The sequence below is a fragment of the Streptomyces sp. CA-179760 genome, from assembly GCF_050937045.1.
Lineage (GTDB): Bacteria > Actinomycetota > Actinomycetes > Streptomycetales > Streptomycetaceae > Streptomyces.
The window spans coordinates 3,413,531-3,471,201 of record NZ_JBNJLZ010000001.1 but is presented as its reverse complement, the minus strand read 5'-3'; the positions used below and the strand labels follow the sequence as shown (position 1 = coordinate 3,471,201).

Annotated in this window: 47 protein-coding genes, 1 tRNA gene and 4 pseudogenes (2 of these 52 running past the window's edge); 32 read left to right on the top strand and 20 right to left on the bottom strand. The window is 71.2% G+C overall.

Annotation, left to right across the window (positions count from 1 at the left end; translation table 11 throughout):
* Positions 1-317: the start of a PucR family transcriptional regulator gene (locus ACQEV8_RS15515; RefSeq protein ID WP_432960534.1), read on the bottom strand. Its footprint begins 718 nt before the window's first position; only the first 317 of its 1,035 coding nucleotides appear in the window; the start codon lies at positions 315-317; its stop codon lies beyond the left edge, outside the window.
* A 95-nt stretch (positions 318-412) separates the two neighbouring features.
* Between ACQEV8_RS15515 and ACQEV8_RS15510 the strand changes: the two genes are divergently transcribed.
* The 11 genes and pseudogenes from ACQEV8_RS15510 (at position 413) to ACQEV8_RS15460 (ending at position 15,008) form a co-directional block, all read left to right on the top strand.
* Complete coding sequence (locus ACQEV8_RS15510) at positions 413-1,309, top strand: alpha/beta hydrolase (RefSeq protein WP_432960532.1); 897 nt, start codon at positions 413-415, stop codon at positions 1,307-1,309.
* A gap of 398 nt (positions 1,310-1,707) precedes the next feature.
* Positions 1,708-2,658 carry a 5-dehydro-2-deoxygluconokinase gene (iolC, locus tag ACQEV8_RS15505; protein ID WP_432960530.1) on the top strand — a complete coding sequence of 317 codons (951 nt, stop codon included), beginning with the start codon at positions 1,708-1,710 and terminating at the stop codon, positions 2,656-2,658.
* Positions 2,655-3,536 (top strand): Cgl0159 family (beta/alpha)8-fold protein, encoded by an 882-nt coding sequence (locus ACQEV8_RS15500; RefSeq protein ID WP_432960528.1) that lies wholly within the window; start codon positions 2,655-2,657, stop codon positions 3,534-3,536. Before iolC ends, ACQEV8_RS15500 begins: the two co-directional genes overlap by 4 nt.
* A 93-nt stretch (positions 3,537-3,629) precedes the next feature.
* Positions 3,630-3,737 (top strand): annotated as a pseudogene (locus ACQEV8_RS15495) (5-deoxy-glucuronate isomerase); the annotation flags it as partial.
* 95 nt (positions 3,738-3,832) lie between these two features.
* On the top strand, positions 3,833-5,710 hold the full coding sequence (iolD, locus tag ACQEV8_RS15490) for a 3D-(3,5/4)-trihydroxycyclohexane-1,2-dione acylhydrolase (decyclizing) (RefSeq protein WP_432960526.1): 1,878 nt from the start codon (positions 3,833-3,835) through the stop codon (positions 5,708-5,710).
* Between the two features lie 14 nt (positions 5,711-5,724).
* Positions 5,725-7,227 (top strand): CoA-acylating methylmalonate-semialdehyde dehydrogenase, encoded by a 1,503-nt coding sequence (gene mmsA, locus ACQEV8_RS15485; RefSeq protein WP_432960524.1) that lies wholly within the window; start codon positions 5,725-5,727, stop codon positions 7,225-7,227.
* 194 nt (positions 7,228-7,421) lie between these two features.
* A pseudogene (locus tag ACQEV8_RS15480) lies at positions 7,422-8,812 on the top strand (APC family permease).
* 166 nt (positions 8,813-8,978) lie between these two features.
* The gene (locus ACQEV8_RS15475; protein ID WP_432960522.1) at positions 8,979-11,636 is read left to right on the top strand and encodes a CocE/NonD family hydrolase; all 2,658 of its coding nucleotides are present in this window, start codon (positions 8,979-8,981) and stop codon (positions 11,634-11,636) included.
* On the top strand, positions 11,633-12,499 hold the full coding sequence (locus ACQEV8_RS15470) for an ABC transporter permease (RefSeq protein ID WP_432960520.1): 867 nt from the start codon (positions 11,633-11,635) through the stop codon (positions 12,497-12,499). The genes ACQEV8_RS15475 and ACQEV8_RS15470 overlap by 4 nt, the downstream gene beginning before the upstream one ends.
* 148 nt (positions 12,500-12,647) lie before the next feature.
* Positions 12,648-14,144, top strand: coding sequence for a YfbK domain-containing protein (locus ACQEV8_RS15465; protein WP_432960519.1), 1,497 nt, complete (start codon positions 12,648-12,650; stop codon positions 14,142-14,144).
* 147 nt (positions 14,145-14,291) lie between these two features.
* Positions 14,292-15,008: a chaplin gene (locus ACQEV8_RS15460; RefSeq protein ID WP_432960517.1), complete on the top strand. Its 717-nt coding sequence runs from the start codon at positions 14,292-14,294 to the stop codon at positions 15,006-15,008.
* Between the two features lie 191 nt (positions 15,009-15,199).
* Here ACQEV8_RS15460 and ACQEV8_RS15455 read toward each other — a convergent pair whose 3' ends face one another.
* On the bottom strand, positions 15,200-16,468 hold the full coding sequence (locus tag ACQEV8_RS15455; RefSeq protein ID WP_432960515.1) for an FAD-dependent oxidoreductase: 1,269 nt from the start codon (positions 16,466-16,468) through the stop codon (positions 15,200-15,202).
* Positions 16,468-17,730: an ATP-grasp domain-containing protein gene (locus tag ACQEV8_RS15450; RefSeq protein ID WP_432960513.1), complete on the bottom strand. Its 1,263-nt coding sequence runs from the start codon at positions 17,728-17,730 to the stop codon at positions 16,468-16,470. Before ACQEV8_RS15450 ends, ACQEV8_RS15455 begins: the two co-directional genes overlap by 1 nt.
* A 169-nt stretch (positions 17,731-17,899) precedes the next feature.
* On the opposite strand from ACQEV8_RS15450, the gene ACQEV8_RS15445 reads away from it, so the two are divergent.
* The gene (locus ACQEV8_RS15445; protein ID WP_432960511.1) at positions 17,900-19,162 is read left to right on the top strand and encodes a glycoside hydrolase family 26 protein; all 1,263 of its coding nucleotides are present in this window, start codon (positions 17,900-17,902) and stop codon (positions 19,160-19,162) included.
* 29 nt (positions 19,163-19,191) lie between these two features.
* On the opposite strand, the gene ACQEV8_RS15440 is transcribed toward ACQEV8_RS15445, so the two are convergent.
* The 8 genes from ACQEV8_RS15440 to ACQEV8_RS15405 are packed head-to-tail and all read right to left on the bottom strand — an operon-like array spanning position 19,192 to position 28,612.
* The gene (locus ACQEV8_RS15440) at positions 19,192-19,848 is read right to left on the bottom strand and encodes a lipopolysaccharide biosynthesis protein (RefSeq protein WP_432960509.1); all 657 of its coding nucleotides are present in this window, start codon (positions 19,846-19,848) and stop codon (positions 19,192-19,194) included.
* On the bottom strand, positions 19,845-20,993 hold the full coding sequence (locus ACQEV8_RS15435) for a glycosyltransferase (RefSeq protein WP_432960507.1): 1,149 nt from the start codon (positions 20,991-20,993) through the stop codon (positions 19,845-19,847). The genes ACQEV8_RS15440 and ACQEV8_RS15435 overlap by 4 nt, the downstream gene beginning before the upstream one ends.
* Position 20,994: 1 nt before the next feature.
* Positions 20,995-21,759 carry a polysaccharide deacetylase family protein gene (locus tag ACQEV8_RS15430; protein WP_432960505.1) on the bottom strand — a complete coding sequence of 255 codons (765 nt, stop codon included), beginning with the start codon at positions 21,757-21,759 and terminating at the stop codon, positions 20,995-20,997.
* Positions 21,743-23,452, bottom strand: a complete 1,710-nt coding sequence (gene murJ / locus ACQEV8_RS15425) for a murein biosynthesis integral membrane protein MurJ (RefSeq protein ID WP_432960503.1) — start codon at positions 23,450-23,452, stop codon at positions 21,743-21,745. Before murJ ends, ACQEV8_RS15430 begins: the two co-directional genes overlap by 17 nt.
* Positions 23,449-24,798 carry an O-antigen ligase family protein gene (locus tag ACQEV8_RS15420; protein ID WP_432960501.1) on the bottom strand — a complete coding sequence of 450 codons (1,350 nt, stop codon included), beginning with the start codon at positions 24,796-24,798 and terminating at the stop codon, positions 23,449-23,451. Before ACQEV8_RS15420 ends, murJ begins: the two co-directional genes overlap by 4 nt.
* Positions 24,799-24,801: 3 nt before the next feature.
* Positions 24,802-26,229, bottom strand: a complete 1,428-nt coding sequence (locus tag ACQEV8_RS15415; RefSeq protein ID WP_432960498.1) for an exopolysaccharide biosynthesis polyprenyl glycosylphosphotransferase — start codon at positions 26,227-26,229, stop codon at positions 24,802-24,804.
* Positions 26,226-27,476 carry a glycosyltransferase gene (locus tag ACQEV8_RS15410; RefSeq protein WP_432960496.1) on the bottom strand — a complete coding sequence of 417 codons (1,251 nt, stop codon included), beginning with the start codon at positions 27,474-27,476 and terminating at the stop codon, positions 26,226-26,228. The genes ACQEV8_RS15415 and ACQEV8_RS15410 overlap by 4 nt, the downstream gene beginning before the upstream one ends.
* A 50-nt stretch (positions 27,477-27,526) precedes the next feature.
* Entirely contained in the window at positions 27,527-28,612 is a 1,086-nt protein-coding gene (locus ACQEV8_RS15405; protein ID WP_432960494.1) for a DUF3344 domain-containing protein, read from the bottom strand.
* Positions 28,613-29,012: 400 nt separating this feature from the next.
* On the opposite strand from ACQEV8_RS15405, the gene ACQEV8_RS15400 reads away from it, so the two are divergent.
* From ACQEV8_RS15400 to ACQEV8_RS15380, 5 genes are all read left to right on the top strand, one after another.
* On the top strand, positions 29,013-29,714 hold the full coding sequence (locus tag ACQEV8_RS15400) for a hypothetical protein (RefSeq protein WP_432960492.1): 702 nt from the start codon (positions 29,013-29,015) through the stop codon (positions 29,712-29,714).
* 212 nt (positions 29,715-29,926) lie between these two features.
* Entirely contained in the window at positions 29,927-30,424 is a 498-nt protein-coding gene (locus ACQEV8_RS15395; RefSeq protein ID WP_432973433.1) for a hypothetical protein, read from the top strand.
* Positions 30,421-30,543 carry a hypothetical protein gene (locus ACQEV8_RS15390; protein ID WP_261678816.1) on the top strand — a complete coding sequence of 41 codons (123 nt, stop codon included), beginning with the start codon at positions 30,421-30,423 and terminating at the stop codon, positions 30,541-30,543. Before ACQEV8_RS15395 ends, ACQEV8_RS15390 begins: the two co-directional genes overlap by 4 nt.
* A gap of 170 nt (positions 30,544-30,713) precedes the next feature.
* Complete coding sequence (locus tag ACQEV8_RS15385) at positions 30,714-31,202, top strand: tyrosinase family oxidase copper chaperone (RefSeq protein ID WP_432960490.1); 489 nt, start codon at positions 30,714-30,716, stop codon at positions 31,200-31,202.
* Positions 31,186-32,052 carry a tyrosinase family protein gene (locus ACQEV8_RS15380; RefSeq protein WP_432960487.1) on the top strand — a complete coding sequence of 289 codons (867 nt, stop codon included), beginning with the start codon at positions 31,186-31,188 and terminating at the stop codon, positions 32,050-32,052. The genes ACQEV8_RS15385 and ACQEV8_RS15380 overlap by 17 nt, the downstream gene beginning before the upstream one ends.
* Positions 32,053-32,179: 127 nt before the next feature.
* Here the strand turns inward: ACQEV8_RS15380 and ACQEV8_RS15375 are convergent, their stop codons facing one another.
* Positions 32,180-32,473, bottom strand: a complete 294-nt coding sequence (locus ACQEV8_RS15375) for a chaplin family protein (protein ID WP_399026994.1) — start codon at positions 32,471-32,473, stop codon at positions 32,180-32,182.
* 455 nt (positions 32,474-32,928) lie between these two features.
* Here ACQEV8_RS15375 and ACQEV8_RS15370 point away from each other — a divergent pair, with 455 nt between their 5' ends.
* The 4 genes from ACQEV8_RS15370 to ACQEV8_RS15355 all read left to right on the top strand — a co-directional run bounded on the left by ACQEV8_RS15370 (position 32,929) and on the right by ACQEV8_RS15355 (position 34,430).
* The gene (locus ACQEV8_RS15370; protein ID WP_432960483.1) at positions 32,929-33,207 is read left to right on the top strand and encodes a hypothetical protein; all 279 of its coding nucleotides are present in this window, start codon (positions 32,929-32,931) and stop codon (positions 33,205-33,207) included.
* 76 nt (positions 33,208-33,283) lie between these two features.
* Positions 33,284-33,559, top strand: coding sequence for a hypothetical protein (locus ACQEV8_RS15365; RefSeq protein WP_432960480.1), 276 nt, complete (start codon positions 33,284-33,286; stop codon positions 33,557-33,559).
* Between the two features lie 158 nt (positions 33,560-33,717).
* Entirely contained in the window at positions 33,718-33,987 is a 270-nt protein-coding gene (locus ACQEV8_RS15360; RefSeq protein ID WP_215121299.1) for a hypothetical protein, read from the top strand.
* Between the two features lie 164 nt (positions 33,988-34,151).
* Complete coding sequence (locus tag ACQEV8_RS15355) at positions 34,152-34,430, top strand: hypothetical protein (RefSeq protein ID WP_432960477.1); 279 nt, start codon at positions 34,152-34,154, stop codon at positions 34,428-34,430.
* A 139-nt stretch (positions 34,431-34,569) separates the two neighbouring features.
* Here ACQEV8_RS15355 and ACQEV8_RS15350 read toward each other — a convergent pair whose 3' ends face one another.
* The 5 genes and pseudogenes from ACQEV8_RS15350 to ACQEV8_RS15330 form a co-directional block, all read right to left on the bottom strand.
* Complete coding sequence (locus ACQEV8_RS15350; RefSeq protein ID WP_432960475.1) at positions 34,570-35,529, bottom strand: D-2-hydroxyacid dehydrogenase family protein; 960 nt, start codon at positions 35,527-35,529, stop codon at positions 34,570-34,572.
* Positions 35,530-35,727: 198 nt separating this feature from the next.
* Positions 35,728-38,232, bottom strand: a complete 2,505-nt coding sequence (locus tag ACQEV8_RS15345; RefSeq protein WP_432960472.1) for an ABC transporter permease — start codon at positions 38,230-38,232, stop codon at positions 35,728-35,730.
* 1,004 nt (positions 38,233-39,236) lie between these two features.
* Positions 39,237-39,708, bottom strand: a pseudogene (locus ACQEV8_RS15340) (transposase); the annotation flags it as partial.
* A 354-nt stretch (positions 39,709-40,062) separates the two neighbouring features.
* The gene (locus tag ACQEV8_RS15335) at positions 40,063-41,220 is read right to left on the bottom strand and encodes a hypothetical protein (RefSeq protein WP_432973430.1); all 1,158 of its coding nucleotides are present in this window, start codon (positions 41,218-41,220) and stop codon (positions 40,063-40,065) included.
* Positions 41,221-41,394: 174 nt separating this feature from the next.
* Positions 41,395-41,621: pseudogene (locus tag ACQEV8_RS15330) on the bottom strand (VapC toxin family PIN domain ribonuclease); the annotation flags it as partial.
* 260 nt (positions 41,622-41,881) lie between these two features.
* Here ACQEV8_RS15330 and ACQEV8_RS15325 point away from each other — a divergent pair.
* Positions 41,882-42,673 (top strand): hypothetical protein, encoded by a 792-nt coding sequence (locus ACQEV8_RS15325; protein WP_432960469.1) that lies wholly within the window; start codon positions 41,882-41,884, stop codon positions 42,671-42,673.
* A 224-nt stretch (positions 42,674-42,897) separates the two neighbouring features.
* Here the strand turns inward: ACQEV8_RS15325 and ACQEV8_RS15320 are convergent, their stop codons facing one another.
* Together ACQEV8_RS15320 and ACQEV8_RS15315 are read right to left on the bottom strand one after the other, a co-directional pair.
* A complete protein-coding gene (locus ACQEV8_RS15320) occupies positions 42,898-43,431 on the bottom strand; it encodes a hypothetical protein (protein WP_432960467.1) in 534 nt (177 codons plus the stop codon).
* Positions 43,432-43,778: 347 nt separating this feature from the next.
* Positions 43,779-43,851: transfer RNA gene (locus ACQEV8_RS15315), tRNA-Arg, on the bottom strand.
* A gap of 321 nt (positions 43,852-44,172) precedes the next feature.
* On the opposite strand from ACQEV8_RS15315, the gene ACQEV8_RS15310 reads away from it, so the two are divergent.
* From ACQEV8_RS15310 to ACQEV8_RS15295, 4 genes are all read left to right on the top strand, one after another.
* Positions 44,173-45,780 carry a dynamin family protein gene (locus ACQEV8_RS15310; protein WP_432960464.1) on the top strand — a complete coding sequence of 536 codons (1,608 nt, stop codon included), beginning with the start codon at positions 44,173-44,175 and terminating at the stop codon, positions 45,778-45,780.
* A 3-nt stretch (positions 45,781-45,783) separates the two neighbouring features.
* Positions 45,784-47,667 (top strand): GTP-binding protein, encoded by a 1,884-nt coding sequence (locus ACQEV8_RS15305; protein WP_432960462.1) that lies wholly within the window; start codon positions 45,784-45,786, stop codon positions 47,665-47,667.
* 349 nt (positions 47,668-48,016) lie between these two features.
* Positions 48,017-48,493, top strand: a complete 477-nt coding sequence (locus ACQEV8_RS15300) for a single-stranded DNA-binding protein (protein ID WP_432960460.1) — start codon at positions 48,017-48,019, stop codon at positions 48,491-48,493.
* A 278-nt stretch (positions 48,494-48,771) separates the two neighbouring features.
* Complete coding sequence (locus tag ACQEV8_RS15295; protein WP_432960457.1) at positions 48,772-50,181, top strand: Cys-Gln thioester bond-forming surface protein; 1,410 nt, start codon at positions 48,772-48,774, stop codon at positions 50,179-50,181.
* Between the two features lie 47 nt (positions 50,182-50,228).
* Here the strand turns inward: ACQEV8_RS15295 and ACQEV8_RS15290 are convergent, their stop codons facing one another.
* On the bottom strand, positions 50,229-50,549 hold the full coding sequence (locus tag ACQEV8_RS15290; protein ID WP_432960454.1) for a hypothetical protein: 321 nt from the start codon (positions 50,547-50,549) through the stop codon (positions 50,229-50,231).
* A gap of 38 nt (positions 50,550-50,587) precedes the next feature.
* On the opposite strand from ACQEV8_RS15290, the gene ACQEV8_RS15285 reads away from it, so the two are divergent.
* The 6 genes from ACQEV8_RS15285 to ACQEV8_RS15260 form a co-directional block, all read left to right on the top strand.
* Positions 50,588-51,028, top strand: coding sequence for an N-acetyltransferase family protein (locus tag ACQEV8_RS15285; protein ID WP_432960451.1), 441 nt, complete (start codon positions 50,588-50,590; stop codon positions 51,026-51,028).
* A 162-nt stretch (positions 51,029-51,190) separates the two neighbouring features.
* Positions 51,191-52,642: a hypothetical protein gene (locus ACQEV8_RS15280; RefSeq protein WP_432960448.1), complete on the top strand. Its 1,452-nt coding sequence runs from the start codon at positions 51,191-51,193 to the stop codon at positions 52,640-52,642.
* Between the two features lie 53 nt (positions 52,643-52,695).
* Positions 52,696-53,733, top strand: a complete 1,038-nt coding sequence (locus ACQEV8_RS15275) for a glutamate ABC transporter substrate-binding protein (protein ID WP_432960446.1) — start codon at positions 52,696-52,698, stop codon at positions 53,731-53,733.
* A 126-nt stretch (positions 53,734-53,859) separates the two neighbouring features.
* Complete coding sequence (locus tag ACQEV8_RS15270) at positions 53,860-55,194, top strand: hypothetical protein (RefSeq protein WP_432960444.1); 1,335 nt, start codon at positions 53,860-53,862, stop codon at positions 55,192-55,194.
* A gap of 17 nt (positions 55,195-55,211) precedes the next feature.
* On the top strand, positions 55,212-56,996 hold the full coding sequence (locus ACQEV8_RS15265; RefSeq protein ID WP_432972715.1) for a serine/threonine protein kinase: 1,785 nt from the start codon (positions 55,212-55,214) through the stop codon (positions 56,994-56,996).
* On the top strand, positions 56,996-57,671 hold the 5' portion of the coding sequence (locus ACQEV8_RS15260) for a tetratricopeptide repeat protein (RefSeq protein WP_432960442.1). The gene runs 176 nt beyond the window's last position; only the first 676 of its 852 coding nucleotides appear in the window; it begins with the start codon at positions 56,996-56,998; its stop codon lies beyond the right edge, outside the window. Before ACQEV8_RS15265 ends, ACQEV8_RS15260 begins: the two co-directional genes overlap by 1 nt.

The following is a 57,671-nucleotide window of genomic DNA, read 5'->3' as shown; positions in this document are numbered from 1 at the left end:
TCGTCGAGCGGCAGGGGTGTACCGGGCCGTTCCAGCCACACCGTGCCGATCTCCTCCTCGTCGAGGGTGATCGGCGTCGTGGTGGAAGCGGGTACGGGCGGGGCGGAGACGTCCCGGCCCTCGGGCGAGACGCGGATGGCCCGCCCCGTGCCGTGCAACCGGATCCCGGCCGCGCATTCGGCCAGTCCCGCCGAGGCCCGCGCCAGCGCCGGGAGGTCCACGCGCCGGCGCATCAGGGTGTCGTAGAACATGACGACGCGTATGGCGCCCTCGACTTGCGTGTCCAGCTGTGACAGTCGTACGGCCAGTGCCTCCATGGCCCGAGGATAGGCGCCGATCGGCGCGCAACGGGGGCTGTATGAGCGACAGTTGGCGGATGCCCCGGGGTCGGTGGACAGTCAGGATGACCGGTATGGACCCTGAACTCGAGGCATTCGTTCCGTTGTTCCCCCGCGCCGACCTGACCGACCCGGTCGTCGAGCGCAAGAGCTTCGCCGAACTGGCCACCGCGGTGCCGGCTCCCGACACCTCAGGTATGGAGGTCGAGGACCGCACGATTCCGGCCGACCCGGCCGTGCCCGTCCGTGTCTACCGTCCGCAGCAGGCGCGGGGCGCCCTCGTCTGGATGCACGGCGGCGGATTCGTGATGGGCGATGTGGACACCGAGCACCCGTGGGCCGCCCGGCTCGCCGAGAGTTCGGGGGCGGTGGTCGTCTCGGTGGGGTACCGCCTGGCCCCCGAGCACCCGCACCCGGCCGCCCTCGACGACGCGTACGCCGTGCTGGCCTGGACGGCGGAGCACGCGTTTGAACTCGGCATCGCCCCGGAGCGGATCGCGGTCGGAGGGCACAGCGCCGGCGGGAACCTCGCGGCCGCGCTCGCCCTGCGGGCCCGGGACGAGCAAGGGCCGCGGATCCGCTTCCAGCTGCTCAACCAGCCCGGGCTCGACGACCGGCAGGAGACGTGGTCGCAGCGGAACTTCACCGACACGCCCTGGATGAACCGCGACAAGACCGCCGCTGCATGGCGGCACTACCTGGGCTCCCGGCCCGCCACGCCGTACGCCGCCCCGGCGCGGGCCACCGACCTGTCGGGTCTGCCGCCCGCCTACCTTGCGACCGCGGAGCTGTGCCCGGCCCGGGACGAGGGCATCGAATACGCCCTGCGCCTGCTCCGGGCGGGCGTCCCGGTCGAACTGCACCAGTGGCCCGGCACCTTCCACGGCTCCCAGGCGATCCTCTCCGCCGAGGTCTCCCAGCGGCAGATCGCCGAACTCACCGGGGCCCTGCGCCGTGCCCTGGCCGAGTGAGCCGGGTTCACCGGCGGGATACGCCTCCACCTCCGCCCCGAACGGCCGGAGGACGCCACGGACGCCACGGACGGCGCGGACCGTGAGGACAGTGAGGGCCTCGCGGACGGGATCAAGCTGACGGCAGGCACCGCGGTCATCGTGCCGCGCGGGCGCTGGCACCGCATCGCCCTGGACGCCCCCAGCGACATCATGTCCGTCACCCTGCCGCGCGGCAGCCGTCTGGAGAGGCGGAACGGCACCGAGGTCTGAACCCCACGGAACCGTGGGACCCGGACCCGGACCAGGACACGCGGAAAGCGCTGTCATGATCTGGTCCGAATGTCCGGACAAAACATTGACAGGGCTTCGCGAAGGGGGCTACAACACCGGGGAGAGCCGACACCGAGGGGTATCCGATGGCGTACGACCTGATCACCATGGGGCGGATCGGAGTGGACCTGTATCCGCTCCAGACGGGCGTCCCGCTGCCGCAGGTCACGTCCTTCGGTAAGTTCCTCGGCGGCTCGGCGACGAACGTCGCGGTCGCCGCGGCCCGCCTGGGACGGCGGACCGCGGTGATCACGCGTACCGGCGACGACCCCTTCGGCACCTACCTCCACGAGGCCCTGAAGGGCTTCGGCGTGGACGACCGCTGGGTCACCCCGGTCCCCGGACTGCCCACCCCGGTCACCTTCTGCGAGGTCTTCCCGCCGGACGACTTCCCGCTCTACTTCTACCGCCGGCCCAAGGCCCCCGACCTGGAGATCGACGCCCACGACCTCGACCTCGACGCCCTCCGCGACGCCCGCGTCTTCTGGGTCACGGGCACGGGCCTGAGCGAGGAACCGAGCCGCACGGCGACCCTCGCGGCCCTCGCCCACCGCGCCAAGTCCGGCACGACGGTCTTCGACCTCGACTGGCGCCCCATGTTCTGGACCGACCCCGAAGCGGCCCGCCCCTTCTACGAGGAGGCCCTGCGCCACACCACCGTCGCGGTCGGCAACCTCGACGAGGTGGAGGTGGCCACGGGCGTGCGCGAACCCCACGCCGCCGCCCGCGCCCTCCTCGACGCGGGCGTGGAACTGGCCGTCGTCAAGCAGGGCCCCAAGGGTGTCCTGGCCGTCAACCGCGAGGGCGAGAGCGCCGAGGTCCCTCCGCTGCCCGTGAACGTCCTCAACGGCCTCGGTGCCGGCGACGCCTTCGGCGGCTCCCTGGTCCACGGCCTCCTGGCCGGCTGGGACCTGGAGAAGACCATGCGGCACGCCAACGCCGCCGGCGCCATCGTCGCCTCCCGCCTGGAGTGCTCCTCCGCGATGCCCACCCCGGGCGAGATCGAGGCGGCCGTCACCGCGGGGGCCGTCAAGTGACCGTCGACGTCTTGGAACTCGTCCGCCTGCGCAGCCACCGCCCGGAGGCCATCGCCGAGGCCGCCGCCCGTCGCTCCCGTCGGCCGCTGCTGAACGACAACGGCCGGCTGATGATCGTCGCCGCCGACCACCCGGCCCGCGGCGCACTCGGCGTCGGCGGCCGCAGCATGGCCATGGCCAACCGCGCCGACCTCCTCGAACGCCTCTGCCTGGCCCTGTCCCGCCCCGGCGTGGACGGTGTCCTCGCCACCGCCGACATCCTCGACGACCTGCTGCTGCTCGGCGCCCTCGACGGCAAGGTCGTCCTGGGTTCGATGAACCGCGGCGGCCTCCAGGGCGCGAGTTTCGAACTCGACGACCGCTTCACCGGCCACCGCCCCGAGGACATCGAGCGCCTCGGCTTCGACGCGGGCAAGCTGCTCCTGCGCATCGACTACGACGACCCGGGCTCCCTCACCACCCTGGAGTCCACCGCCCGGGCCGTCGACGCCATGGCCGCCCGGCGGCTCCCCGTCTTCGTCGAGCCGTTCATCTCCCGCCGCGACGAGACGGGCCGGCTGCGCAACGACCTCTCCGCCGAGGCCGTCACCAAGTCGATCGCCATCGCCTCGGGGCTGGGCGGCAGTTCGGCCTACACCTGGCTGAAGGTGCCGGTCACCGCGAACCCCGACGACATGGCCGAGGTCATGGCGGCCTCCACACTTCCCGCCGTACTGCTCGGCGGCGAAGTGGGGGATGACCAGGACGGGGCGTACGAGAAGTGGCGCGGCGCGCTGCAACTTCCCACCGTGCGCGGGCTGGTGGTCGGCCGTTCGCTGCTGTACCCGGCGGACGGTGATGTGGCCGCCGCCGTGGACACCGCCGTAGGACTGCTGTGAGGGCCGCTTGATGACCGGTGAGCCGTACGTCCTCAAAGAGAACTCCCCCTCCCGGGCGGGGAGAGGGAGCGCGCGCGAGCAGCCGCGCGCCTTGACGCCCGGGCCCAGATCGCCTCCGGCGCGGGAGGCCGCTTTGCTTTGGCAGGAGCGAAGTGCGAGCGACAACTCCCCGCCCGCTACGGCCCCGCGCCGGAGGTCCCCCACCCCAGGCCCCACACCGGGCCCCACACCGGGCCCCACACCGGGCCCCACACCGGGCCCCACACCGGCCCTCACACCAGCCGGGAGGGACGCCGATGACCACGAGGCTGACGGTCGCACAGGCGCTTGTGCGCTTCCTGTCCGCCCAGTACACCGAGCGTGACGGCGTACGGCAGCGGCTCATCGGCGCCAGCTGGGGCATCTTCGGCCACGGCAACGTCGCCGGCATCGGCCAGGCGCTCCTGGAGTACCCCGAGGAGATGCCGTACCACCAGGGCCGCAACGAACAGGCCATGGTGCACGCCGCGGTCGGCTACGCGCGGCAGTCCAACCGCCTGTCCACGCACGCGGTGACGACCTCCATCGGCCCGGGCGCCACCAACCTGGTCACCGGCGCCGCCCTCGCGACCATCAACCACCTGCCGGTGCTGCTCCTGCCCGGGGACGTGTTCGCGACCCGCCCCGCCGACCCGGTCCTGCAGCAGCTCGAAGTGCCCTACGCGAGTGACGTGTCGGTCAACGACTGCCTGCGCCCGGTGTCCAGGTACTTCGACCGGATCACCCGGCCGGAGGCCCTGATCCCCTCCGCGCTGAACGCGATGCGCGTCCTCACCGACCCCGTCGAGACCGGCGCCGTCACCCTCGCCCTGCCGCAGGACGTCCAGGCCGAGGCCTACGACTGGCCCGAGGAGTTCTTCGCCGAGCGCGTCTGGACCGTACGGCGTCCCGGCGCCGACCCGACGGAACTCGCCGAGGCGGTACGGATCATCCGCGCGGCGGCACGGCCCCTGGTCGTCGCGGGCGGCGGCGTCCACCACAGCCGTGCCGAGGAAGCCCTCGCCGAGTTCGCCGAGGCCACCGGCATCCCGGTCGCCTCCACCCAGGCAGGCAAGGGCTCCCTGCGGCACGACCACCCCCAGGACGTGGGCGGTATCGGCCACACCGGCACGGCCACGGCAGACGAACTCGCCCGCACCGCCGACCTGGTGATAGGCGTCGGCACCCGGTACACCGACTTCACGACGGCCTCCGGCACGCTCTTCTCGAACCCGGACGTCCGTTTCCTGAACCTCAACATCGCCCCCTACGACGGCCACAAGCTCGCCGGGCGCCCCCTCGTCGCCGACGCCCGCAGCGGCCTGGCGGAACTCACCGACGCCCTCCGCCCGCACGCCCACCGCGTCGCCGGCTCCTACGCCACCGAGTACACCGAGGACAAGGAGCGCTGGGAGCAGCGCGTCGACGCCTGCTACGAGGTGGACGAACCGGACACCCGCCCCACCCAGCCACAGGTCCTCGGCGCGCTCGACGAGCTCGCCGACGAGTCGGACATCCTCATCAACGCCGCCGGTTCCCTCCCCGGCGACCTGCACAAACTGTGGCGCACCCGCTCGCATGACCAGTACCACCTGGAGTACGGCTACTCCTGCATGGGCTATGAGATCCCGGCCGCGATCGGCGTGAAGCTGGCCGCCCCCGACCGGCCCGTGTGGGCGCTGGTCGGCGACGGCACGTATCTGATGATGCCGACCGAGATCGTGACGGCCGTGCAGGAGGGCATCGCGATCAAGGTCCTGATCATCCAGAACCACGGCTACGCGTCCATCGGCGGTCTGTCCGAGTCGGTCGGCGGCGAGCGCTTCGGCACCGCCTACCGCTACCCGTCCGAGGACGGCACGTACACCGGGTCGCCGCTGCCGGTCGACCTCGCCGCCAACGCGGCCAGCCTCGGCATGCGCGTGCTGCGCGCGAAGACCGTACGGGACCTGCGCGAGGCCCTCGCCGAGGCCCGGGCCGCCGACACTCCCACATGTGTCTACGTCGAGACCCAAACGGCAGACACAGTGTCGGGCGCGCCTCCCGCGCAGGCCTGGTGGGATGTACCTGTGGCCGAGACCGCGACACGGCCGTCCGCGGTCAAGGCACGTGAGCTGTACGAACGGCACGTCTCCACCCGACGCCGCCATCTGTGAAGGAGTTCCCGGCCATGACGAAGACCGTCAACCACTGGATCGGCGGCAAGACCGTCGAAGGCGCCTCGGGCACGTACGGGCCGGTGACCGACCCGGCGACCGGCGCGGTGACGACGAAGGTCGCGTTCGCCTCGGTGGACGAGGTGGACGCGGCGGTAGCCGCCGCCAAGGAGGCCTACGCCGGCTGGGGCCAGTCCTCGCTGGCCCAGCGGACCTCGATCCTCTTCAAGTTCCGGGCGCTGCTGGACGCCAACCGGGACGCCATCGCCGAGCTGATCACCGCCGAGCACGGCAAGGTGCACAGCGACGCGCTGGGCGAGGTGGCCCGCGGTCTGGAGATCGTCGACCTGGCCTGCGGCATCAACGTGCAGTTGAAGGGCGAGCTGTCGACGCAGGTGGCGAGCCGCGTGGACGTCGCGTCCATCCGCCAGCCGCTCGGCGTCGTGGCGGGCATCACGCCGTTCAACTTCCCGGCGATGGTGCCGATGTGGATGTTCCCCATCGCCATCGCCTGCGGCAACACCTTCGTGCTGAAGCCCTCCGAGAAGGACCCGTCGGCGTCCCTCAAGATCGCCGAACTGCTGGCGGAAGCCGGGCTGCCCGACGGCGTGTTCAACGTCGTCCACGGCGACAAGGTGGCCGTCGACCGCCTGCTCGAACACCCGGACGTGAAGGCGGTGTCGTTCGTCGGCTCGACCCCGATCGCCCGCTACATCCACACCACGGCCTCGGCGAACGGCAAGCGCGTCCAGGCCCTCGGCGGCGCCAAGAACCACATGCTGGTCCTCCCGGACGCGGACCTGGACGCGGCGGCCGACGCCGCCGTGTCGGCCGCCTACGGCTCGGCGGGCGAGCGCTGCATGGCCATCTCCGCCGTCGTCGCGGTCGGCTCGATCGGCGACGAACTGGTGGAGAAGATCCGCGAGCGCGCCGAGAAGATCAAGATCGGCCCCGGCGACGACCCGACCTCCGAGATGGGCCCGCTCATCACCAAGGTCCACCGCGACAAGGTCGCCTCCTACGTCGAGGGTGCGGCGGCAGACGGCTGCGAGGTGATCCTCGACGGCACCGGCTACACGGTCGACGGCTTCGAGGACGGCCACTGGATCGGCATCTCGCTGCTCGACAAGGTGCCCACGTCCGCCAAGGCCTACCAGGACGAGATCTTCGGCCCGGTGCTGACCGTGCTGCGCACCGAGACCTACGAAGAGGCCCTGGACATCGTCAACGCCTCGCCGTTCGGCAACGGCACCGCGATCTTCACGCGGGACGGTGGCGCGGCCCGCCGCTTCCAGCTGGAGGTCGAGGCCGGCATGGTCGGCGTCAACGTCCCGATCCCGGTCCCCGTGGGCTACCACTCCTTCGGCGGCTGGAAGGACTCGCTCTTCGGCGACCACCACATCTACGGCAACGACGGCACGCACTTCTACACCCGCGGCAAGGTCGTCACCACCCGCTGGCCGGACCCGGCCGACGCCCCGACGGGCGTGGACCTGGGCTTCCCGCGCAACCACTGAGGTTTTTTCTCCGGGGGCGCCTGCGGTTCTCGCAGGCGCCCCCGGACCTGTTCCCACTGACCTCAGGGTGCTCAAAAGGACAGTCGGATCGCCCTTATGCTGCGGATTTCGCAGACTAAGAGGCATTGACGGGCTGCTTTTCGTCGGGGTTCGATGCTGCGCACATCCACCGCCGAGCCGACGGGAACCGCCGCATGACCGACACGCTCCGTCCTGTCGAGACACCCGTCGCGCACGCGCCGGACCGTCAACCCAGGAAGCTCAAGCGCTCCATCGGAGTCGTCGGCGGCACCCTCCTCACCCTCTCCTGCGTGACGCCCGCGTCGACTCTCTTCGTGGTGGTCCCGGACCTCTTCGGCTCGCTCGGCACCGCCACCGCCCTCACGATCGCCATCGGCTCGCTGCTCTGCGTCGCGGTGGCGTTCTGCTACGCGGAGCTGGGCACCCTCATCCCCAGCGCCGGCGGCGAGTACGCGATGGTCTCGACCCTGGCCGGACGTCTCGCCGGCTGGCTGGTCTTCGTCCTCTCGCTGCTGGTCGTGATGATCGTCCCGCCGGTCATCGCGATGGGCACGGCCGACTACCTCGCCCCCATCGCCCACCTCGACCCGTCCTGGACGGGCGCCTCGGTCATGCTGCTCGCCACCCTCGCCGGCCTGCTCGATCTGCGTGCCAACGCGTGGATCACCGGCGTCTTCCTGGTCCTGGAGGTCATCGCGGCGGCCGTGGTGGCGGTCCTGGGCTTCGCCCATGCCGAGCGGGGTGCGGGAAGCCTGGTCTCGATGCGGGTCGGGGGCCCGAACGGCGCCCCGGACACCGTCACGGCCCTGCTCGTGGTGTCCGGCCTCGCGATCGCCCTGTTCGTCACCCAGGGCTTCTCCACCGCCGTCTACCTCTCCGAGGAACTGGAGAACCCGCGCCGCACGGTCGCCCGTACGGTCCTGGCCACCCTCGGCATCTCCGCCGTGATCATCCTGGTCCCGGTCGCCGCCATCACGCTGGGCGCCCCGGACCTCGCCGCCCTGACCGGCGGCGACATCTCCGCCATGGTGACCGCCTGGTCCAACTCGGCCGTCGGCACGTTCGTCAGCCTCTGCGTGGCCCTCGCGATCATCAACGCCGGGATCGTCATGGTCATCCAGAACTCCCGCGTCCTGTTCGCCTCGGCCCGCGACAAGGCCTGGCCCGCCCCGGTCAGCACCCTCCTCTCCCGCCTCGGCCGCTTCGGCTCCCCTGGCTCTCCACCCTCGCGGTGGGCGTCCCCGGCGCGGCCCTGTGCTTCGTGAACCTGGACACGCTGTACGGCGTCACGGGCGTCTCGGTCACCGGCATGTACCTGCTGGTCGCGATCGCCGCCCTGCGCACCCGCCGCGGACCGCACCGCCACACCCAGGCCTGGCGCATGCCCCTGTGGCCGGCGGCCCCGCTCCTCCTGATCGTGGTCCTGGTGTACATCCTGATCCAGCAGGACCCGACGTATCTGCTCTGGACGGGCGGCATCACGGCCGCCGCGACCCTGTACTGGGTGCTGTACCTCCGCCCACGAAGGGAAACACGGTGGCTGGTCTCCATCCCAGAGGCGTGAAGGACTTGTTTTCAGGAGCGTGGGGAACTGCGCGAACAACCCCACTCAACCCGCACCCGGCAGACCACGGGCCCACCCGAATCCCCCGCCGTACCGCACCCGCAGTACACCCACTTCAGCCTCAAGTCGACAACTGTTCGACAGGTTCACCCCGTACCGTTGACGCATGGATCTTCGACTGCCCGGACTGAACGGGCTGCTTCGGCGACCCCGGCGGCTCCTCGCCGCCGGGGCCGCCGTCGTCGTGCTCGCGGGCGCGGGAACGTGGACGGCCGTCGCGGACGACGAGACGCCCCCGGTCCACCGTGAAGACCGGACCGTGGCCACCGGCGACGGCGTGCGCGTCGACACCTCGTTCTTCACCTCCGGAGGAGACCGCCGCCGCCCCGCCGTGCTGCTCGGCCACGGCTTCGGCGGCAGCAAGAACGACGTACGGCAGCAGGCCGAGGGTCTCGCCGCAGACGGCTACGCGGTGCTGACCTGGTCGGCGCGCGGCTTCGGCAAGTCGAACGGGAAGATCGGCCTGAACGACCCGAAGGGCGAGGTCGCCGACGTCTCGAAGCTCATCGACTGGCTGGCGAAGCAGCCCCAGGTCGAGCTCGACAAGGCCGGAGATCCGCGCGTGGGCATGGCCGGCGGCTCCTACGGCGGCGCGATCGCCCTGCTGACGGCGGGCCACGACGACCGCGTCGACGCCATCGCCCCGGCGATCACGTACTGGAACCTCGCCGACGCGCTGTTCCCGAACGGCGTGTTCAAGAAGCTGTGGGCCGGCATCTTCGTCAACTCCGGCGGCGGCTGCGAGAAGTTCGAGCCCGCGCTGTGCCGGATGTACGAGCGGGTCGCCGAGTCGGGCACACCCGACGCCGAGGCGCGCAAGCTGCTGGAGGAGCGCTCGCCGTCCGCCGTGGGCAAGGACATCGACGTGCCGACCCTGCTGATGCAGGGCCAGTCGGACTCCCTCTTCCCGCTCGGCCAGGCCGACCGGGCGGCGAAGGCCATCCGCGCCAACGGCGCCCCCGTCGACGTCGACTGGATCGCGGGCGGGCACGACGGCGGCGACATGGAGACCGGCCGCGTCCAGGACCGCGTCACGACCTGGTTCGACCGCTACCTGAAGGACGACAAGGCCGCCGACACCGGCCCCGCCTTCCGCGTCACCCGCACTCTCGGCACGGGCTCCGGCGACGGCGAACCCCGTCTGACCGGCGTGACCTCGGACCGCTACCCCGGCCTGGAGGCCGAGCAGCGCTCCATCGCCCTGGCCGGCCGTGAGCAGTCCTTCGACAACCCGCCCGGCGCCAGCCCGCCCGGCGTCTCCGCCCTGCCCGGCCTCGGCGGCGCCGGCGGCCTCAGCCAGCTCTCCTCGCTCGGCATCGGCATCTCGCTCGACTTCCCCGGCCAGTTCGCCGCGTTCGAGTCGAAGCCCTTCGGCGAAGACGTCCAGATCACCGGCTCGCCCACGGCCACCGTCCACGTGAAGTCCACCAGCGACGACGCCGTGCTCTTCGCGAAGGTCTACGACGTCGGCCCCGGCGGCGGCTCCCAGCAGGTCCTGCCCTCCCAGCTGGTCACCCCCCTGAGGATCGAGGGCGCCAAGGCAGGCAAGGACGTCACCATCACCCTTCCGGCGATCGACCACGAGATCGACGACGGTCACCGGCTGCGGCTGGTCCTCGCCTCGACGGACCTCGGCTATGCCTCCCCGGTCTCCCCGGCGACGTACACCGTCTCCCTCAAGGGCGATCTGAAGGTCCCCTCGGCGCTCGGCCAGCGCGACACCGAGGGCGGGCTGCCCGCCTGGGTGTGGTGGATGCCGATCGCCGGCGCCGTGATCGCCCTGGGCCTGATCATCACGGGACGCCGCCGCACCGCGGCCCCGGCCCCGCCCGAGCCCGAGCTCGCCGAGGTCCCGCTCCAGATCACGGACCTGACCAAGCGGTACGCGAAGTCCTCCGACCGGTACGCCGTCAAGGACCTGTCCTTCCGCGTGGAGAAGGGCCAGGTTCTGGGTCTCCTCGGCCCCAACGGAGCGGGCAAGACGACCACCCTGCGCATGCTGATGGGCCTGATCAAGCCGGACGGCGGCGAGATCCGCGTCTTCGGCCACGCCATCAGCGCGGGCGCCCCGGTTCTCTCCCGGGTCGGCGCCTTCGTCGAGGGCGCGGGCTTCCTGCCGCATCTGTCGGGCCGGGAGAACCTGGAGCTGTACTGGCGCGCCACCGGCCGCCCCGCCGGGGACGCGCACATGGAGGAGGCCCTGGAGATCGCGGGCCTGGGCGACGCGCTCGCCCGCGCGGTGCGCACCTACTCCCAGGGCATGCGCCAGCGCCTCGCCATCGCGCAGGCCATGCTGGGCCTGCCGGACCTGCTCATCCTCGACGAACCGACCAACGGCCTGGACCCGCCCCAGATCCGCGAGATGCGCGAGGTGATGATCCGCTACGCCGCCGCGGGCCGCACGGTCATCGTCTCCAGCCACCTCCTCGCGGAGGTCGAGCAGACCTGCACCCATCTGGTCGTGATGGACCACGGACAGCTCGTCCAGGCGGGCCCCGTCGAGGACATCGTCGGCTCGGGCGACACGCTCCTGGTGGGCACGGCCACGCCGGTGGACGAGCCCGTCGTGGAGAAGGTCACCGCCCTGCCGGGCGTCGTCTCGGCCGTGCGCACCGATGAGGGCCTCCTGGTCCAGCTCGACGCCGACGGTTCCCCGCAGCGGCTGATCGCCGAACTCGTACGGCTGGACGTGCCGGTGCGGTCGGTCGGCCCGCACCGCCGCCTGGAGGACGCCTTCCTCACCCTGATCGGAGCCGAAGCATGAGCACGCTCGCCGAGCCGCCCGTCGAGGTCGCCGACGGCTACCGCGCGGGCCGCACCCTGCCCCTGCGGGTCGAGCTGGTCCGGCAGCTGAAGCGGCGCCGCACCATGGTCATGGGCGGCGTCCTGTTCGCCCTGCCGATCATCCTGCTCATCGCCTTCCAGGTCGGCGGCGCCCCGGGCGGCAACAACAACCGCATCAACCTCATGGACACGGCGACCGCGTCCGGGGCGAACTTCGCCGCGGTCAACCTCTTCTCAGCCGCCGGCTTCCTGCTGGTCATCCCCGTCGCCCTGTTCTGCGGCGACACGGTCGCCTCGGAGGCGAGCTGGTCGTCCCTGCGCTACCTGCTCGCCGCGCCCGTGCCCCGGGCCCGGCTGCTGTGGTCCAAGCTCGCCGTCGGACTCACCCTGAGCCTGGCCGCCATGGTCCTGCTCCCGGTCGTCGCCCTCGCCGTCGGCACGGCGGCCTATGGCTGGGGCCCGCTCGAACTCCCCACCGGCGGCAGTCTGTCCACCGGCACGGCGGCCCAGCGCATCCTGATCGTCGTCGCGTACATCATGATCTCCCAACTGGTCACCGCGGCCCTCGCGTTCTATCTCTCGACCCGGACCGACGCCCCGCTCGGCGCGGTCGGCGGCGCGGTGTTCCTCACCATCATCGGCAGCGTCCTCGACGAGGTGACGGCCCTCGGCGACTGGCGCCACTTCCTGCCCGCGCACTGGCAGTACGCCTGGCTCGACGCCGTCCGGCCGCAACTGGAGTGGTCGGACATGATCCAGGGCACCTCGATTTCCGTAACGTACGCGCTCGTGCTGTTCGCGCTGGCCTTCCGCGGTTTCGCCCGCAAGGACGTCGTCTCCTAGGTCAACGGAGGATCACCCACCGGTCTCGAACGGCCGTCTCCGTGGCCGCTTCGAGACGCTTCCGCAACGCCCCGTACCGCACGTTTCCGCCCCCCACGCCGTCACAGTCGCAAGAAGCCGACACCGACGGACCCAGGGGGCACGGACGATGGAGCGGTACCGGACACGACACCTGTTGCTCGCGCTCACGGCCGCGAGCGGCCTTTTACTCACCGCGTGCAGCGGAGGCGCCGACAGCAGCGGGGGCAGCAAATCCGCCCACCGCGACGACTACCGCGCGCCCACTCAGGGCGACGAACTCAGCGAACAGCGGGACGACCGCCGGGAGAACCCCCGCCACCTCTCCACCTTCGCCCTCGACGTCGACACCGCCTCCTACGACTACGCCCGACGCGCCCTCGCCGACGGCCGCTTCCCCGACCCCTCGACGGTCCGCCCCGAGGAGTTCGTCAACAGCTTCCGCCAGGACTACGAGCGCCCGGACGGCGACGGCTTCTCGGTCACCGTCGACGGCGCCCGCACCGACGACGAGGACTGGTCCCTGGTCCGCGTCGGCCTGGCCACCCGCTCCGCGGAACGCACCGGTGAACGCCCGCCCGCGGCCCTCACCTTCGTCATCGACGTCTCCGGCTCCATGGCCGAACCGGGCCGCCTGGACCTCGCCCAGGAGTCCCTGGCCGTGATGACGGACCGGCTGCGCGACGACGACTCGGTCGCCCTCGTCACCTTCAGCGACGAGGCCGAGACCGTCCTGCCCATGACCCGCCTCGACGGCAACCGCGACGAGGTGCAGGACGCCATCGACGAGCTGGAGATCCAGAACTCCACCAACCTCGGCGCGGGCGTCGAGACCGGCTACGAACAGGCCGTCGAAGGCCTGCGCGAGGGCGCCACCAACCGGGTCGTCCTCGTCTCCGACGCCCTCGCCAACACCGGCGACACCGACGCGGACGCCATCCTGGAGCGGATCTCCGGCGAACGCCGCGAGCACGGCATCACCCTCTTCGGCGTCGGCGTCGGCAGCGACTACGGCGACGCCCTCATGGAGAACCTCGCCGACAAGGGCGACGGCCACACCGTCTACGTGTCCGACCCGGGCGAGGCCCGCAAGGTCTTCTGCGAGCAACTCCCGCGCCACATCGACCTCACCGCCCGCGACGCCAAGGCCCAGGTCGCCTTCGACCCGGCGACCGTCGAGGAGTTCCGCCTGATCGGCTACGACAACCGCCGTGTCGCCGACGAGGACTTCCGCGACGACCGGGTCGACGGTGGTGAGGTCGGCCCCGGCCACACCGTCACCGCCCTGTACGCCGTCCGCACCGAGCCGGGCGCCGAAGGCCACCTCGCCACCGCCACGGTCCGCTGGCTCGACCCGGACACCCGCGACCCCCACGAGGAGTCGGGCGACCTCGAGACCGACGCCCTCCACGACTCCCCGCGTGAAGCCCCGAGCCGCTTCCAGGTCACCGCGGTGGCGGCCTGGTTCGCCGACGCCCTTCGGACGGGAGAAGACCGTGTTCCGGGGGCCCCGGCAGGCTTCGGCGAACTCGCCGACCGCGCCCGCGCGTTGGCCGACCGTACCGGGGACGCGGCCGTGGACGACCTCGCGGAAGCCATCGAACAGGCAGCCCGCAGGCGGGGCTGAGAAGCCTCCCGGCCCGCGCCCGCACGGCGGGCCAACCGGGTGAACCTGCGGAACCAATCCTCCCGCGCCGGGTTGATGAGGCAGTGGAGCGGGCAGCGCTGCGATCTTTCACCGCTGCCCCATTCTTCAAGCAGGAGGACGACTACATTGCGACAGACCCTGAGCAAGGGAGCGTTCGCGGCGGCCGCCGCCACGGGGATTCTGTCCCTGTACGGCAGCCCCGCTCTGGCTGATGCCGACGCGTCGGGAGTGGCGAAGGACTCCCCCGGTGTGCTCTCCGGGAACAGCGTGCAGGTGCCGGTCCACGTGCCGGTGAACCTGTGCGGCAACACCGTCAACGGACTCGCGGCGCTCAACAAGGCGATCGGCAACTCCTGCAAGAACACCTCGCACAAGTCGAAGGACGACGGCGCGGGCGCGGACGCGTCTGCGGTCGTGAAGGGTTCTCCCGGTGTGGGCTCCGGGAACAACGTGCAGCTGCCGGTCGACGTGCCCACGAACGTGTGCGGCAACTCCGTCAACGGCGGCGCGTTGTTCAACACGGCGTACGGCAACGACTGCGAGAACGAGTCGTCCGGCGGCTACGGCCACGACCACGGCCACGACACCCCGTCGACGGACGAGGAGAAGACGCCTCCGGTCAAGGAAGTCCCCTCCAGGCCGGACCACGAGACCCCGGACTCCACGACTCCGGACACCGAGACCTCGTCCACCTCCGAGGAGGAGGAAGTGGAGGAGGGCCCGCTGCCCCAGCTCGCCGAGACCGGCAGCGAGGCGCTCGCCGCCGCGTCGGCCGCCAGCGCCGCCCTGATCGTCGGCGGAGTGATGATGTACCGCCGCGGGCGCACCAGCTCGTCCCGCTAGCCGGTCCCGGGTGCCGGACGCGATCCGTCCGGCACCCGCACCCCGCCCCACCCGCACCCCCCGTCGATCGCGATCCGGGGGGTGTCGGCCGTCCAGGCACCCCGCATCTCCTGGAGCGGGGGCCTCGCACAGGGCGGGCCGCCGACGGCTCACAGCCGTCAGCGGCCCGCGGCCACCGTGCGGTTCCCCCGTCAGTGGCGTACCGGCGACGGCGACTCGCTCCGGCTGCCGTCCACGGGGGCGGGGACGGAGCCGGCCGCCGGCATCGCCCCGAGCCTGCGGCGTACTCCCGCGACGAGCGTCGACGCCGTGAAGGCCGCGCCCTGCACGAAGCGCATGGCCGGGCCGAAGCCCGAGGCCGTCACCAGGCCCGCGAGGAACAGGCCAGGGTGGGAGGACTCGAAGCCGTGCCCGACCTCCGGGGAGCCGTCCGGCAGTGCCGCCAGGGAGCCGCGCAGCTCGGGCGCGAGCAGTCCGAGACGGTCGCAGCGCGCCCGGAACCCCGTGGCGGCGATGACATGTTCGGTCTCCAGGCTGCGCGGGGCGCCCGTACGGCTCACCGTGTCCAGCCGGACCCCGCCCGGCACCGCGGAGGCCGCGGCCACTTCATGGCCCGGCATCAGCTCCACCACACCCTCCACCCGGTCCCGCACCCACCACGCGCCGGCCGGTCCCAGCGCCGTGGTCGCGATGCGGGCCCGGGTCGGCTCCGGCAGCCGCCGGAACAGGCCCGGGCGCTCCGAGTAGAACCAGTTCCGCCAGCCGGGGCCGAGGCCGCTGTGCGGGGAGCGGGCCGACTGCCACCAGGAACGCTCCCAGGGCGGCGGCACGTCGTTCCACACCAGCTGTTCCGCCCGGGCCAGCACCCGCACCCGCGTGCCCTGTTCGGCGAGCAGCGCCGCGGTCTCCAGGGCGGCCTGGCCGCCGCCGATCACCGTGACGTCCTTGCCGCGGAAGCGGTCGAGGTCGCTGTGGTGGCTGCTGTGCGTCACCAGCGCGGGGTGCAGTCCGCGCAGGACCTGCGGTACCTCGACGAACGGCATCACACCGACTGCCAGGGCCACCGCCCGCGCGTGCACCTCCTCGCCGTCCTCGGCGATCGCCGTGAAGCCGCCGGGCCCGGCCGCGACGCGGGTCACGGTGCGCTCGTCGACCCCCGGCACGGCGTTGCGCGCGAACCACAGGCCGTACCGCGCGAACGCCTCGACCGGGATCGGCTTCGCGTGACGTGCCGTCAGCCCCTGCTCCGCGCAGTAGACGTCCAGCCGCCACCGCCCGGACGGGTCGGAGAGATTGGACGCCCACGGCTCCGACTTCAGGAACATGCCGCGGGGCATGTTGTCGCGCCAGGACGCCATGGGCCTGCCGAACACGCGCAGGTTCAGCCCGGCGGCCGCGGCGTGGGACGCGATCGACAGGCCGTACGGGCCTGCGCCCACCACCAGAAGGTCGTACACCATCAACTGCTCGCTTTCTCGTTGTCGGTCAGGGAGGGCGAGGCGGCCCGGGGGATCAGCGGTGGCGCCGCCACCGCCGGCGTCGTCGTGCCCAGCCGTTCACGCAGCCGGCGGGACACATGCCGGCACCACAGGGCCCACATGACCCGTCCGGGGGAGCGGTCGTCCGCGGCGTACCAGGCCAGTTCGCGGTCGCGTCCGCCCGGCGCCGCGCTCAGGGCGGCCAGCGGCGCGTAGTTCTCCACCACGAAGGTCCGCCCGGCCAGCGGGGACCCGTCCGGCAGCGGACGGCCCGTCATGTCCAGGTGCAGGGCCCGTACGACGTCCAGTCCCGCGCTGTCCGCGAAGAGCCGGAACTGGGCGCCGGTGCGCGGGTTGAAGTCGAGCAGGTGGTAGCGGCCTGTCGTGCCGCAGCGGCGGAAGTCGAGGTCGAGGATGCCCCGGTAGCCCAGCTCGTCGGTGAGCCGTTCGGCCAGCGCCTGCACCTGTGCGTTGGGCGTCCAGCAGCCCACCGCGGTCAGCCCCGCGCCGCGCGGCCAGGCCAGGTGCTTGCGGCCGGGGCCGCCCCCGCGCACGGCCCCAGCGTGGTCGGCGTAGCCGTGGAAGAACCAGTCCCGGTCCGGCCCCGGTGCCAGATACGCCTGGAGCAGCAGCCGGCTGCCCGCCTCGCCGGTGCGCAGGAACAGCTCCCGGGCCTGTTGCACGGACCGCACCAGGACCGTGCTGCGCAGCCCGCTGCCGGCGGGCAGCAGCCAGGGCCGGCTCCACTTCGCCACCACCGGCAGCCCGAGCCGCCGCATGGCGTCGGCGACCTCCGCCGGGCTGTCCGGGACCAGTGTCTCCGGGTACGGGACGTCGGTGGCCGCGCAGACGGCGGCCAGTTCCGCCTTGTCGGCAACGCGCTCGGCCAGATCGTTCGGCATCGCCGGCAGCAGGTAGGAGGGCGCGAGTTCGTCCCGCGTCCGGCTCACGGCGATCGCGGTCGCGTCGTCCATCGGGATCAGCACGGCGGGCCGCCCGATGTGCTCGGCCACGCGGCGCAGCACGGCGAGGACGTCGTCCGGGGAGGCCCCCGGGAGCGGCGGGGAATGCATATGGCTTACGTATCGTGACGCGCCGACGGGACTTCCCGCGGAATCCGCGACGACGTGTACGTCCACGCCCGCCCTGCCGAGCGAACGCGCGGCCCCCAGCGTTCCGTGGTGAAAAGGGTTCCGGTCGATCCGCATTACTACAGCGGGGACGCGGGTGTCGAGCAGCGACACGAATTCTCTCTTTCTTTTCCGATCGACTCACCCGCTCGGGCGAGCCCGGCACTCGAAAGCCGCAACGGCAGTGGCGTCATTGACCTTTCTATGACTGACTTCATATGACTGCCCGTCAATAACAAAAGCCGGGGCAGTAGTCCGGACGAGATCGAAGAATGGAGCAGGCATGGCCCCACAGCACAAGCGGGCCGGGGTCCGCCGGCTGGTCCTGGGGGCCGCGGCGGTCGCCGCCTCGGCCGCCCTGGCGTCCGGCCCCGTGGCCGGGGCGGGCGTGGCGCGAGCCGCCGAACCCAGGGCTCCGGCGCCGACCCCACCGCCACCGCCCGTGCCCACGCCCTCGGCCCTCGCATCACCGGCCGTGCCCCAGCCGTCGGCACCGGTGCCGGCCGCCGCCACCCCGGCGGCGGTCGAGGAGGCCCCGGCCTTCGGTGTCTTCCTCAAGTCCGACGCCCGCGGCGTGGCCCGGATGCCGCTGTTCAGCCACTGGCTGGGCGGTACGGAGCTGCGCGCCGGGCACACCTATCTGCCGGGCCACCGCTGGCGCGACATCGAGGGCGCTCCCGGGTTCCTGGACGTGTGGGCGCACTGGCGGAACAAGAAGGCCGACCGGATGCTCGTCCTCAACGTCCCCATGCAGGAGCGCAACGAGGAGGGCGTCTCCGACAGCGAGGTCCGACGGCTGCTGCAACGGGGCGCGGCCGGCGAGTTCGATCACCACTTCCGGGTCCTCGCCGAGCGGCTGGTGGAGTTGAAGGTGCCGGACACGGTCCTCGTGCTCGGCTGGGAGATGAACGGCACCACGTACACCCATCGCTGTGGGCCGGACCCGGAGGCCTGGAAGAAGTACTGGAACAGGATCGTCACCACCATGCGTTCCGTGCCGGGCCAGGAGTTTCGGTTCGATTTCACGCCGAGCCGTGGCCGCGACGCCGTTCCCTGGACGAAATGCTATCCGGGGGACGACACGGTCGACATCATTGGCATGGATTCCTATGACCAGCCTGCCGGGATGTCGTTCGAGCAGCAGGTGAAAGAGCCCTACGGGTTGCAGGACCACGTGGATTTCGCCAAGGCTCACGGCAAACCCATTTCCTATCCGGAATGGGGGCTCTTCCGCAACGGTGACAATGCCGATTACATGCGGGACATGCTCGCCTGGATGGACGAGCACAAGCCGCTCTACAACACGTTGACCGACTACTGCCCGCACGGCGTGTGGCAGTGCGGGGCCAACCCGAAGTCGTCCCAGCTCTACCGGTCCGTCCTGTTCGGCCGTACCGACCAGGCGACGCCGCCCCAGGTGCCCACGCCGAAGCCGACCCCGCCCGGCACCCAGCCGCCCCCGGCGGACTGCACGCCGCTGGACCTGGGCAGCTGGGTGGAGGAGTGGCTCGGCGGGAAGCTCTGCCTGCGCTTCGACTGGTGGTAGTCCGGCTGATGTGACGAGGCCCGCCGTCGTCACCGTTGTCCGCGGACATCGGCGGCGGCGGCCGGGCTCGGCACCGAGGGGGCCGGGGCGGGTTCCTCGTCCTGGCCGTTCCTCCTCGGCCGCGCCAGCAGGGCCAGTCCGCCCAGCAGACCGCCCGCGCTCGCGCCGACCAGACCGGTCACCGCCGTCGACGTGGAGGTCGGCTCGCTCGGCTCCACCGCCCGCGAGAACTGCACGAGCCGTACGTGGGTGTTGCCCCGGGTGTCGTCCGCGTGCCGGGTCAGCGAGCGGGTGACCGCGTTGGCCATGTCGACGGCGAGCTCGGGGCGCGAGGAGGTGGCCGAGACGGCGACCATCGGCGCGTCCGGCGACGTAGCGGTGCGCACACTGCGCTGCAGGGTGCGCACCGGCACGCCCGCGTACACCTGCGCGTCCCCGAGCACCGCGAGCTGCGTGGCGACCCGGCCGTACGCCTGGGCGAACCCGAGGGCGGCGTCCGGTGAGGACTTCCCCGCGGGCACGGCGATGACGTAGCTGGTGGCCGTGTACGTCGCGGGGGTGAGCAGGCCGTACGAACCGCCGAGCAGGCCCCCGGCGAGGGTGCCGGCCGCGACCACGGACCACAGGGGAAGCTCCCTGAGGCGAGCCAGGGACAGGCGGTGCTGACGGATCGGAGTGTCGGTCATGAGGAGTTGGCTCCCGGAGAAGAGGGGGACGTCGAACTGGAGACCGCTGCCGCGTACACATCCGTGAGACGGGCCGCGCAGTGGGTGATGCTGTAGTGCCGCGCGACCTCCGAGGCCGTGCGCGGCCGGGCACCGGCCGCCCGGACCTCGGCGATCGCGCGGGCGTACGCCTCGGGGCCGCCGGTCACCCGCCGGACACCGGCGGCGGGCGGCCCCACGTCCTCGATGGCCGGGCAGGAGGCGTAGAGCACGGGCAGGCCGGCCGCCAGTGCCTCCACGGCCGCCAGGCCGAAGGCCTCCTCGGCGGACGGGGAGGCGAGCAGGTCCATCGCCGAGGTGAGCGAGGGCAGGTCGGGTCCTGACGAACCGTCGGGCACGTAGGGACGTTCGCCGGTGAACACGACGCGCCCGGCCACACCGGCCTCCTGGGCCGTGCGGCGCAGGAAGGGTTCCTCGGGGCCGCCGCCCACCAGCAGCAGCCAGTGGTCCTTCGGGAGCAGCGTGAGCGCGCGGACGAGGACGTCGAACCGCTTCCCCCGGCTGAGCCGGCCCACACCGCCGACGACCCACGCGCCCTCCGGCAGGCCGAGCCCGCGGCGGGTGCGCTCGCGCCGCTCCGCGTCGAAGCGGAACCGGTCCAGGTCGATGCCGTTGGGGACGACCTCGATGCGCGGCGCGGGCACGCCCCAGCGCTCCAGGCGGCCGGCCACCGTCGGGGAGACGGCGACCGTCGCCGAACCGAGCCGCTCGCTGGCGAGGTACAGCCGGCGCACCCCCGCCGTCAGCCTGCGGCCCTCCATCTGTGAGTCGCCCAGGGAGTGCTCGGTGGCCACGACCGCCCGGACCCCGGCCAGGCGGGCGGCGAACCGCCCGTAGACACAGGCGCGGTACAGGTGCGTGTGCACCAGGTCGTAGCCGCCGACGCGGATCAGCCGGACCAGCCGCGGCAGCGCGCCCAGGTCGCGGTTGCCGCCCATGCCGAGGTGCGTGACACGGACCCCGTCGGAGGTGAGGCCCTCGGCGACCGAACCGGGGTTGGTGAGCGTCACGACGTCGCAGTCGACGGGAAGATGACGCAGCAGCAGCCGCAACTGCTGCTCGGCACCGCCGACGCCGAGCCCGGTGATGATGTGCAGAGCCCTCATCTCACAGGCCCTCCACCGGGCGCCGGCGCAGCCGGTGCAGCCGGTGCTTGAGGTGCAGGCGCATGGCCGTGTCGTTCTGGCCCACGTGCACACGCGGCAGGGCGTGCGGACCCGTCAGCGGACCCGGGTCGATGGCGCAGGCGTAGGTGTAGCCCGCTTCCCGTACGGCCTCGACGGCGCGGGCGTCGACCGTGCCGTACGGATAGCAGAAGCCGTCGACCCAGGCACCGGTGAGCTCCGTGAGCAGCGCCCGGCTCTCGCCGACCTCCGCCCTGAGGGTGAGATTGTCCGCCCGGGTGAGGTCGACGTGCGTCAGCCCGTGCGAGCCGATCTCCACGCCCTCGGCGGCCGCGTGCCGGATGCCGTCAGCGGTCAGCAGCGGCTTGCGCGGGCCGAGCGGGTCCCAGGCGTTGTCGCCGCCGAGCCGGCCGGGCAGCACGAAGAGGGTCGCGCGGCAGTCGTGGCGGCGCAGCAGCGGCAGGGCCTCGGTGACGAAGTCGGCGTACCCGTCGTCGAAGGTGAGCCCGACCAGGCCCTGTGCCTCGCCCCGGGCGCGGGCGGCGAGCAGCTCGGCCACGGACACGCCCCGCAGCCCCCGGCGGCGCAGCCACCCCAGCTGCCGGTCGAGCCGCTCGGGCGTGACCGTGATGCGGTAAGGGTCGTCCGAACAGTCGCCCACCGAGTGGTACATCGCCACCCAGGGGACGGGGCCCCGGTGCGGGGCCGGGGGTCTGCCGGTGTCGAGGGAATCAACGGAAGCGGCCATGTGTGAGCCTTCGTGTGACGGCGCGTAGGGAGCGCAGAGCGGACGCGGAGCCCTGGGCACCGAGGGCCCAGGTGAGCGGAACGAAGACGAAGGTCACGGTCAGGAAGCCGGCCGCGAGGCCCGCCGCCGGGGAGTCCGGCCGGCTCGCGGCGAACGCCCCCGCGAGCGTGGCGACGACGGCCGCTCCCGCCAGCCTGCCCAGCTCGGCCAGGACCTGCGGGACCCGGACCGAGACGCTGTGCGGCCTGTTCGGCCGCCCCGAGCGCAGCCCGGCGAGCAGCAGGGCGGCCGTGACGGTGATGCCGAGGGCGTTGGCGGCGGCGATCCCCGCCACACCCCAGGAGTGCACGGTCGCGGCGCCGATGAGGGACGTCACGACGATGCCCGCCGTCATCGCGCCCAGGGGATACCAGCTGGCCCGGCCCGCCGAGAAGTAGGAGCGTACGAAGGCGCCCACCAGGGTCTGGCCCAGCAGTCCGAAGGCGTAGACGCGCATGACGTCCGCCGTCGCCGCCGTGTCGTCCGCGGTGAAAGCGCCCCGCTGGAAGAGCAGTTCGATCATCTGCGGGGCGCAGGCGATCACCGCGCACATGCCCAGCAGCACCAGAGCGGCGGCGAGCGCCAGATCCCGCTCCACACGGCTGCGGGCCCGTGCGATGTCGCCGTCCGCCAGCGCCCGCGCCACCACCGGGAAGGTGACCGTGCACACCATCAGCGACAGCGTCATCGGGATCTGGGCGACCTTCTGCGCGTAGTTCAGATGCGAGATGGCGCCGGCGGGCAGGGAGGAGGCGAGGAAGCGTTCGACGAGGACCTGCGACTGGCGGCACAGCGCGAAGAGCAGGACGGCCGCGACCAGCGCGACCTGCATCGGCCGCTCCTCGACGACGGACCCGGCCTTGGCGAGAGGCTGCCTGGGCGAGGCCAGCCGCCGCCACAGCGACGGCACCTGCACCGCCACCATCAGACAGCCGCCCGCCGCCACCCCGACCGCCGCGGAGCGCACGCCCCAGCCCTCGCCGAGGAGGAACATCGAGGCGATGATGCCGGTGTTGTAGGCGACGTAGATCGCCGCGGGCGCGAGGAAGCAGCGGTGTGCCCGCAGGGCGGCGCTGCAGTACCCGGCGAGCCCGAAGGCCAGCACGCAGGTCGCCGTGATCCGGGTGCAGTCGACGGCGAGCCGCGGGTCGGGCAGGCCGGGTGCCAGAGCCCGGACCAGGTAGGGAGCGGTGCCGGCGACCAGCGCGGCCACCGCGGTCAGGGCGAGGCACAGCCGGGGCAGGGTGGCGCCGACCAGGTCACGGACCGGGTCGCCCGGGGCGCCCCGGGCTCGGCGGGCCAGCGCCATGCTGAACGCCGGGATCAGCGCGATCGCCAGCCCGTCCTCGATGAGCAGCGTGGCGGCGAACTCCGGCACGGTCCAGGCGACCAGGAAGGCGTCCGTGTCGCTGCCGGCGCCGAACAGCCGCGCCAGCGACTGGTCGCGCACCAGGCCGAGCAGCGAGCCGGCGATGGACAACGACGCCGTCACCAGCGCGGCCCTGGCCAGGAAGCTTCCGGAGGCCGGCGCCGACGCCGAGCCCGCCGGGTCGGCACCGTCCCCGGCCTTGACGGCGGCACCGGAACGCGCCGGGGGCACGGTCGCCGCGCCGTCCGTCTCGGGACCGGGGGTCTGCGAAGGCACCACCGTCATCGCGCCATGGCCTCCTCGGCGCGCACCCGCACCCCTGCCCGGGGCAGGTCCGCCACATCCGCACGCGCGTCGCCGGACAGCGCCCACCACGCCACGAGCCCCATGCCCACGGCGATCAGCACGGTCGAGGGACCGCCGATGTCGCCGTACGCGAAGTCGGTCAGCAGCCAGACCAGCAGTCCGCAGGCGACGAGCCCGCAGTCGAGCCCCGGGCCGCGGTCGCGCACGCGCAGCAGCCGCCGCACCCCGCACACCAGCAGCGCCAGCCAGCTCCCGGCGAGCGCGAGCAGCCCGATCAGGCCCTGCTCGCTCAGCACCAGCAGATACATGTTGTGCGGCGACAGCAGCGGCTGCCGCTGGTACGCCACTCCCGCGCCGTCGGTCTCGCTGCCCGAGGACAGCGCCAGCGTGGCGTGCCCGTCCCGGTACTCGGGAAAGCCCTTCAGCCCGACGCCGGTCAGCGGATGCCCGCGCCAGATGTCCGTGGCGGACGCCCACAGGGTGTACCGGTCGACGACGGACTGGTCGGGGGTGTCGGCGACCTGCGCGATGCTGTCGATCCGCTGCTGCAGGAGCGCCGAGCCCACGCCGAACCCGCCCACCAGGATCACGCCCGAGGCGACGGCGGCAGCGGCCACCTTCAGCGCGCGCCGCCACCCGGTGAGCACCAACTGCGCGGTGCAGGTCAGGACGGTCGCGATCCAGGCTCCCCGGCTGAAGGAGAGCGCGAGCGGCAGCATCAGCACCAACGCGCACCCGGCGGCGGCGAGTCGCTGCCGAGCGGAGACCCGGCCGAGCGCGATCCCGACCGCGCACACCAGGCCGAGCGAGACCGCCGTCGCCATGCCCATCACGTCCTGCGGCCCGAAGGTGCCCACCGCCCGGATGTTCGCGCCCTGGTAGGACGCTCCGGTCCGGGTGACGAACTGGTGGACGCCGACGGCCCCCTGACACAGCCCGAGCCCCACGAAGGACCAGGCCACCAGCCGGAAACCGGACCGGTCGCGGAGCAGGAGCAGCACGGCCGCCGGGACGAGGACGAAGGTCTGCAGATACCGTCCGAGGCCGGTCAGCCCTGCCTCGGCCGAGAACGCCCCCATGGCGGCGAGCGCGAGCCCCACGACGGGCAGGCCCAGCACCACGGCCGCGACGGGCGACAGCGGACGCCGCCGCTCGCGCAGGAGACGGATCACGCAGTACACGACCACGAGCCCGGAGAGCACGTCGGCGGGCCCCGCGCCGTCGGGCGTGCGCGGCAGGGCCAGCAGGGCGGGAACGGCCACCACGGGCAGGGCCGGCGTCAGCGCCAGGAGGCGGCGGGGGAGCGGTGCAGGTGCGAGGCTCACCCTTCAGCTCCCCGTCGGACGTACCACCGTGGCCGCGGTGCGCAGCAGGATGCACACGTCCTGCCACAGGGACCAGTCGTCGATGTAGGCGTTGTCGAACCGGCAGCGGTCCTCGATCGAGGTGTCGCCGCGCAGCCCGTGGATCTGGGCGAGGCCGGTGATGCCGGTCCGCATCCGGTGGCGGACCGCGTAGCCGGGGTAGGTCTGGCCGAACTGCGCGACGAAGTAGGGGCGTTCGGGCCGCGGGCCGACCAGGCTCATGTCGCCCCGGAGCACGTTCCACAGCTGGAGCAGCTCGTCCAGCGAGGTACGCCGCAGCATCCGGCAGAACCAGCGCATCTCGTTCTCGTTCGCCACGCTCCACCGGGTCGCCGACTCGTGCTCGTCGACCGGGCGGTGCGTACGGAACTTCAGCAGCGTGAACGGCTCCCCGTCCTTGCCGATGCGCTCCTGCCGGAACACCACGCCCGGCCCGTCACTGAGCCGCAGCGCCACGGCGAAGGTCAGCAGCAGCGGGCTGACCAGCAACAGCAACGCCCCCGACACCAGGATGTCGAGGGCCCGCTTGCCCGCGCTGCCGTACCGGGCCGGGGACAGGTCCAGACGACGGCAGGAGAACCCGGCCAGCCGCTCCCGTGCCGCGTACGACGGGGAGTCGGCGTCGACTTCCCAGACCACGCAGCCCGATTCGGCCAGCGCCCGCAGCAGCGGCTCCTGTTCGGCGCGTACCGAGGGGTGCACGGCCAGCACCGCCCGCACCCCGTTCTGGATCACCGCCCGCTCGACCTCCTCGGCGGTCGTCAGCACCGGCAGGGTCTCGGTGCCGTCCGCCTGCTCGGCGACGATCCCCACCGGCCGTACCCCGCACCGTGGCTGACGCAGCACACCGGCGGCCACGCGCTGCGCGGTCGCCACCGGGCCGAGGACGAGCGCGGTGTGCGGGTGACGCAGCAGCGCGGCCCGCCGCCGCGCGTGCACGGCTCCGCGCAGCACACAGCCGGCCGTCGCCTGCAGCGCGAGCCCCGCCAGCACGGTACGGAGGGACAGCGCCTGCTCCGGCCGGTACGCCGCGAGGAGCGCCGCCAGCGCCAGCCAGGCCACCGCGATACGGCCGCACACGGCGGGCAGTTCCTCCAGCAGCCCCGGCACCGGCGGCCGCCCGTCGCGCCGGCGCACCAGCAGCGTCAGGACGATCAGCAGGGTGACGAGCAGGGGCTGGCGCGGGGCATCGGCGAGCACCGGCGCGCCCGCCAGGGCGGCGACGCCGTCCGCGGCGAGCAGCGGCACGGGCGAGGCCGGTCTGGCCGGGCGCCGTGGGGCGGACAGCCGGAAGCCGGGGGCGGTGCCGCGCGGCGGCATGACCGAGACTGGTGAGGATCCGTGCTCCCGTGGCGGTACGCCGGGGGAGGGCACGGTACGTTCGGCGGTCACGAGTGGATGGACTCCCTGTACTCGGTGGTCTCGACGAGCTGCGTTGTCCGGTTCGGTTCGGCGCCACGTCCGGTGTCGAGCCGCCGACCGTGCTCGGCGCCGGTGGTGGCGGCGGTCCAGGGGCCGAGCAGATCGCGATAGACGTCCGAGACGGCCTCGGCGGTGTGCCGCACGTCGTGGGTCGACAGCACGTGCCGGCGGCCCTGGTCGCCGAGCGACTCGCGCAGCAGCGGGTCGGTCAGCAGCTCGGTGACGGCCCCGGCCAGCGCCGCCGGGTTCTCCGCCGGGACCAGGCACCGGGCGGAGAAGGCGGGCGGCAGGCTCTCGCGGGCACCGTCGACGTCCGTGACCACCACGGGCCGTCCGCAGGCCATGGCCTCCAGCGGCGCCAGGGCCATGCCCTCCCAGCGGGACGGCAGGACGACGAGGTCGGCGACCTGGTACCAGGGGGAGGCGTCGGCGACGGCTCCCGTGAACACCACGGATTCCGGGGCCTCCTCGCGCAGCCGGTCGTGGTCCGGCCCGTCGCCGACCAGGACGAGACGGGCGTCGGGCACCCGCCGTTCGACGTCGTCCCAGGCCCGCAGCAGGACGTCCTGCCCCTTCTGCCGGCACAGCCGCCCCACGCACACCACGAGCGGTGCCGCCGGGTGGATGCCGGTGAGCGGCGGGAGTCCGGAGCGCACGAGGCCGGCGGTGGCCGGGTGGAAGCGCTCCGGGTCGATGCCGTTGGGGACGACGGTCCACCGGCCGGTGATCCGGGCGCCCATGCCGGTCGCGCGCTCGGCCTCGCTCACGCACACCGTGCGTGAGGCCCAGCGCGCTCCCCAGCGCTCCCACATGAGCGCCAGCGCCGCGGTGCCTCCGCCGACCGCCTCGAACGACCAGGCGTGCGGCTGGAAGACCGTGGGGATCCGCCCGCGTACCGCGAGACGTCCGGCGAGTCCGGCCTTCGCGCTGTGCGCGTGCACCAGATCGGGCCGCACCTCGTCGATCACCCGGGCCAGATGCCGTACCTCCCGGACGAGCGACGTGCCCGGCGACCGCGTCGCGTGCCAGTGCCGTACGCGCGCGCCGAGCTTTCGCAGTCGCGCGGTGAGCACGCTGTCGGGGCAGGCCACGGTGACGTCCAGACCGTCCGACAGCTGTGCCGCGACCAGATCCGTCACGACGCGCGCCACCCCGCCGTCCACCGGTTGGGTGAGATGGAGAACTCTGGGATTGGGGGCGGTGGATGACAGATGCATGTGCGCGGATTCCTCGCTCGCGATGGCGTTCGGGGCGGGCGGCGACGGACTCATCGCCGGGCGTCGACGGCGACGAAGAGCACGCCGGCCCACGCCGCGTCCTGCTGGGACCGGATCCGGAAGGTCGCCTGGTCGCCGCCCTGCTGCAGAGCGCTGCCGAGATCGAACACATCGGAGTCGTAGCCGAGGGTGTTGGCGTGGGCAGGCACCCGCGACGCGTCCGCCCCGGGCTCGCTGATGGTGGAGTTGAGGACGTCGTCGCGGGGGTTGGCGGCGTTGGTGAGCGCGGTCCCGGACTGGCCGGTCGCCACGGTGAACGAGTCGCCGCCGGTGCCCCGGTCGCCGTTGTACGTCACCAGGCCCGCACGGCCCCAGGCGCCCGGGGCGAAGCCCAGGCCGGTCACGCGGACCTCCTGGGCACCGGACCTGAGCGAGGTGAAGCCGTCCCAGACCGCGAGGTGCCGCTGCGGCTCCGAGGGGTTCTCGTAGGCAACCACCAGCGTCCAGCCGCCCCAGGCCCCGGCCGTCGACCTGCCCATGGCGATGTTGATCTGTGCCACGGTGTAGAGGCCCGGCCCGCCCTCCCGCACCAGCCCCGTCACGTCGGCCGAGGCCTGGAAGGCGTCCATGCCGTCCAGCACCCGGTGGCCGACCAGCGTGTCGGCGAGCAACTGCTTGTACTCCCCGCCGGGTTCGGCGATCAGCACGCGCCCGTTGTCCTCCGGCGGCTTCTGCTCGCCCACCCGGAGGTTGCCGCCCCAGTAGAGACGCGCGTACGTCACCCGGGACCCGCTGGGCAGGCGGACCTCCGAGCGGGAGGAGTTGTAGGTGTTGGGGTCGCGGTCGACATCGACGTAGAACATGTCGAAGTCGCCGTTGACCGCCATACCGCCCGCCTGCGCGTCGGGGCACGAGGGCCGCTGGGCGGCGCGGCAGGTGATCGAGGCGTTGGCGGCGCGTACGATGCCGCCGTGCTGGAGTGCGCGGTACCGCTCGGCGAAGGTGAGGCTCTCGGCCTCCGGCGAGGGCGCCGCGGCCGGCGCGGCGACCGGGGAACTGCTGGCTGCCCACATGGCGGCAAGGGCGAGGACGCCCACGGTCGCGCGGCGAAACAGCGGGCCCAGGGAATGGCGCATGACCGGTCGTTGCCCTTTCGGAACAGGTGGCCGTGGCAGCAGCGCCACGAGTGCGATGCGTCCGCGCTGGGGAGGCGTCGGGCGGTTCGCAACTCTAGTCATCAATCGGACATAGTCGATGAAATTCGGTGAAGTCTGACAAGTGTGTCGGAATCGTGAAATCGCAAGTGTTTGCTGGTTCCGGCCGCTGCCCCGGTGCCGGACGGGGCCTCCGCCCGGCGGGCGCCCGGCCGTTACTCCATCAGGTGTCGGGGGCGATGCGGCCTGACAAAGCGTCTGATCAGGCTGGACGCGGCGAAAGAGGGAATTATGTATTCCCGAAAAGCCTATGAATGCTTGCGGGAAGCCCTGGTTTCTTTCACGGTGGGCTCAAGATCCATCGCCGTCGAAAGGAATCCCCATGCGTGCTCTGCCCGCACGGCGCATCGCGTCCAGCGCACTGTGCGCCGCCCTTCTGGTCGGGATCACCGGCCCCGTCGCAATGGCGGCCGACTCGGCCCGCGGGCACGGCCACGTGGCCTCCGATGCCCGGCTTCCCGGCGCTGATGTGCGCCTCGTACAGATCGGGAGAATCAACTGGGGCACGCTCACCCCGGTCGCCGACCTGCTCAACGCCGTACTCCGCGACAACAACGGCCGGCTGACCGCGGCCGAGGCTGTGAAGCTGGGAGACGCCGCGAAGGCCGCCCTGGCCGAGGCGGCCGTCGAGGACGACGCGCAGACCCCGTCCCCCGTGGCGCCCCTGACCCCCGCGCCGGTCATCCTGCCGGCCCCCGTCCTGCCCGCCCTGCCCGCCATGGTGCCCGAGCGGCGCGCCGCCGACCCCGTGACCGACCTGCTGGACCTCGTGCTGGGCGCTGTCGACGGCCTCCTGCAGGCGGTCACCGGTGGCGTCGGAGGCGTCCTTCCCCTGGTCGACGACCTGCTGGGCGGGGTGGACGAGCTCCTCGCCGAACTGACCTCGGGCGACCCGGCGCTCCAGGACGAGGACACCGTGACGTCGGTGACGTCCAGCACCTCGACGACCCCGGCGGCGGAGCCCGATGACTTCTTCTCGCCCCAGATCTCGGTGCTGACGCCGCTGCTGCCGCCGGCCCCGTGAACCCGTCCAGTCGTGGTGCCGGTCGCAGGGAGCGGCGCCACGACTGCTGTTCTTTCACAGCCTGAAGTACCGCCCGAAGTCCGGTCTTTTAATAGATCTCGTATGAGGTATTGGCAATCTTCGGCAGTTCCGGTTTCCGCCCAGGCCAGGGCTCGTTAGGCACGGCGACAGAAACCACTCCGGCGACGTGCGTTGCCGAAGAAAGGAACACGATGAAGTCTCTGAAGGCTGCCGCCGTCTTTGCCGGGTCCCTGATCGCCGCCGGTTCCGCGACCCCGGCGTTCGCCCAGGACGCCATGGTCGCCCCGAGCGCCCCCGCCGCTCAGAGCGTCCCGGATGTGCAGAGCGCTCCGGTTGCCCAGAGTGCTCCGGCTGCCCCGGTCGCCCAGTCCGCTCCGGTCGCCCAGTCCGCTCCGGCGCAGAGCGCTCCCGTCGCTCAGAGCGCTCCCGTCGCTCAGAGCGCTCCCGTCGCTCAGAGCGCTCCGGCCGCGCAGAGCGCCCCGGTCGCCCAGGCCGCTCCGCAGCCCGCTCCGGTCGCTCAGCCCGCTCCCGCTCCCCAGCCGGCTCCGGCTGTTCAGAGCGCCCCGGTCGCTCCGCCCGCCCCGCAGCCCGCCCCGGTCGCTCAGCCCGCCCCGGCCCCCGCCCCGAGCCCGCCCCGGCCGCCCAGAACTCGCGCGACCTGGCCTCCACCGACCTCACCGGCGGCGTGAGCACCAAGGTCCCCCTGGACGTGACCGCCGAGGGCAAGGAGTCGCTGGTCCACACCGCGAAGAACGCCGCCTCCACGGTCAACGACGCCAAGCCGGTGCACGGCAACCTGTGGTTCTAGGGCTGGAACCACGCCCCGCGGAGGGCCGGTCCTCGGAAAGTCCGAGGACCGGCCCTCCGTGTGTGTCCGGGTACGTACACCGGTGATCACTTGTCTGGCCGTGCGGCGGTGACCGCGCGGCACCTCCGGCGGTTACGGCTACGACACCGCAACCGGACGAGGAGTGGGCCATGGCCGTCAGCATCGACGGAGGACCGGCGGGAGACGGGGCGCCGGCCCCGGCGGACCCCCTGCCGGCGGGCAGTACACGGCGGGAGGTGACGCGCGGCCTGCGCGTCTGCGCCCTCGCCGCGGCACTGGCGGCCCCGGTGGGCGCGGCTCTCTGGCCAAAGCGCCTCGGCCCCGGCGGCGTTCGGGAGGACAGCGCCTTCACCGAGACCTACCGCGGCCGTCGCATCGATGTGGAGTGGACCCCGCAGCACGGCCCGGCCGGGCAGGGCCGGTGCCATGTCACCGTGGACGGCCGCCCGCTGCATCTGATGCGCCGGGCCGACGGCACCTGGCTGAGCATGGTCGACCACTACTGCTCCCACCCGACACCGCTCGAGGCCGCCCGCGCCGCCGTCGACGCGATGGGCCCCGGTCAGCGGCTGCGCGCTCCGGGACCGGGAAGCGCGGGGCACGCGCACACGGAGGACCGGCGTGGCGTACGTACGTAGGGACGCCGCCACGCTCACCAGGGCCGAGCAGCGCCGGTTCGTCAAGGCGCTGCTGGAGGTCAAACGACGGGGCGAGTACGACGAGTTCGTCCGGACGCACGTCGAGTACTTCTCCTCGGACGGCGAGCACGGCCTGCGCGCCGCGCACATGGGGCCCTCCTTCCTGCCCTGGCACCGCCGGTTCCTGCTCGACCTGGAGCGCGCGCTGCGCCGGGTGGACTCCTCGGTGACGGTGCCGTACTGGGACTGGACGCGCGACCGCACCACCACCTCCGCGCCCTGGACGGACCGACTCCTCGGGGGCGACGGGCGCAGCTCCGACCACCAGGTGATGACGGGCCCGTTCGCCTACCGGCACGGCAACTGGACCATCAAGGTGAACGTGACCGACAGGGAGTTCCTCACCCGGGAGTTCGGACGCCCCCGCCGACCGGTCGACCTGCCCACGAAGAGCGAGCTGGCCTGGGCCCTGAAGGACCCCGTCTATGACGTGGCGCCCTGGGACTCGACGGTCACGCGGGGCTTCCGCAACAAGCTGGAGGGCTGGGGCACCGGCCGGGGCAACACGGCCTGGCGCAATCACAACCGGGTGCACGGCTGGGTCGGCGGGGACATGCTCGGCGGCGCCTCCGTCAACGACCCCGTCTTCTGGCTGCACCACGCCTTCATCGACCTGCAGTGGTATCGCTGGCAACGCCGGCACCGCGGTGCCCGCTACCTCCCCGCGACGCCGCCGCGCCAGGGCGACCGGCAGCACGGCCGGATCGTGGCACGGCGCCAGCGGCTGCCGCCGTGGGACGTGACTCCGGAGGAACTGGAGGACGTCGGCCGGATCTACCGGTACGCGTGAGGGGACACGGGTTCCGGACGGGGTCGTGCTCCGGACGGTTCGTGTTCCGGACGGGTTCGTGTTCCGCACGGATACATGGGGAGAGCCCCGGCATTCGGGGGGCCGGGGCTCTCGGGTCAAGCAAAGGTCAGTGACGGTGGCCGTGCTTCTTGCCGTGCCGCTTGTTGTCCTTCTTGTCGCCGTCGTTGTTCTTGCACTCGTTGCCGACGGCCGGGTTGAGCGCGCCGATGATGTTCACGGTGTTGCCGCACACGTTGACCGGAACGTGGACCGGCACCTGAACCACGTTGCCGGACAGGACGCCGGGCGAGCCGATGGCCGCGCCCTTGGCGCCGGCGTCCGCCGCGGCGAGACCGGCCCCACTGAGCACCACGGCGCTCGTGCCGAGAGCAACAGCGCCAACCTTCGCGATGCGAGACATCACGTTCTCCCTTACTGACTAGGTAAGTGCGGCAGCAGTACGCGCTACCGCACTGCCCGTTCAACGCGGCGGCCCCGGAGCGGTCACGAGAAATCTTCTGCGGATCACCCATCTTGAACAGGGGCTCCGCCAAATGGGTGCTGATCGGGGTCCGCATGCGTACTCCCCGTCCGTTGCCGTGTCTACTGACCGGGACCCATTCCATGGGTGCGGCGGGGCAGGTCACGCTGGTCTCCCGCGTGTGAGCGGTGGCTGCCCGAAAGGGAGTTGGCTCGGCGTGGCGGCCCTGGACTCGACCACCCGTGGAACCGCCGCAGCGCCGTGACGTGCACTTTCACAAGAAACCCACGCCGCGAGGCGTTTCGCGTGGCAAAAGTCGCAAACGCCGCTTATCTTAGCGACTGTCAGTGACCGGACCATAACGGTCTGTGTCGACTCGAGAAATCGGAGAAGTAATGCGCAAGTACCAGAAGGCCGCGGTCGTCGTGGCCATGCTCGGCAGCGTCAGCTTCCTCGGCGCTGGCGTTGGTCACGCTGCGGGCGGGGACGGCAAGTTCAAGCTCGAGAACGAGCAGGCCCAGTCCTGTGAGCAGAACGACAGCACCCAGGGTCTGGTCAACGTCGACGACGTCAACGTCAACGTCGGCGCCATCCTGGGTCTCGCCAACCAGGACAACAGTGAGCGCGAGTCGCTGAACTGCTCGCAGTCCTTCTCGCTGCGCGGCGGCCACTGATCAGGTTGATCCAGGCAGGCCCCGGGGCTCGGACCGAGCCCCGGGGCCTGCCGCCTGGCTATAAGGAAAAAGGTAGATGTTCAACTCGAAGAAGATCGCGGCGGCGGCGGGAATCCTGGGGGGCTTCGCCCTGATCGGCGTCGGCGCCGTCCAGGCCTCGGCGCAGGGTCCCGGCACCTGTGTCCAGGACGGCAAGGGTCACATCCGCTGTGTGCAGATGAGTGAGTACCAGGTCATCAAGGACAAGGGGGGCAACGTCACCGTCGTCAACGAGTCGACGCAGGCCTGCCCGACCTCGCACAGCCAGGTCAGCTGCGTCGACAGCGTCACGGCCCCCGCATCGAGGGGCTGACGGCTCCGTCGGCCGACGCGGTCGTACAACAGGTTTTATCCAGAAATTTACGCGGTTGGGCGTTTCGCCCGGCAAGAGGTGCGAACGCCGCCTAAGGTTGGCGACTGTCGGTGACCAGTCCATTACGGTCTGTGTCAATTCGAGAAATCGGAGAAGTAATGCGCAAGTACCAGAAGGCCGCGGTCGTCGTGGCCATGCTCGGCAGCGTCAGCTTCCTCGGCGCTGGCGTTGGTCACGCTGCGGACGGCGACGAGCAGTTCAAGCTCGAGAACAAGCAGGCCCAGTCGTGCGAGCAGAACGACTCGCGTGAGGGACTCATCAACATCGACGACGTCAACATCAACCTCGCCATCCTGGGTCTCGCCAACCAGGACAACAGCGAGCGCGAGTCTGTGACCTGCTCGCAGGCCTTCTCCCTGGGCAAGTAATCACCGAACAGGTGATGCGGGCAGGCCCCGGGGCTCGAACCAGGTGTCCGAGCCCCGGGGCCTGCCTCTTGGCTTCTCAGCCGGTATTGGCTTCTCGGCCGGTCTATGCGTCCGGAACGACTCCTCGTCCAGCGACGGGGAGTCGACCGCAAAGGAAAAGGTAAATGCTCAACTCGAAGAAGATCGCGGCGGCAGCGGGAATTCTGGGGAGCTTCGCTCTGATCGGCGTCGGCGCCGCCCAGGCCTCCGCCCTCGGTGACCCCGGCAAGTGCGTCGACGACGGCAACGGGCACGTTCGCTGCGTGGACACGAGCCAGTACACGTACACCACCGACAAGGGCGGCAAGGTCACCGTCGTCAACAACTCGACGCAGGAATGCCCGACGTCGCACAGCCAGGTCTCCTGCACCAGCAGCGCCGTCGTCCCCGGCAAGAGGGCCTGACTCCCGCCGAGTCCGAGGCGCCGCCCTGTCCACGTCGGCGCCCCTCGGGTGAGTCCACCGCCCAGCGGAGGATGGCCGGGACCCGATACCGGGTCCCGGCCATTGTTGTGTCTCCTGCCGTATCCCGTGCCCTACCGCCTCAGGGCAGCCGTCGTACGGGCGCGCCCGCGAGGAACGCGCGGATGTCCTCCACCGCCTGGCCGTAGTACGTCGTGTAGTTGGCGTGGGAGACGTAACCCAGGTGCGGGGTGGCGAGCAGGCGCGGAGCGGTGCGCATCGGGTGGTCGGCGGGCAGGGGCTCGATGTCGAAGACGTCGATGCCGGCGCCGGCGATCCGGCCCTCGTGCAGGGCGGCGAGGAGGGCTTCCTGGTCGACGATGGCCGCGCGCGAGGTGTTGATCAGATACGCGGTCGGCTTCAATAGCGCGAGCTCGGCGGGCCCGAGCAGTCCGCGAGTACGGTCGCTCAGCGCGAGGTGGACCGAGACGAAGTCGCTGCTCGCGAGGAGGTCCTCCCGGGAAGGGGCGAGTTCGACGCCGATCTCGTCGGCGCGCTCCTGGCCGAGGTTCTGACTCCACGCGCTGACGTGCATACCGAAGGCGAGGCCGACCCGGGCCACGCGGCCGCCGATCTTCCCGAGGCCGAGGAGACCGAGCCGGCGGCCGTGCAGGTCGGCACCGACGGTGGACTGCCAGCGGCCGCCGGAGCGCAGGGCGTTGCTCTCCTCGACCAGGCCGCGGGCGAGCCCGAGCAGCAGGGCCCAGGTCAGTTCCACGGGCGGGGTGGAGGAACTGGCCGTCCCGCACACGGTGACGCCGTGCTCCTCGGCGGCCGCGTAGTCGATCACCGAGTTGCGCATACCGGAGGCGACGATCAGCTTCAGCCGGGGCAGCCGGGCGATCAGCGACCCGGGGAACGACACGCGCTCGCGCAGGGTCACCACGATGTCGAACTCGGCCAGCGCGGCGGCCAGGGCGTCCTCACCGTCCAGATGGGTGTCGAACGAAACGACGTCCACCTCGTCCGAGACCGCCGACCAGTCGACGATCTCGGTCGCCACCTTCTGAAAGTCGTCCAGCACAGCACAGCGCAGCCGCACGTCGCACTCCTTCTTCGGCCCTCGGTCCGGTTCCAGGACCATGATCAGGCCTGAGAGGGGCAGCGGGAAGTCCCTCCCTTCTGTACACCGAGCCGAACGGCGGGGCGAACGGCGGGGCGGACGGCGCCCGGGTTCTGGCGGGGCGAACGGCGCGCGGGTTCCGGCGGGACGGACGGCGCGCGGGTTCCGGCGGGACGGTCAGGAGACGGCCCTGGCCAGGCCCCCCGGCGTGGCCAGGGCGCTCCGCATGGCCAGCCGTCCGGCGACCGTGACCGTGGCGACGGCGACCACGGCCGCGCCGAACGCCAGCGCGGCCAACGGCCCGCCGGCCAGGGCAGGGACCGCGGAACCGGTCATCGCGATGCTGAGCGGCACCAGCACCGACGCACAGACCACAGCGGCCGGCAGCAGCGCGACCACGCAGGTGAGTACGGCCTCCCAGGCCAGCATGCGCAGGACCTGCGCGGACTGTGCCCCAGCCAGGCGCAGCAGGGCGAACTCCCGTCGGCGGCCCGCCGTCGCCATGCTCAGGGTTTTGACGACGGCGATGGCCGTGAACACGTTGATCATGGTGAGCAACAGCAGGACGAACAGGTTGGCCCCCGCACCGGCCCCCGATCGGCTCTCTGTCGCTCCGTCACCGGTCCGCGCGCCCGGGAAATCGGCCGCCAGGGCCTTCAGCTCTCGCTCGACATCGTCCCGATCGGCTCCGGGGGCGGCCCGTACGAGAACGGTGTCGTCCAGCGGGGTGGCGGCATGCCGGGCCGCCGAGGTGTGGGGCAGCAGCGCGTCGGCGAAGTCCCGGTCGCGGGAGTAGACGGCCGCGACGCGGTAGGTGTCCCGGCCGCCGTCGTCCCAGTTCACCCGGACGCGGTCGCCCACCGTGACGTCCAGGCTGCGGGCCGCGCTGTCGCCGAGCGCCATCGACGAGTCACCGAGGCGGGCGAGCGAGCCCGCTCGGACACCGAGGTCAAGGAGGCCGGGCACGGCTTCGGCCCTCATGGCGACGAGGCTGCCGCCGATGACGGAGGCGTCGTCGTCCTGGCCTGCGTTCGCGTCGTCCTGGACGGCGTCCGCGCGGCTCAGTTCACCGTCCACGGACAACTGCCCGGAGGCCGCCGCCACGCCGGGAAGCCGGGCGGCCCGCTCCGCGTAGCCCGGCGCGATACCCGGCCCGGACGAGGACACGACATGATCGGCGAGCAGACGTTCCCGCTCCGACTGTTGCGCGCCCTGCGACGTGATCAGCGGTACACAGAGCAGGGTGCCCGTGAGGGAGAGGGCGAGCACGAGTGGTGTCACGGTCGCGGCCAGCCGCGCGTTCTGCCTGTGGAGATTGCGGACCGCCAGCGCGCCGTCCCTGGGCAGCAACCACGTCACCGGAGCCAGGAACAGGGCACCGGCGACCCGGCAGACCAGCGGCGCCAGCAGCGCCACCCCGATCATCAGGACGAGCACCATGCCCTCGGCCGTCCCCCCGCCCCCGTCCAGCCGGCCGGCCGCCACCGCTCCCAGACAGCCGCCCGCCCCGGCGAACACACCCACCCCGAGCAGCACACGCCGCCGGCCGAGCCTCGGCGCCGGAGCGGCCGACTCGCGGAGCACCTCCACCGGCCGCACCCGCGACGCACGCCGCGCGGCGGCGAACGCCGCGAGCTGCGCCACCAGGGCGGCCAGTCCGACGGTCGCCCAGGGCGCGACCGGCCCCACGGACAGGGCGAACGACGGAGGCAGTACCTCCCCGTCCACCAGCACCCGATGCAGGAGCACGGCCACGCCGACCCCGCCCGGTACGCCGAGGAGCGCGGCCGCCACCGTCACCAGCAGGACCTCCACCGCGATCATCCGGCGGATCTGCCCCTTGGTGGCCGCGACGGCCCGTAGCAGGCCGATCTCGGTCAGCCGTCCGGCGACCGCGAGGGTCAGAGTGCCGGAGACGACGAACCCGGCGACGAACAGTGACAGCACACCGAACGTCCCGACCAGCGAGGAGAGCATGGTCGCCGGTGACGGCACGTCCCAGAACTCCGCCTCCGCCCGCCCGGCACCGGAGGCGACCACGAGCGCCCCGGCATCATCGCCGTACAGCGCCGTGACGGCCTTCTCCACCTGCCGCCGAAGCGCCTCCGTGTCCGTGGTCCTCTTCCCCAGTACGCCCACGGCCCGCACCGGCTGATCCGTGTCCGCGAGCCGCACCGCCTCGCGGGAGGTGTGGAACACGGCGTACTGGCGTTCCAGTTGCCGGCGCGGATCGGCCACGCCGGAGACCCTGTACGGGCGTAACCCGTCCAGGCCCGCGATCCGTACGGTGTCGCCCACCCCGACGTCGAGGCGCCCGGCCAGAGTGCCGTCCAGCACGACCTCGGAGTCGCCGGCAGGAGCGCGGCCCTTCCGCAGAGCGAAGCGACCGAGATCGGCGCTCTCCCACGAATGCCCGAGGGACGGCCCGCCCCAGGGCGCCTCGACCGTCCTGCCCGAGCCGTCCACCACCGTGCTGGGGAAGGACAGTTCGGAAACGGCTCGCTCGACGGACGGCAACCTCGCCAGCGCCGCCCGCAGTTCCCCGACCCGCGGCACGAACGGCTGCCCGGCGACGACCACGTCCGTCCCCGCGTAACGCTCGGCGGGGGACCCGGCCCGGGCGCCCGACTCCAGCAGCACGGCACACGCCGTCGTCATGACCAGCGCCAGAACGAGAGCCACAAAACTGGCCGCCCAGCTTGCCCTGCGTCCCGAAAGGGTCCGCCATGCGATACGTAACACGGGTGCCTTTCGAAGTGGGAGAGGTCTTCCTCGCCGGGGGCGCTGAAAGGCTATCCAAGCCTGGGTAACGCGACACCGCGGAACAGTGCGTTGACCCCGCCGCGGAGCCGCGAGCGGACGAGGCGTTCGCCCGGAGCCCTGGTCGTGACCGCGCGCCACACGAAGGCGACCGGCCACGAGGAACGCCCTCCCTCAGGAGGGCGGAGACCAAGAGCCTCCGTCCGCGGCGTGACTGCGACGCACGAAACGAACGAAGGCTGCAGTAACAGCGGCTAACACAATGAAGATGAAGGTGCGCCAGGCGTACCCGCCAGCGAAAGAGTCGGTCTCCTCACTGGTGCGTCGTCGGCGGTTGGTTGTGTTGGATGCGAGGGGATCCACCTGTCTCTGCGCTGTAGCGTCTTCGGAGACGATCACCGGAAGGGTTGAAATGACCAACGATCTTCAGTTCAGTTGGGAGCTGAGTGGCAGCGGCTGGGCAACGTGGCTGATCAAGGATCGTTCTTCGGAGCGGAAGGACATCGTCAGCTACTGCACGGATGCTCTTGCCGACTTGCTTCATGGTGTGGCGGGTCTGTATGGCCCCATCCCCGTCCAGTGCTTCTCTTTCGACCTTGAACCGGCTGAAGTCAGGTGGGTCCTGCGATGCAGGGGTTCGGTGGTTGATGTGGCGGTCTACCGCTTCCCTGACATGTCCGAGAGCTTCGACGCGCCCGACCAGGAGGGCACACTCGTCTGGGACACTGTGCAGCCGCGAGAACTTTTCGGTCACGTCGTCCTGGAAGCCGCTCGGTCAGTACTGCAGGTCCATGGCGAGGACGGGTATCGGGCGAAGTGGGTTCAGCACCCCTTTCCCATCGCCGCGCTGCAGGACCTCCGCCGACTGCACCTCCGGCACGACAGTTGTGAACTGCAACATGGTGTTGCCATCTCATAGGCCGCTGGATGTCGGCTCGCCGTTCCCGTCGGATGCGCAGACGTCGGAAGCCGTGCAGCCAGGCAGAAGTTCCTCTCCACGACCCAGCGGCAGGTGCCCAGCCCAGTGCCGTGCGGCGTGCTGCGGCGGGCGATCGCGGGCACGATGCCGCTGGCGCGGACTTGGCCACGATAGATGTCGTGGTCGTAGCCGCGGTCGGCGAACAGAGAGTCGGGCTTGCGACGGGGACGGCCAGCCCGGCCGCGGATCGGCGGGATCGCGTCGAGCAGGGGCAGGAGTTGGATGACGTCGTCGCGGTTGTCGTCGGTCAGCAGGGCCCCACGCAGGCGCTGCCCCACGCCGGCCTCGTTCCAGTCCCGCATCCTGCGCCAGCACGTCATGCCCGAGTCGAAACCGAGGTTGCTGGGCAGGTACTCCCACTGGATGCCGGTGTGCAGCACGTACAAGATCCCGCACAGCACGTCCCGGTCCGGCAACGGCTGCACGGGGGTTTCTCTCCCTTACGGCATGACCAGGGCTAACGGCTGGAGCGTGGCCTTTGCGGACCGGCTGAGGGATCTGTCAGTGCCGCAAAAGGAGTTATAGCCTCAGCGTATAGGGATGTGACTCCGTATCTGTCCATTTCCCGCTCACTCTCCTTTGCGTCTAGTTGATCCTTTCGTCGAAAGCTGAACGAAGATATTGATGGAGTCACCGAAGAGTCTTCGGAGGTTACTGACCACCACGTTGTGACATACCTTGGACGACGCGTCACATTGATTATGTTGTTGTTGTGACTTATCTTTCCGTGATAGATAAGAGACTCTCCGCATTCATCGGGAGGGCAGTAGAATCTACCTTTCCTCCTTATTCCATGAAAAATGCGGGTACTGAAACTCTGACCCCTCGATTCTGCCTCGATCTTTTCTCATGAAGTCAAGATTGAAGTATGCTGCAATCGCGTCAAACTTTGCATCCCTAGGTATGCTGATCAGTTTCTCTGCGGTGTACTGCTCGCCAGGTTCGAGCCAATTTCCGATCGAAGAGAATCGGCCCGCACTTATGGCTTTTGACTCCGAGTCTTCTGTGTACATGCTTACGTCAGATTCGTCCTCCATGGCCTGCTTCAGGTCCTTTAGGCCGCTTTCCGAGCGAGAAAATTGGGCCGATGTTCCGTACACCGAGTAGTCGTCGCCGATGATGTAGACGGGAACCTTTCCTTGGTTTCTTGCCCGCAACGTAAGGGGGAGGTGAGTGAAAGGATGCTCAGGGTCTGGTATCGGTGTTCCGAATTTCGCTTCCAAGCTGACGATCACCGGGTTGGACGCTGGTTGATACATGGTGGAGTACACCAGGTTTCCGCTGGCCAAAAGCGCGGTCGCTGTAGCTCCGGCTGCGAAGCCTTTGGGGTGGGGAATTTCCTTCCATGTTTTTTCTCGGGAGAGTAGCCCGAGAGCCCACAGCGCCCAACAGAAGAGTGGTGTATACGTTAGTAGATAGCGCGTGTATTCCTTTTCTTGGAGCCACAGGAAAAGCAGGAGTGTAGTGGTTGCCAGGGTGATAAGTGTGGCGAGTAGTATGGTGACCCCGGAGAGTCTCAAGCGTCGCTTACCCCAATAATCGAGCGCAGCCAAAGCGGCTACTCCTGCTATTGCGCCCGCGAGTACGAATAGAGATCCGGTCACCCTGCCCGCAAAGGTCAGTCCCTTCAATGCATCGGGCATGCCGATATTAGTATGTAGGGCCATGGATCCAAACAGTCCAGCCATCATCAGCGCGAGAGTAATGCGTCTCTTGCTGGTGCGATCGGGCCACGTCTGACTATCCCCGCCTTGCCAGCAAACAGATCCTTGATCCTCCAAATCTATGTCATGCGGGTAATCGAAACGGCGCAGGATCCTGCGGAGCTGGTGAAGCGACCAGGCACTCCCTATCACTTCGCCGTTGATACTGATCTCGCGCAGCCCGCGGCTGTCAGGAGATTTAACAGTCACCCTGGGATTGTTCTGCATGGCACTAGGCTTGATGCAGGACTCGGCAGTGGCAAGCAGGATTGCTCCATTAGAGCACGAGGCACTCAAAAAGGATTGTGCGGGCTCTTTGGGTGGAGGCATAGTCCCGTCTGTTGATGAAGGAGGGCGGCGGCCCGCTGCGATCACCGGGCCTAGGTTTCCGCGGCAGGCACACAGGTCACAGTTGCCTGCACATGTGGTTCCTCCGGACAGCAACTGAGGGGGACTCGCGGCGGCCGCGAGGGCGGCGATCATCAGGTCGGCCACACGGCGACGGGGCTTGCGGCCTGCCGAGACGACGGCGGCGCAGATTCTGCCGTATATGCGGGCCGCCTCCACGTCGAAGGGGATGGGATCGAATTCGTTTCGGCGCGCTGCAGGACGTCCATCGGCTGCGGTCGTGGTGATTGCTGCACTCCGCCGCTGTAAGCGGCCCGCGCCAAGTGCACCGTTCCTCGATGGAGGCGGCAGCACGCTGGTGGCATGCGATTCGGCTGTTTGGCCAATGAAACGAGATGCCGTGCCGGGCGTCGAGAGCGTCAAGGGCTTCGACCTGTGATCATGAGGCGTTCATTGAAAGTGATCGACGAGAAGTTCCTGGTCGCGGGGGCCGAAGCGTCGCCGCCTGGGGCGCTGGTGGAAACACGCTGTAGGTGATCTGATGAACTGGTTGACCTCGCTGCCGGCGGTGGTGCTGGTTGTGGGCGGGCTTTTACTTGCCCTGCTGGTCGCGGCTGCGGCGCGCATCGGCGTCCGGATGCTCGTACCCGGTGGGGAACGGGATCGCGTGCCGCAGATCGCCACACCCCTGATGCCGACACTCGGTGCTGCCTTCGCGATCTTTGCGGCACTCTCACTGGCCAGCGAGGCCGGCTACCTGCGCGCGGCCGAGGGGTTGGTGAGTGACGAGGCGGCCGCGGCCTCCCGCCTGGCATGGGCGGCGACAAGTCCGCGAGTCCAGTCGGAGCCGATTCATGCGGCACTTCTGGACTACCTACAGACCACGCGTGCCAGGGAGTGGAGTGGCACAGCAGCGGCGTCCGGTGATGACCCGGCCACCGCTCGCGCGGTCGCAGGGATGGAGCGGAGTGTTCGCGCCGAGGCGGCCCGGCCCGAGGTGGGAAGTGCGGCAGGGACGGAGTTGCTGTCTTCCCTGGACGGTGTCACCAGTAGTCGTCGCGCCCGCGTCGCTGCCGCCTCGCGTGATGTTCCGTCGCTTTACGTTGTCACGCTCGTGGTCAGCGGACTGGCCTTGATCGTGAACTCCGGCGCCCTGGTCTTCCGCAGCAGCCTGCGAACGTCGCTGCTCATCGTGGGCGTTGCGAGTGTGGTCGGGCTGAGCCTGGCGTTGCTCTTCGCACTCAGCGCGCCATGGGGTGGCCCGTTCATCGTGAGTGGGAGTCCACTCAACGCCGTCATCTGGGACCTGAAGTCCGGCTTCTTCGAGGGGTAATAGGCGGCGGGCGCGATCGCACGCCGACAGCGCATCCATCGATCCCACAAACCCGTCAGGGTCTGATCCACTCAGTGGATCAGACCCTGACCTGGTGCCTCACTGTCGGGGTGGCGGGCTTGAACCCACGACCGGGCCGACCGCGGCGGAGATCGAAGCGGTCGGGGGAACGAGGAATGAGCGGACCCGGCCCGCTGTGCCCGGCCCGCCCGACACTGCGCTGCTTACGCGAGGATTTGTGCCCCGCGGTGCCGCCGGTCACGGTGCCGCTGGACGAGATCGACCACCCGGTGCTGGCCAAAGCGTCCGAGCAGTTCGCGGACGAGGACGGCAAGCGCGAACGCATCCGGTCCGTGGACGACCAGGTGCTGTTCAAGGTCAAGGTGCAGCGATGGCGCGGCGCGGTATGGCTGGACGCCGATCTGCCATGGCTGGCCGCGGCTGATCGCGGCGGGTCGGCGCGAGACGGCTCGGGCGATGACTTCTGTGCAGCCCTGGAGGCCGACGGCCGCGCCGTCCGGGCTCGCTATAACGCGGAACATTCTGACTGGCTGAAGACCGCGACACACACCGCTCACCTCCTGCCCGCACGCGAGGACCATGTCCGGTACCGCGCCGAGGCCGGTGTCCGCTTCGTGCGCCGCCTGCGGGCAACTCTGCTGGACCTGGCGCACGCCACGCTGCGCGACGGCCGTGAGCACACACGCGAGTTCGACACCTTCACCCTTGGCCTCCAAGTGCGTGCGGACGACGGCCACGAGACCTACCTCGCCGTCCGGATCACCGGCTCCGTTCCGCCGAACCTGGCCGTGCTGATCCTGCGCCCGTCCCCGGCTGCGAGGCCGAGGGCTGGTGTCCGGAGTACGCCCTGCCTGAGCGGGACCTGCTCCTGGCCGAACAGGCGTGGTTCAACCTCATGGACCCCCGCGCGGCTGCCGAGGTACTGGACGAGGAGCGGTAGCCAGGCGTCCGTCGGCGCGAACTGCAACCCCGATGTCGGGGTATGTATCCACGATCGTGGACAGTCAAGGCGCTTGGTCTCACAGCGATGCGCATCCTGGCAACAAAGAACCCCTCACGCGTTTCCGCAGGGAGAGGGTGTGTGCGCCCCCGGCAGGACTCGAACCTGCGGCCAAGCGCTTAGAAGGCGCCTGCTCTATCCACTGAGCTACGGGGGCCGGGTGTGGTGGCCTCTGTCGTGGTGCCCTGGTGTGGGCTGATCCGTGACGTTGCCGGGGACAAGGATAGGGCTCCCGCGTCCTTGTCCCTGTTGCTTCGCCTCCGTGGCTCGATGTGGAGGTTCGGTGAAGCGGTCCTGATAATCGCAGGCAGGTACGAATCGTGCACCGCTTTTGGCGTCAGAGGCATCGGGTGTTGTGCACTCGTTATGCCTGGAGTGTGCCTGTGTCCCAGTCGCCCCTTCCATCCCTTGTGTCCTGTCGGCGCGCAGACATGCTCATATGCTTCAGAATTCCCCTAAAATTGGGCATTCTTCACATGTGGTGACCTTGGACGTAAGGCCTCAGCTGCTCGACGCACTCTCCGCCCTGCGCGACCGTGTCGCCGCCGCACGCTTCCCGCTGCCCCTGGCGGGGGCCCCACGCGCGCGTGCCAACCGCGACGAACTGCTCGCCCAGCTCGACGACTACTTGGTGCCCCGGTTGCGGGAGCCCGAAGCACCGCTTCTGGCCGTCGTGGGCGGATCGACCGGAGCCGGGAAGTCGACCCTGGTCAACTCCCTCGTGGGACGGCGGGTCAGCGAGGCGGGCGTGCTGCGTCCGACGACCCGGACGCCCGTGCTGGTCTGCCATCCGGAGGATCATCACTGGTTCGGCGGGATGAGGGTGCTGCCCGATCTCACACGCGTGTGGGCACCCCAGCAGAGCGACACGGACGACCTGCTGCTTCCCGGCGAGGACCCCGCGCGCGTGCTGCGCGTCGAGAGCGCCGACACGCTGCCGCCCGGCCTCGCCCTGCTCGACGCGCCCGACATCGACTCCCTGGTCTCCGACAACCGCGTCCTGGCCGCCGAGCTCATCTGCGCGGCCGACATCTGGGTGATGGTCACCACGGCCGCCCGCTACGCCGACGCCGTGCCCTGGCACATGCTGCGCACCGCCAAGGAGTACGACGTCACCCTCGTCACCGTGCTCGACCGGGTGCCCCACCAGGTGGTCGCCGAGGTGTCCCGGCAGTACGGGGCCCTGCTCACCAAGGCCGGTCTCGGACACGTGCCACGCTTCACCGTGCCCGAGCTGCCCGAGTCGGCCTTCGGCGGCGGCCTCCTTCCGGTCACCGCCGTGGCCCAGCTGCGCACCTGGCTGATCCACCAGGCCCAGGAGCCGGCGGCCCGGCAGCAGGTCCTGGCCCGCACGGCGTACGGCGTCCTCGACTCGCTCAAGTCCCGGATGCCCGAGCTGGCCGGCGCCGCCGCCGCGCAGTACTCGGCCGCGCTGCGGCTCACCAGCGCCGTCGAGGGGGCGTACGACGGCGAGCACAAGCGCGTGCGGGGCCGGTTGCAGGCCGGAGCGGTGCTCGCCGGGGACGCGCTCAAGCGCTGGCGCGCCTTCCCCCTGGACTGCACCGCAGCTGAACTCCTCGACGCGCTCGTGGAAAGCCTCAGCGCGCTGCTGCTGTGCGCCGTCACCGCCGCCGACGAGCGCGTCGACGACGCCTGGCGGCGCGAACCGGCCGCGGCCGCCCCGGAGCTCGCGCCGCGCGATTCCGCGGCGGAGAGCGCCGAGCACCGGATCGGGCTGGCCGTACGGCGGTGGCGGCGGGAGCTCGAGGAGTACGCCGAGGACGAGGTGGGCGAGCTCGACCGCGGCCTCGCACCCGACCCCGAGCTGGTCGCCGCCCTCGTCGCCACCGGCCTGCTGGGCGGCCGCCGGGGCCGGATGGCGGGGGAGGGGCTCGCCGAGCGGATCGGTGCCCATGGCGCACTGCGGCTGCGCGACCGGGCCGGCCGGCTGCTCACTCAGCACGTCGACCGGGTCCTGTACGCCGAACGCGAGCGCCGGCTCGCCCCGCTCGACGCTCTCGACGTCCACCCCGAGCACCAGTCCGAACTCATCGCCGCGCTGTCCGTACTGCAGAAGGAGAGGTGACCGGTGACCGCCGTCACTGACCAGGACCACACCGAGCACGCCGATCAGCCGGGCGACGGGGACAAGGCGGGATCCGCCGGAGGTACTACCCGGAGTGCGTCCGCAGCGGCCTCTCAGACCGCCCAGCAGGAGCGCGCGGGCAACGACCCCCACGCGCGCGTGCAGGACGCCCGTGACGCCCATATGGACTCCACGGGCGCCTGGGACGACGGGCTCATCGCGCGCCGCGTCAACGAGACGACCGACGGAAGCCAGTTCGCCGCCACTGACAGCAGGTCCGCCGCCCCGCCCGCGATGAGACCCCTGGTGTACGACGGGGCGTTGCGCTCCCGCCTGGAGGCGCTGCGCGAACTGGTGGGGCTCTCCCGTACCCGGCTCGACAGCAGGACGCTGGCGGAGGCGGGCCGGGTGCTCGACGAGGCGTCCGTCCGGCGCAGGCTCTCCGGGCAGCACACCGTGGTCGCCATCGCGGGCGCCACCGGCAGCGGCAAGTCACAGCTGTTCAACGCGCTCGCCGGCGTGGCCATCTCGGAGACCGGAGTGCGCCGTCCCACCACCGCGGCACCCATCGCGTGCAGTTGGAGCGACGGGGCGGCGAGCCTCATCGAACGGCTCGGCATCCCGCCCCGGCTGCGCCGCCGGCCGCTGCCGACCGGAGACACGGAGTCCCGGCTGCAGGGGCTGGTCCTGATCGACCTGCCCGACCATGACTCGGCCGCCGTGCAGCACCGGGAGCACGTGGACCGCATCCTGGCGCTCGTCGACGCGGTCATCTGGGTCGTCGACCCGGAGAAGTACGCCGACGCCGTCCTCCATGAGCGGTATCTGCGGCCGATGGCGGCCCACGCGGAGGTCATGTTCGTGGTCCTCAACCAGATCGACCGGCTGCCCGGGGAGGCCGCCGATCAGGTCCTCGACGATCTGCGGCGACTCCTCGACGAGGACGGCATCGCCCTCGGGGAGTTCGGTGAACCGGGTACGACCGTGCTCCCGGTGTCCGCGCTCACCGGGGAGGGCCTCGGAGACCTGCGTGAGGCGCTCGGCCAGTTCGTGGGGGAGCGCGGGGCGCCGGCCCGCCGCGTCTCGGCCGATGTGGACGTCGCGGCGGCGCGGCTGTGGCCCGTCTACGCCACCCGGCGGCGGACGGGGCTCAGCGAGCAGGCCCGGGAGGAGTTCGCGGACCGGCTCGCCGACGCGGTGGGTGCCACGGCGGCGGGGGAGGCGGCCGAACGGGCGTGGCTGCGCAACGCCAACCGCGCGTGCGGTACGCCCTGGCTGCGGCTGTGGCGCTGGTACCAGGACCACAGCGAGCCCACCACGGGCCGGCTGCCCTCGCGCACGCAGGCCGACGAGGAGGCGACCGCGAGGCAGCGGGTCGAGCATGCGGTCCGCACGGTGGCCGACCGGGCCTCGGCCGGGCTGCCGGTGCCCTGGGCGCAGGCGGTGCGCGAGGCGGCCGTCCGCGGCTCCCAGGGGCTGCCCGAGGCGCTGGACGAGCTGACCGTGCGCGCGGGAGTGCCGACGGGGCGCCCGCCGCGGCCGGGGTGGTGGCCGGTGGCCGTGCTGTCCCAGGCCTCCATGACGATCCTTCAGTTCCTGGGCGGGCTGTGGCTGCTGGGCCAGATCTTCCAGATCATGTCGCCGAACCTGGGTGTGCCGGTGCTGCTGATGGTGATCGGCATCGTCGGCGGTCCGCTCGTCGAGTGGAGCTGCCGGATGGCGGCCCGCGGCCCGGCCCGCCGCTACGGCCTGGAGGCGGAAAGCCGTCTACGGAAGGCGGCGGCCGGGTGCGGCAGGGCCCGGGTGCTGGATCCGGTGGCGGCGGAGCTGCTGCGGTACCTGGAGGTGCGGGAGCAGTACGGGAGGGTGGTGGGGGCCGGGCGGTGACGGCGAGGGCGTGGCGGCTGTGACGGGCCGCGTGCGCGGGTACGGCGAGGGCGGCGTCCGGTGGGGCGTCGCCCTCGCCGCGTCCGTGTCCGTGTCCGGCTCGGTGTAGGGCTGGGCGTGTGGCTGGGCGTTTGGCTAAGAGTGTGGCTGGGGGTGTGGGTCGGCGTCGGGCTTGGCGCAGGGCTCGGTGTCACCCGCCGGGGTGGCGGAGTTTTCCACAGGCGGGCGGTGGTCCACAGCGCTCAGCGGGCTCGGCCCGGGCGCGGCAGTCTGGGGGACACAGCCGTACGGGACGGGCCCGTACGGGGGTCGGCCCGGCGTCGGAGTCCGGGCGAGGGAGGGGTTCGCGATGAACGAGACGATGGTCTGCGCGGTCGGCAGGGTGGCGACGCAGCCGGTGTACCGGGAGATGGCATCAGGCCCGTCGGCGAGGTTCCGGCTGGCGGCGACCGCGCGCTACTGGGACCGCGAGAAGAACACGTGGACGGACGGGCACACCAACTTCTTCACGGTGTGGGCCAACCGCCAGCTCGCCACCAACACGGCGGCGTCGCTGACGGTGGGCGAGCCCGTGATCGTGCAAGGCAGGCTGAAGGTGCGGACCGATGTGCGCGAGGGACAGAGCTGGACCTCGGCGGACATCGACGCGGTCGCGATCGGCCACGATCTCGCCTGGGGCACCTCGGCCTTCCGGCGCGGAGGGAAGCCGGAGACGGCGGCATCGCCGGCGTCACAGGAGCCCAACTGGGAGACGTCACCCGACGATTCAGCAGCACGCTCGGACGCCCCCGCTCAACAACACGCGGAGTCAGCTGTCCTGACGTGACGTCACCACTGTTGCTCTGTCCGAACTGTGGCTTATCGACGAGTGCGCACCGTGCGGCCAGGGGTGGATTTGTCGATAAGCCCTGCCCGCAAGGGATCTTGGCGATAACGATTCCGAGTCGGATCACTCATCCGACCGTCTGACCGGCGGGCGGGCTCCGACGCCTCCCTAGGATGCCGGGACATGACTCTCGGGGCTCTCGATGCCCGTGAGGCTTCTGATTTCTGCTGGTGGGACCGTACCCCCACGTCAACGGGTCCTGCTCGAAAGGAAATTTGGTGTTTGCTTCGTTCTCGGCGTTGTTCGTACGCAGGCGAGGGGCGGCCCGCTCCGGCGCCGCGACGCTGGTGTCCGGGCTCGTCGCCGCGGGCGTGCTGGCCGGTGCCGGCCAGGCGGCCGCCGACGAGACGACGCAGGGTGAGGGCGGTGCGACCGCGACCATAGCCGGGCTCAAGACGTACGGCACCGCGGTGATACACGGCGGCACCGGGGACCAGCAGGTGTCGGCGGGCCTGTTCGAGATGTCCGTCGAGGGCGGCGGCATGCTGCAGACGTACTGCGTCGACCTCCACAACCCCACGCAGCGGGACGCCAAGTACCACGAGACGCCGTGGAGTGGCACGTCCCTGGGCGCCAACAAGGACGCCGGCCGGATCCGCTGGATCCTGCAGAACTCCTACCCGCAGGTGAACGACCTCGCGGCGCTCGCGCGAAAGGCGGGCGTACGTGGTGCGCTGACCGAGCAGGACGCGGCGGCCGGTACGCAGGTGGCGATCTGGCGCTACTCGGACGACGTGGCTGTCGACGCCCTCGACCCGCAGGCCGAACAGCTCGCGGACTTCCTGGAGAAGAGGGCGCGGAATCTGCCCGAGCCCCGGGCCTCGCTCACCCTCGACCCGCCCGCGGTCTCCGGGCGGCCGGGCGAGCGGCTCGGACCGGTCACGGTGCACACCAACGCGAGCGGCGTGACGGTCGCGCCGCCCGCGGACGCCGCGACGAGCGGGGTGCGGATCGTCGACAAGCAGGGCAGGGCCATCACGTCCGCGGCCGACGGCGGGGAGGTGTTCTTCGACGTTCCCGAGGGCGCGGCGGCCGGCACGGCCGAACTGACCGTGCAGGCCTCGACCACCGTGCCGGTCGGCCGGGCCTTCGCCTCCGAGAGTCGGAGCCAGACGCAGATCCTGGCCGGCTCCAGCGAGTCGACGGTGTCCGCGACGGCCGGGGCGACCTGGGCGAAGCAGGGCGCGATACCGGCACTGTCGGCGGCGAAGAACTGCGCCAAGGGCGGTGTGGACATCATCGCGTCCAACAAGGGCGACGAGCCGTTCACCTTCGAACTGGCCGGACTCGAGCACACCATCGCAGCGGGCGAGACCAGGACGGTGACGGTCCCGCTGCAGGAGGACCAGGCCTACGACTTCACGATCCACGGCCCCGGCGGCTTCACCCAGCGCTTCACCGGCATGCTGGACTGCCAGACCCGGAGCAGCGAGACGGGCACCGCCACGCAGACCCTCAGCGAACCGAGCCCGGCCACGGTGGGCGGCACGGCGTCCGACACCAACCTCGCCGAGACCGGCTCCACCGGCGTCACCCCGCTCATAGCGGGCATCGCCATGACCTTGGTCGTCATCGGTGGGGCAACCCTGATCGTGCTGCGACGCAAGGCGACACCGACGATCGACTGACCGGGCCGAAGGGGCCTGTGGCAGCCCCGGCAGGGACGCCATGGGCCTCACGCGGACTCGCGGCTCAGATGCACCAGCCCTTCGATGGAGTTCAACCGGGCGCTCAGGACGGGGTCGGGGGCCGGCGTGGTCGTCAACACGAGGACTCGGTGTTCCGGGTGCGCGGAATCGTAGGGTTCTTCCCCGTCGTCCCCGGGGATTTCGTTGGGCTGGATCTGGATCTCGACGCCGTGGTCGCGGGCGATGTGGTAAATGCCCAAGAAGTGGCTCTCGCGCTCCGCGAAGGTCATCCCCAGACGGGTGCTGACAAGCTGTAGCAGGTCATCGGCGGTGTGCGTACTGGTGCCGTACGTGTCGAAAACAGCCATCGTGCATCGGACTCTAGCGCTCGCTCTAAGGTCAGCCCATGACGATCACGGTGCGATCAGCAGCCGAGGCGGATCTGCCAGCACTGTTGGCCCTCTACCGGGAACTGAACCCGGACGACGCGCCGTTGTCCGAGGCAGCCGCGGGTGACATATGGGCTGCCATATCCCGGCAGCAGGGGCGGACCGTTCTGGTGGCGGATGCCGACGGGACCGTGGCCGGGACAGCCGACTGCGTCGTCATGCCGAACCTCACCCGTGGGGGTCGGGCCATTCTGTTCGTGGAGAACGTCGTGGTCGCCGGCGGCTTCCAGCGGCGGGGCGTCGGGCGGCAGCTGATGGAGGCGGCCGTGCGGCTGGGGGAGTCCGCCAGGTGTTACAAGGTGCAGCTGCTGGCGGCGGACGACGCGTACGTCCACCGCTTCTACGAAGCGTGCGGCTTCAAGGCCCTGGCGCAAGGGTTTCGCCGCTACGTCGAGTAGTCGCGCGCATCCGCGCGGGGAACCGAACCGATCGCCCTGACGTGTTCCTGTGCAGGGGTGGTGGTTCACGCTGCGATCCGATCAAGATCGAGGCAAGGCCGGTGCGGATGTCAGTGCCGGCAGCGATACTTGCGGTGACGGATGACCATGGGGGAGGTCACAGTGACACACCTGCCGAAGAGCAGCCCACCACCGGGCTCCAGCCTGCCCATTCTCCCGGCCGTTCCGGCGCAGTCGGCACCTCCGGCCCGGCCTTCCGGCACCGGCAGCGGCCCCGCCGCCTCCCCACCCCCGGCGCCCCGCCGCACCGCCTTCGCGGAGGGCCTCGACCAACTCCGCGCCGCCGCCACCACCGAGCCGGGCCGTCTGCGCGTCATCGGCGCCCTCCTGGCACTCCTCGTCGTCTCCTTCGGCGCCGTCACCGCCTGGCAGATGACCGACCGCGCGGCCGCCGCCGACGACGTCCTCACCAGCAGTCAGCCCCTCAGCTCGGACGCGGCCGACATCTACCGCTCCCTCGCGGACGCCAACACCGCCGCCTCCAGCGGCTTCCTCGCCGGGGGCCAGGAAACGGCCGCCTCCCGCGACCGCTACGAGAAGGACATCCGCACGGCCGCCGACAAACTCGTCAACGCCGCAGCCAACGCCGACCCGGACTCCCCGTCCACCGAGACGATCGCCAAGCTCAACAAGCTCCTCCCGGAATACAAGGGCCTGGTCGAGCGCGCCCGTACCTACAACCGCCAGGGCTTTCCGGTCGGCGGCGCCTACCTCCGCTACGCCAACGAGAAGATGCAACAGCAGATGCTCCCGGCGGCGGAGGACCTGTACAAGAAGGAGAACCAGCGCCTGCGCGCGGACTACGCGGATGCCACGCCCTACCCCTGGGCGGCCATCGCCCTGGGCGTCGCCGCCCTGGCCGCCCTCGCCTGGGCACAGCACCGCAACTACCGGCGTACGAACCGTGTGTTGAACCAGGGACTGGTCGCCGCCACTGCCACCGCGACCGTCGTCCTGCTCTGGCTGGTCGTCGGCCACAGTGTCGCCCGCGCGGGTCTTGACGACTCCTACGACCACGGTGTCCGCTCCCTGAACGTGCTGCACGATGCCCGCATCGCCTCCCTCAAGGCACGGGGCAACGAGAACCTGACTCTGGTGGCCCGCGGCGCCGAGACGAAGAAGGTCGGCGCGCAGACCTACGACGCCTACGACTACGACTTCCGCACGGACATGGCCGACCTCGGCAAGTACCTGGCGGACGCCGCGAACCTCGCCGACGACACGTCGGGCGAACGGCCCGTCACCGCCGCCGTCGGCAACATGGCGGAGTGGAAGAAGCGCCACACCGCGGCCCGCGAGCAGGACGAGAACGGCAACTACCAGCAGGCGCTGGACAGGGTCATCGGCACCAAGGGTGCGACCGGCGAATGCTTCGACAGCGTCGACGCGAACCTGCGCACGGCACTCGCCCACGAGGAGACCGAGTTCAAGCGCGCGGCCGGCGACGGCCGGGACGCCCTGACGGGCCTGTCGGCGGGCGCGGCCGTCCTCGCGGTCCTGGGCGCGGCGGGCGCGGTGCTGGGCATCGGCCGCAGGCTGTCGGAGTACCGATGAACGGGGCACGGGATACACGGGATACACGGCGAGACGTGAAAGGGGGCGTGAGCATGCGAGCACGACGTCTGCGGGCCAGCCTGAAGGGCTGGGGCGGGGTGGCCACGATGGCGGTCGTCTGCGCCCTGGTGGCGGTCTTCGCGCTCTGCGTCCCGCTGTCCGGACCGGGCATTGATGACGGCCGGGCTCTCACCCAAGCCTCCCAGGCCACCGTCGAGAAGGCCGAAGAGGACTGCGAGGCCCCCGAGAAGCAGACGCTGTCCCCCTCCTCCGCCGACGGCGACACCATCCAGGCCATCAAGGACCGCGACGGCGAGAAGCGCAAGCTGATCGTCGGCGTCGACCAGAACAGCTACCGCTGGGGCTACCGCAACCCCAACAGCGGCAAGACCGCGGAGCTCGAAGGCTTCGACATCGACCTGGTCCACCGCATCGCCGAGGACATACTCGGTGACCCGGACGCCGTCCAGTTCAAGGCGATCCCCACCGACCAGCGCATCCCCGCGATCCAGGACGGCCGCGTGGACATGGTCGTCCGTACGATGACGATCAACTGCGACCGCATCGCGGACGTCGCCTTCTCCGCGCCCTACTTCAAGACGGGACAGCAGGTCCTGGCCCCGAAGTCCTCGCCAGTCAAGGGCTACGACGACACGCTCGCGGACCGCAGGATCTGCACGGCGGCCGGCTCGACGGCGTACTCCACGCTGGAGGCCGACCAGAAGGACGGCAGGCTGCCCGCCACCACCGACATATCCACGACCGTTCCGAACCAACTCGACTGTCTGGTAAGGCTCCAGCTCGGCGAGGTCGACGCCGTGGTCACCGACGGCGCGCTCGCGGCGAGCCAGGCGGCACAGGATCCGACGGTCCAGCTCAAGGGCGACGCCTTCACTGCCGAGTACTACGGCGTGGCGATGAAGAAGGACGCCGACGATCTGGTACGCCGGGTCAACCAGATCCTGGTGGACTACCGCAAGGACACCGCGAACGGCTGGCAGGCCTCGTACGAGAAATGGCTGTCGGCGACACTGGGCAAGGATGCGAAGAAGTCGGAACCACCGGCTCCGCAGTACCTGCGCACCACCTGACCGCTCGACCCACACTCCGACCGACAGCCGCCCCCCCCAACCGGCGAGCCGAACAGAACCGACAGCCAACCCAACCGCCAATCCAGCCACCAACCCAACCGGCACTACCGCAGCGAGAGGTGATCGATGGGCGTCACGGGATCCACCGGGCCGGTGATGGACCGGGACGAGGTGGACCGTGCGCTGGCGCGGCTCGGCGCGGAGCACGAGGCGATCGAGACCTCGCTCCTCGCCCTGCAGGACCACGCGGGCCGCAGACTCCTGGAGGGTGCGGAGCTCACCGGCGTCACCCAGGAGCGCTGGACGTCCACGGAGGCGTCGATCACGCTGCTGTGGACGTATTTCGACGCGTACACGGACGCCCTGCGCACCGCCCGCGACATCCGCTCCCGCCGCCGCTGGTCCAGCCGCGAGGACCTGGTGGAGCTGACGGAACTGCTGAACGGCGAGTCCGTCACCGTCGCGGGCAGTGCCACCGCGACCGCCAACGCCCCCACCCTGCACGGCGCCGCGAACAAACTCAGCGAGCGCTACTCGCTCACCACCCTCGTCGACCGGATGAACGAGCTGTACGCGTCGAGCCTGGACATGGTGGTGGCCGCCGACGCGGTCTGGTCGGCACTGCCCGCCCGGATCGACCTGCTGGCGGCCGAACTCCAGCGCACCCGCCGGCTCGCGCACTCGGTGGGAGTGCGGCCCGGCGAGCACCCGGCGGGCGACGACCTGGATCGCATCACACGCATACTGACGAAGCTGCGCGAGCAGGTCGTCTCGGACCCGCTCGAGTTCTGGCTGGCGACGGAGGGCAGTTCGGCCCCGGGCGGCGGCCGGCCGGACACGACGGTGTACGACCGTGAGGCGCGCGCCCTGGAGGACGTACGCCGGGAGATCGACGCGGTCCTGACGGTCCGGCAGGACGCAGAGAAGCGGATCGTCAGGCTGCGGGACATCCTCAGCCGTGCGGACCGCACGCTGGCCGAGGCGCGCATCGCCCGCGGCGAGGTCCTCGCGAAGATCGCGGCGACGGAGGTGCCGGTCGTCAGCGGACCGCCGACGGTGCTGCAGGAGCAGGTGGCGGCGGCAGCCGACTATCGCAGGCAGGGGCAGTGGCACCGGCTGTCCCCGCTGCTGGAGTCGCTGGAGCAGAAGGCCGAGGACGAACTGCTGCGCGCCCGAGAGTCGTTGACCGCGGTCACCGCGCCCCTGGCGGTCCGGGCCGAGCTGCGCGGCCGGCTCGACGCGTACAAGGCGAAGGTCGCCCGGCACGGCTTCGCGGAGGACGCGCTGCTGGTGGAGCGGTACGAGAAGGCGCGCCGCATGCTGTGGAGCGCACCTTGCGATCTGCGCGCCGCGGAAGGGGCCGTGCTCCGCTACCAGCAGGCAGCCCTGGAACTGCTCGGCGGCCCGCGGGTGCCGGACCAGGGCGCAGTCGAGGACGACCGGAGGGGGCCGGGCGCATGAGCGACAAGGGGGAGTCCATGACCGAGGCACGCAGCTGTCAACGCCCCACCTGCACGGGCGCCTACGAGGACGTGGGCGGCGGCGAGCTGTACTGCGACACCTGCGGCCTCGCCCCGGTCGTCGCACCGAACGGCATGGTCGCCTCGCCCCCCACCGGCATCACCGCCGGCGGCAAGGGCGGCTCACGTGGCTCGGGCGCCAGCGCGAGCTCCCGCTCCAGCGGCCGCAGTTCCCGTACGTCGTCCCAGTCGTCGAAGTCCCGCCGCTCGGTGTCGGGACGCCTCTCGCGCTCCCTGTCGGGCAAGGCGACGAGCCGCTCGGTGTCGGTGCGCAGCTCCGGTTCCGGCGCCGGTTCCTCGTCCCGGGGCCGGCTGGGCGCCGGGCTGGTGCAGGTGCCGCCGATCCCGCGGCCCGACCCGCGCGAGATGGTCCTGGACAACCCCGAGGTGCCCGAGCGGAAGCGGTTCTGCTCGCGTTCGGACTGCGGTGCTCAGGTGGGCCGGGCGCGCGGTGACCGGCCGGGGCGCACGGAGGGGTTCTGCACCAAGTGCGGCCACCCTTACTCGTTCGTGCCGAAGCTCAAGACCGGTGACGTCGTGCACGGCCAGTACGAGGTGGTCGGCTGTCTCGCGCACGGTGGCCTGGGCTGGATCTACCTCGCCGTCGACCGGGCGGTCTCCGATCGCTGGGTGGTCCTCAAGGGCCTGCTGGACACCGGCGACCAGGACGCGATGGCCGCGGCGATCTCCGAGCGGCGCTTCCTCGCGGAGATCGAGCACGCCAACATCGTGCGGATCTACAACTTCGTGGAGCACCTGGACCAGCGCACGGGCTCCCTCGACGGCTACATCGTCATGGAGTACGTCGGCGGCAAATCGCTGAAGGAGATCGCCAACGGCCGCCGCACAGCGCAGGGCAGGCGCGACCCGCTGCCGGTGGAGCAGGCCTGCGCGTACGGCATCGAGGCGCTGGAGGCGCTCGGCCATCTGCACAGCCGGAACCTTCTGTACTGCGACTTCAAGGTCGACAACGCGATCCAGACCGAGGACCAGCTCAAGCTGATCGACATGGGCGCGGTGCGCAGGATGGACGACGAGGAGTCGGCCATCTACGGCACGGTGGGCTACCAGGCGCCGGAGGTGGCCGAGGCCGGCCCGTCGGTGGCGAGCGACCTCTTCACCGTCGCCCGCACGCTCGCCGTCCTGACCTTCGACTTCCAGGGCTACACGAACGTCTACGCGGACTCCCTGCCCGACCCCGACCACATCGAGGTCTTCCGGCAGTACGAGTCGTTCTACCGCCTGCTGGTCCGCGCCACCGACCCCGACCCGGCCCGCCGGTTCGCCTCCGCGCAGGAGATGACCGAGCAGCTGACCGGCGTCCTGCGCGAGGTCGTCTCCCTCCAGACGGGCCGTGCCCGGCCCGCCCTGTCCACCCTGTTCGGGCCCGAACTGCGGGTCACGGACACGGAGCTGTTCCCACGGCTGGACGGTGAGGTCTCCCGGCTGGGGGCGCGGGTGGTGCGGACGCGGCGCGGCTCCCCGACCGGAGCCGCGCTGCCAGCCGCTACAGCCGCCACCGCCACAGGCGCTTCCATCACCACCGCTTCCGGCCCGGCCGCAGCTCAGCTCCCCGCTGGCGGCGAGCACCCCCAGGCGCAGCTCCCCGCAGGCGGTGGGCATCCTCACACTCCGCATCCCACCGGCCTCGTCAGGCCCGTCGACGCCCCCGCCGCAGCCCTCGCGCTGCCCGTCCCCGGGTCGACCCGACCGACCCCAACGCCGGTTTCCTGGCGGGCCTGATGACCTCCGCGCCGGCCGAGCTGCTCGGAGCCCTCGCGGCGGCCCCGGCCTCGTCGACGGAGACGCGGTTGCGGCAGATCCGGGCCTGGCTGGAGACCGGCGACCCGGCCGCCGCGCTGGAGGCCCTGGTCACGCTGGAGGGCGAGCGGCCCGACGACTGGCGGGTGGTCTGGTACCGGGGCGTGGCCGCGCTGGTCACCGGCGACGACGAGGGCGCCGCGCTCTCCTTCGACGCGATCTACGACGCCTTCCCGGGCGAGATCGCGCCCAAGCTGGCGCTGGCCCTGTGCGCGGAGGTGCTGGGCCAGCTCGACAACGCCGCCGAGTACTACCGGCTGGTGTGGTCGACCGACCCGAGTTATGTGAGTGCCGCGTTCGGGCTGGCCCGCGTACAACTGGCGAGCGGGGACCGGCGCGGCGCCGTCACGACGCTGGAGTCGGTCCCGGAGTCCTCCATCCACTACACGGCCGCGCGCGTGGCGGCCGTACGGGCGCGGCTGAGGCAGCGCACGGCGGCCGCCTCCGACGTACCGTTCCTGGAGGATCTCACGGCCGCCGCGGCCCAGGTCGAGGCGCTGGAGGCGTACGGTCTGGACCCGGCGCGGCGTGAGCAGTTGTCGGCCGAGGTCCTCGGCAGTGCCCTGGACTGGGTACTCTCCGGGGGCCAGGGTTCCG

Coding starts and splice junctions, on each gene's coding strand:
- ACQEV8_RS15510 (WP_432960532.1), top strand. CDS start 413: ATGGACCCTGAACTCGAGGCATTCGTTCCGTTGTTCCCCCGCGCCGAC.
- iolC (WP_432960530.1), top strand. CDS start 1,708: ATGGCGTACGACCTGATCACCATGGGGCGGATCGGAGTGGACCTGTAT.
- iolD (WP_432960526.1), top strand. CDS start 3,833: ATGACCACGAGGCTGACGGTCGCACAGGCGCTTGTGCGCTTCCTGTCC.
- mmsA (WP_432960524.1), top strand. CDS start 5,725: ATGACGAAGACCGTCAACCACTGGATCGGCGGCAAGACCGTCGAAGGC.
- ACQEV8_RS15475 (WP_432960522.1), top strand. CDS start 8,979: ATGGATCTTCGACTGCCCGGACTGAACGGGCTGCTTCGGCGACCCCGG.
- ACQEV8_RS15470 (WP_432960520.1), top strand. CDS start 11,633: ATGAGCACGCTCGCCGAGCCGCCCGTCGAGGTCGCCGACGGCTACCGC.
- ACQEV8_RS15465 (WP_432960519.1), top strand. CDS start 12,648: ATGGAGCGGTACCGGACACGACACCTGTTGCTCGCGCTCACGGCCGCG.
- ACQEV8_RS15455 (WP_432960515.1), bottom strand. CDS start 16,468: ATGGTGTACGACCTTCTGGTGGTGGGCGCAGGCCCGTACGGCCTGTCG.
- ACQEV8_RS15445 (WP_432960511.1), top strand. CDS start 17,900: ATGGCCCCACAGCACAAGCGGGCCGGGGTCCGCCGGCTGGTCCTGGGG.
- ACQEV8_RS15440 (WP_432960509.1), bottom strand. CDS start 19,848: ATGACCGACACTCCGATCCGTCAGCACCGCCTGTCCCTGGCTCGCCTC.
- ACQEV8_RS15435 (WP_432960507.1), bottom strand. CDS start 20,993: ATGAGGGCTCTGCACATCATCACCGGGCTCGGCGTCGGCGGTGCCGAG.
- ACQEV8_RS15430 (WP_432960505.1), bottom strand. CDS start 21,759: ATGGCCGCTTCCGTTGATTCCCTCGACACCGGCAGACCCCCGGCCCCG.
- murJ (WP_432960503.1), bottom strand. CDS start 23,452: ATGACGGTGGTGCCTTCGCAGACCCCCGGTCCCGAGACGGACGGCGCG.
- ACQEV8_RS15410 (WP_432960496.1), bottom strand. CDS start 27,476: ATGCATCTGTCATCCACCGCCCCCAATCCCAGAGTTCTCCATCTCACC.
- ACQEV8_RS15405 (WP_432960494.1), bottom strand. CDS start 28,612: ATGCGCCATTCCCTGGGCCCGCTGTTTCGCCGCGCGACCGTGGGCGTC.
- ACQEV8_RS15400 (WP_432960492.1), top strand. CDS start 29,013: ATGCGTGCTCTGCCCGCACGGCGCATCGCGTCCAGCGCACTGTGCGCC.
- ACQEV8_RS15395 (WP_432973433.1), top strand. CDS start 29,927: ATGAAGTCTCTGAAGGCTGCCGCCGTCTTTGCCGGGTCCCTGATCGCC.
- ACQEV8_RS15385 (WP_432960490.1), top strand. CDS start 30,714: ATGGCCGTCAGCATCGACGGAGGACCGGCGGGAGACGGGGCGCCGGCC.
- ACQEV8_RS15375 (WP_399026994.1), bottom strand. CDS start 32,473: ATGTCTCGCATCGCGAAGGTTGGCGCTGTTGCTCTCGGCACGAGCGCC.
- ACQEV8_RS15370 (WP_432960483.1), top strand. CDS start 32,929: ATGCGCAAGTACCAGAAGGCCGCGGTCGTCGTGGCCATGCTCGGCAGC.
- ACQEV8_RS15365 (WP_432960480.1), top strand. CDS start 33,284: ATGTTCAACTCGAAGAAGATCGCGGCGGCGGCGGGAATCCTGGGGGGC.
- ACQEV8_RS15360 (WP_215121299.1), top strand. CDS start 33,718: ATGCGCAAGTACCAGAAGGCCGCGGTCGTCGTGGCCATGCTCGGCAGC.
- ACQEV8_RS15355 (WP_432960477.1), top strand. CDS start 34,152: ATGCTCAACTCGAAGAAGATCGCGGCGGCAGCGGGAATTCTGGGGAGC.
- ACQEV8_RS15335 (WP_432973430.1), bottom strand. CDS start 41,220: ATGCAGAACAATCCCAGGGTGACTGTTAAATCTCCTGACAGCCGCGGG.
- ACQEV8_RS15325 (WP_432960469.1), top strand. CDS start 41,882: ATGAACTGGTTGACCTCGCTGCCGGCGGTGGTGCTGGTTGTGGGCGGG.
- ACQEV8_RS15300 (WP_432960460.1), top strand. CDS start 48,017: ATGAACGAGACGATGGTCTGCGCGGTCGGCAGGGTGGCGACGCAGCCG.
- ACQEV8_RS15290 (WP_432960454.1), bottom strand. CDS start 50,549: ATGGCTGTTTTCGACACGTACGGCACCAGTACGCACACCGCCGATGAC.
- ACQEV8_RS15285 (WP_432960451.1), top strand. CDS start 50,588: ATGACGATCACGGTGCGATCAGCAGCCGAGGCGGATCTGCCAGCACTG.
- ACQEV8_RS15275 (WP_432960446.1), top strand. CDS start 52,696: ATGCGAGCACGACGTCTGCGGGCCAGCCTGAAGGGCTGGGGCGGGGTG.
- ACQEV8_RS15270 (WP_432960444.1), top strand. CDS start 53,860: ATGGGCGTCACGGGATCCACCGGGCCGGTGATGGACCGGGACGAGGTG.
- ACQEV8_RS15265 (WP_432972715.1), top strand. CDS start 55,212: ATGACCGAGGCACGCAGCTGTCAACGCCCCACCTGCACGGGCGCCTAC.